At 71.7% G+C, this 47084-nt stretch carries 36 protein-coding genes, 1 tRNA gene and 2 pseudogenes; 12 read left to right on the forward strand and 27 right to left on the reverse strand.

Annotation, left to right across the window (positions count from 1 at the left end; all coding sequences use genetic code 11):
- From AB0C36_RS24185 to AB0C36_RS24200, 4 genes and pseudogenes are all read right to left on the reverse strand, one after another.
- A pseudogene (locus AB0C36_RS24185) lies at nt 1–96 on the reverse strand (ectoine hydroxylase); the annotation flags it as partial.
- A 111-nt stretch (nt 97–207) separates the two neighbouring features.
- On the reverse strand, nt 208–1161 hold the full coding sequence (locus AB0C36_RS24190; RefSeq protein WP_358357286.1) for a YncE family protein: 954 nt from the start codon (nt 1159–1161) through the stop codon (nt 208–210).
- A 161-nt stretch (nt 1162–1322) separates the two neighbouring features.
- Nucleotides 1323–2033, reverse strand: coding sequence for a DedA family protein (locus AB0C36_RS24195; RefSeq protein ID WP_358357288.1), 711 nt, complete (start codon nt 2031–2033; stop codon nt 1323–1325).
- 135 nt (nt 2034–2168) lie between these two features.
- Nucleotides 2169–3080, reverse strand: coding sequence for an alanyl-tRNA editing protein (locus AB0C36_RS24200; protein ID WP_358357290.1), 912 nt, complete (start codon nt 3078–3080; stop codon nt 2169–2171).
- 153 nt (nt 3081–3233) lie between these two features.
- On the opposite strand from AB0C36_RS24200, the gene AB0C36_RS24205 reads away from it, so the two are divergent.
- The gene (locus AB0C36_RS24205; protein ID WP_358357291.1) at nt 3234–3992 is read left to right on the forward strand and encodes a hypothetical protein; all 759 of its coding nucleotides are present in this window, start codon (nt 3234–3236) and stop codon (nt 3990–3992) included.
- A gap of 33 nt (nt 3993–4025) precedes the next feature.
- Here AB0C36_RS24205 and AB0C36_RS24210 read toward each other — a convergent pair whose 3' ends face one another.
- Both AB0C36_RS24210 and AB0C36_RS24215 read right to left on the reverse strand, forming a co-directional pair.
- Nucleotides 4026–5012: an LLM class flavin-dependent oxidoreductase gene (locus AB0C36_RS24210; protein ID WP_358357293.1), complete on the reverse strand. Its 987-nt coding sequence runs from the start codon at nt 5010–5012 to the stop codon at nt 4026–4028.
- A gap of 165 nt (nt 5013–5177) precedes the next feature.
- Nucleotides 5178–5765, reverse strand: a complete 588-nt coding sequence (locus AB0C36_RS24215) for a MarR family winged helix-turn-helix transcriptional regulator (protein ID WP_358357295.1) — start codon at nt 5763–5765, stop codon at nt 5178–5180.
- 115 nt (nt 5766–5880) lie between these two features.
- Here AB0C36_RS24215 and AB0C36_RS24220 point away from each other — a divergent pair, with 115 nt between their 5' ends.
- Together AB0C36_RS24220 and AB0C36_RS24225 are read left to right on the forward strand one after the other, a co-directional pair.
- Nucleotides 5881–6765 carry an SDR family NAD(P)-dependent oxidoreductase gene (locus AB0C36_RS24220; RefSeq protein WP_358357298.1) on the forward strand — a complete coding sequence of 295 codons (885 nt, stop codon included), beginning with the start codon at nt 5881–5883 and terminating at the stop codon, nt 6763–6765.
- A gap of 58 nt (nt 6766–6823) precedes the next feature.
- Nucleotides 6824–7744: a TIGR03619 family F420-dependent LLM class oxidoreductase gene (locus AB0C36_RS24225; protein ID WP_358357301.1), complete on the forward strand. Its 921-nt coding sequence runs from the start codon at nt 6824–6826 to the stop codon at nt 7742–7744.
- Between the two features lie 183 nt (nt 7745–7927).
- Here AB0C36_RS24225 and AB0C36_RS24230 read toward each other — a convergent pair whose 3' ends face one another.
- The 4 genes from AB0C36_RS24230 to AB0C36_RS24245 all read right to left on the reverse strand — a co-directional run bounded on the left by AB0C36_RS24230 (nt 7928) and on the right by AB0C36_RS24245 (nt 11433).
- Nucleotides 7928–8650, reverse strand: coding sequence for a L,D-transpeptidase (locus tag AB0C36_RS24230; RefSeq protein ID WP_358357304.1), 723 nt, complete (start codon nt 8648–8650; stop codon nt 7928–7930).
- 133 nt (nt 8651–8783) lie between these two features.
- On the reverse strand, nt 8784–9458 hold the full coding sequence (locus AB0C36_RS24235; RefSeq protein ID WP_358357307.1) for an HAD-IA family hydrolase: 675 nt from the start codon (nt 9456–9458) through the stop codon (nt 8784–8786).
- 83 nt (nt 9459–9541) lie between these two features.
- Nucleotides 9542–10429, reverse strand: coding sequence for a TIGR03854 family LLM class F420-dependent oxidoreductase (locus AB0C36_RS24240; RefSeq protein WP_358357308.1), 888 nt, complete (start codon nt 10427–10429; stop codon nt 9542–9544).
- Nucleotides 10430–10461: 32 nt separating this feature from the next.
- Nucleotides 10462–11433 carry a hypothetical protein gene (locus AB0C36_RS24245; protein WP_358357310.1) on the reverse strand — a complete coding sequence of 324 codons (972 nt, stop codon included), beginning with the start codon at nt 11431–11433 and terminating at the stop codon, nt 10462–10464.
- 276 nt (nt 11434–11709) lie between these two features.
- Between AB0C36_RS24245 and AB0C36_RS24250 the strand changes: the two genes are divergently transcribed.
- On the forward strand, nt 11710–12171 hold the full coding sequence (locus tag AB0C36_RS24250; protein ID WP_358357313.1) for a hypothetical protein: 462 nt from the start codon (nt 11710–11712) through the stop codon (nt 12169–12171).
- On the opposite strand, the gene AB0C36_RS24255 is transcribed toward AB0C36_RS24250, so the two are convergent.
- Nucleotides 12140–12676: a methyltransferase family protein gene (locus AB0C36_RS24255; protein WP_358357314.1), complete on the reverse strand. Its 537-nt coding sequence runs from the start codon at nt 12674–12676 to the stop codon at nt 12140–12142. The genes AB0C36_RS24250 and AB0C36_RS24255 overlap by 32 nt on opposite strands.
- A gap of 131 nt (nt 12677–12807) precedes the next feature.
- Complete coding sequence (locus AB0C36_RS24260; RefSeq protein ID WP_358357317.1) at nt 12808–13431, reverse strand: TetR/AcrR family transcriptional regulator; 624 nt, start codon at nt 13429–13431, stop codon at nt 12808–12810.
- 284 nt (nt 13432–13715) lie between these two features.
- Between AB0C36_RS24260 and AB0C36_RS24265 the strand changes: the two genes are divergently transcribed.
- The 4 genes from AB0C36_RS24265 (at nt 13716) to AB0C36_RS24280 (ending at nt 17595) form a co-directional block, all read left to right on the forward strand.
- A complete protein-coding gene (locus AB0C36_RS24265; RefSeq protein WP_358357319.1) occupies nt 13716–14498 on the forward strand; it encodes a glucose 1-dehydrogenase in 783 nt (260 codons plus the stop codon).
- Between the two features lie 54 nt (nt 14499–14552).
- Nucleotides 14553–14747 (forward strand): SDR family NAD(P)-dependent oxidoreductase, encoded by a 195-nt coding sequence (locus AB0C36_RS24270; protein ID WP_358357321.1) that lies wholly within the window; start codon nt 14553–14555, stop codon nt 14745–14747.
- A gap of 470 nt (nt 14748–15217) precedes the next feature.
- Nucleotides 15218–16855: an ABC-F family ATP-binding cassette domain-containing protein gene (locus AB0C36_RS24275; protein WP_358357323.1), complete on the forward strand. Its 1638-nt coding sequence runs from the start codon at nt 15218–15220 to the stop codon at nt 16853–16855.
- 299 nt (nt 16856–17154) lie between these two features.
- Nucleotides 17155–17595: an excalibur calcium-binding domain-containing protein gene (locus AB0C36_RS24280; protein WP_358357325.1), complete on the forward strand. Its 441-nt coding sequence runs from the start codon at nt 17155–17157 to the stop codon at nt 17593–17595.
- Between the two features lie 12 nt (nt 17596–17607).
- Here the strand turns inward: AB0C36_RS24280 and AB0C36_RS24285 are convergent, their stop codons facing one another.
- Nucleotides 17608–18198 carry a TetR/AcrR family transcriptional regulator gene (locus tag AB0C36_RS24285; RefSeq protein WP_358357328.1) on the reverse strand — a complete coding sequence of 197 codons (591 nt, stop codon included), beginning with the start codon at nt 18196–18198 and terminating at the stop codon, nt 17608–17610.
- A gap of 196 nt (nt 18199–18394) precedes the next feature.
- On the opposite strand from AB0C36_RS24285, the gene AB0C36_RS24290 reads away from it, so the two are divergent.
- Both AB0C36_RS24290 and AB0C36_RS24295 read left to right on the forward strand, forming a co-directional pair.
- Entirely contained in the window at nt 18395–19351 is a 957-nt protein-coding gene (locus tag AB0C36_RS24290) for an alpha/beta hydrolase family protein (RefSeq protein WP_358357331.1), read from the forward strand.
- Between the two features lie 49 nt (nt 19352–19400).
- On the forward strand, nt 19401–20345 hold the full coding sequence (locus AB0C36_RS24295) for an NAD-dependent epimerase/dehydratase family protein (protein ID WP_358357333.1): 945 nt from the start codon (nt 19401–19403) through the stop codon (nt 20343–20345).
- Nucleotides 20346–20442: 97 nt separating this feature from the next.
- On the opposite strand, the pseudogene AB0C36_RS24300 reads toward AB0C36_RS24295, so the two are convergent.
- The 9 genes and pseudogenes from AB0C36_RS24300 to topA form a co-directional block, all read right to left on the reverse strand.
- Nucleotides 20443–20655 (reverse strand): annotated as a pseudogene (locus AB0C36_RS24300) (hypothetical protein); the annotation flags it as partial.
- Between the two features lie 124 nt (nt 20656–20779).
- Nucleotides 20780–20853 (reverse strand) — tRNA-Thr (locus tag AB0C36_RS24305).
- A 55-nt stretch (nt 20854–20908) separates the two neighbouring features.
- A complete protein-coding gene (locus AB0C36_RS24310) occupies nt 20909–22420 on the reverse strand; it encodes an alpha/beta hydrolase (RefSeq protein ID WP_358357335.1) in 1512 nt (503 codons plus the stop codon).
- 173 nt (nt 22421–22593) lie between these two features.
- A complete protein-coding gene (locus AB0C36_RS24315; protein ID WP_358357338.1) occupies nt 22594–24261 on the reverse strand; it encodes an alpha/beta hydrolase in 1668 nt (555 codons plus the stop codon).
- A gap of 43 nt (nt 24262–24304) precedes the next feature.
- Nucleotides 24305–25924 carry an alpha/beta hydrolase gene (locus AB0C36_RS24320; RefSeq protein ID WP_358357341.1) on the reverse strand — a complete coding sequence of 540 codons (1620 nt, stop codon included), beginning with the start codon at nt 25922–25924 and terminating at the stop codon, nt 24305–24307.
- A 117-nt stretch (nt 25925–26041) separates the two neighbouring features.
- Nucleotides 26042–27640, reverse strand: a complete 1599-nt coding sequence (locus AB0C36_RS24325) for an alpha/beta hydrolase-fold protein (protein WP_358357344.1) — start codon at nt 27638–27640, stop codon at nt 26042–26044.
- A 297-nt stretch (nt 27641–27937) separates the two neighbouring features.
- Nucleotides 27938–29125: a DNA polymerase III subunit delta' gene (locus AB0C36_RS24330; protein WP_358357347.1), complete on the reverse strand. Its 1188-nt coding sequence runs from the start codon at nt 29123–29125 to the stop codon at nt 27938–27940.
- 72 nt (nt 29126–29197) lie between these two features.
- Nucleotides 29198–32566 (reverse strand): dTMP kinase, encoded by a 3369-nt coding sequence (gene tmk, locus AB0C36_RS24335; RefSeq protein WP_358357350.1) that lies wholly within the window; start codon nt 32564–32566, stop codon nt 29198–29200.
- A gap of 168 nt (nt 32567–32734) precedes the next feature.
- Nucleotides 32735–35596, reverse strand: coding sequence for a type I DNA topoisomerase (gene topA, locus AB0C36_RS24340; protein WP_358357352.1), 2862 nt, complete (start codon nt 35594–35596; stop codon nt 32735–32737).
- Nucleotides 35597–36075: 479 nt separating this feature from the next.
- Between topA and AB0C36_RS24345 the strand changes: the two genes are divergently transcribed.
- A complete protein-coding gene (locus AB0C36_RS24345) occupies nt 36076–37680 on the forward strand; it encodes an MDR family MFS transporter (RefSeq protein WP_358357355.1) in 1605 nt (534 codons plus the stop codon).
- A gap of 62 nt (nt 37681–37742) precedes the next feature.
- On the opposite strand, the gene AB0C36_RS24350 is transcribed toward AB0C36_RS24345, so the two are convergent.
- The 5 genes from AB0C36_RS24350 to bldG form a co-directional block, all read right to left on the reverse strand.
- On the reverse strand, nt 37743–39227 hold the full coding sequence (locus AB0C36_RS24350) for a DUF7059 domain-containing protein (RefSeq protein ID WP_358357371.1): 1485 nt from the start codon (nt 39225–39227) through the stop codon (nt 37743–37745).
- A 65-nt stretch (nt 39228–39292) separates the two neighbouring features.
- Nucleotides 39293–40060: a hypothetical protein gene (locus AB0C36_RS24355; protein ID WP_358357358.1), complete on the reverse strand. Its 768-nt coding sequence runs from the start codon at nt 40058–40060 to the stop codon at nt 39293–39295.
- Between the two features lie 189 nt (nt 40061–40249).
- Nucleotides 40250–42643, reverse strand: coding sequence for a sodium-translocating pyrophosphatase (locus AB0C36_RS24360; RefSeq protein ID WP_358357360.1), 2394 nt, complete (start codon nt 42641–42643; stop codon nt 40250–40252).
- A 571-nt stretch (nt 42644–43214) separates the two neighbouring features.
- On the reverse strand, nt 43215–43691 hold the full coding sequence (locus AB0C36_RS24365; protein ID WP_358357363.1) for an ATP-binding protein: 477 nt from the start codon (nt 43689–43691) through the stop codon (nt 43215–43217).
- 115 nt (nt 43692–43806) lie between these two features.
- Nucleotides 43807–44148: an anti-sigma factor antagonist BldG gene (gene bldG, locus AB0C36_RS24370; protein WP_358357365.1), complete on the reverse strand. Its 342-nt coding sequence runs from the start codon at nt 44146–44148 to the stop codon at nt 43807–43809.
- Between the two features lie 108 nt (nt 44149–44256).
- Here bldG and AB0C36_RS24375 point away from each other — a divergent pair, with 108 nt between their 5' ends.
- The gene (locus tag AB0C36_RS24375) at nt 44257–46668 is read left to right on the forward strand and encodes a DEAD/DEAH box helicase (protein ID WP_358357368.1); all 2412 of its coding nucleotides are present in this window, start codon (nt 44257–44259) and stop codon (nt 46666–46668) included.
- The last annotated feature ends 416 nt before the right edge of the window (nt 46669–47084 follow it).

Raw genomic sequence — 47084 nt, forward strand, 5'->3', positions numbered from 1 at the left:
GTGCTCGGGGCGCGGCGCCGGTGCGGCGAACGGCTCGACGAGGGCGTTCTCCACGCTGTTGTAGACGATGAACACGTTGGCGCGCTCGTACGGCGAGGTGTGTGCCCATGGAGAACATGCCGCCGATGGACCCGAGGCGGACGGGTGGTGATCGTGCTCGTCACGCTGGTTACACGACATGACCATCGCAGCACAGGGCACAGCGACTTACCCCTGGTGGCCGAACACGCCGGGAGTCGCCGCGTGCCACAGCCGCACCAGCCCCGAGTCGGGGTCGGCGGTCACCCAGGTGCCGTCGTGGCGCACCACGAGCCACGCCCGCTCGGCGTCGTCCGGGTACTCCACTTCGGCGATCGGCCGCAGGTCGGGCACCGAGAAGACGACGTGCCGCTGCTCGGACGAGGCCGCGAGGACCCGGTCCGGTCCCAGGAACCCGGCGTAGAAGTCGAACAGTTCGTCGTCGCCGGGGAGCAGCGGGTCGGGTTGCCGGGCCGCGACGATCCCGCCGTCCGGCGAGCGCAGCAGGGCGAGCGGACCCGGACCGTACGGCGTCGTCAGCATCAGGCCCGAACCCGGTTGGATGTCGATGAGGATCCGCGAATCGCCGGGAGTGATCTCGACGGCCGGACCGACGCCGTCGGACGCCACGAGGAACACCCGGTACACGTCGTCCCCGTGCCCGGCCGCGATGCCCACGTGGATGCCGTCGGGGTGCGGCAGCAGCTCGGAGCCGACGGTCGGCGAGGGCAGCGGCGCGGTACGCAGCACCTGCCCGTCGGCCGCGTCGAACAGCACGCAGTGGTCGGAGTCGCCGGCGCGCAGCACCGCCCACACTCCCCGCGCGTCGGTGGTGACCACACACGACCCGGATTCCTCGAACTCCCAGTCGGCGTGCGGATGGGACCAGACCTGACGGCCGGTCATGTCCAGGACGCACACCCGGTCGGGACCGGACGCGGCGACGAACGACAGGTCCGGCGCGACCGCGTGGCCGCCCTTCCACTCACTCGGGAGCGGAACGGTGCGCTGCACCTTGAGCGCGTCGTCCAGCACGAGCAGTTCGCCGTCTTCGGTGTGCGCCAGCCATACCGACGCGCCGGGCACCCGGTCGAGACTCCACAAGGGCGGCAGAGAGGTCTGCGCGGCGAGGTGAGGACGCATGGGCAGACGCTACCGCCGCGGGCCCGGTTCGTACGCACGGCGGTCCGGACGGGTGTGCGAACGCCGCGGGCGGTTCGCGCTCGGGCTCGCCCCGGCCTCCGCCCCCCGGCCGTGGGCGACCGGGGGCCCGGGGTCCCGCCGGGCCCGAACTCGGGTCCGGCTCAGGCCGCGTGGCGCCCGCGGCCACCCTGCCCGCCGGCGTCCGCGCGGTCGTGGCCCTCCTCGTCCTCCGCGCGGGCCGCGGCCCGCCGGTTGGCCGCGCGGGCGCGCAGCACCTCGATCACGATCGGCAGGACCGACAGCGCGACGATGAGGATGAGGATGAACTCGATGTTGTCGCGCACGAACGCGATTTGGCCGAGGAAGTAGCCCAGTACCGTGACGCCGCAGGCCCAGAGCACGCCGCCGATGACGTTGTAGACGACGAACGTTCGGTACTTCATGCCGGCGACGCCCGCGATGATCGGCGTGAAGGTGCGCACGATGGGCACGAAGCGGGCCAGGATGATCGAGCGCGGGCCGTACTTCTCGAAGAACTCGTTCGCCTTGACCACGTTCTCCTGTTTGAACAGGCGTGAGTCGGGCCGGTTGAACAGCGAGGGGCCGACCTTGCGTCCGAACAGGTAGCCGACCTGGTCGCCGACGACCGCCGCGACGACCAGCAGGAGGCAGATGAGCCACAGCGGCTGCGTCAGGTACTCGCCGTCGGCCACCAGCAGGCCGGTGGTGAACAGCAGCGAGTCACCCGGCAGGAAGAAGCCGATGAGCAGGCCGGATTCGGCGAAGACGATTGTGAGGATGCCGATCAGGCCGAACGTCGAGATCAGGTACTCGGGATCGAGCCACGAGGGCCCGAGGGCGAGGGTGGTCACGGCGGCGGCCTTCCGATGGGTGACAGGAGCCGGTCCACGTCCGGGCACAAAGGCACCAGGTCATGGGAGTGCAAAGGAACGGTCTCCCAAGAGTAACGCGGATCATGTCGGCCCCGGTTCCCGGAATCCGCGGTCTTATGTCGGGGAAATGCCGGACGCGGACGGCGCGGGGGTGACGGTCGTACGCGCGGTCAACTCCGTGCCGTCCGCCGACAGGTCGAGCGCGACGACGACCGACGCGAGGTCGGCGAGGCTGTGCGCGTGGCTTCCGCCGCACGGGATGTGCGCGTCGCCGTCCGGCAGCGCGCAGTGCCACACGCGGCGGGCGGTCAGGGCGGTGTCGGGGACCTCGATGCGTACCGCCGCGCCCGAGGCGACCCACTCCGCGAGCGTCGCGTTGGCCCGCTCCTGGACGGCGGCCAGGTCGTCGGCGAGGCCCTCGCTCCCGAAGCCTTTCTTGCGCAGCGACTTGCCGATCCGGTAGTCGTCGCGGCTCGTCCATTCGCCGATGCGGGACGTGTCCATCGCGAGGTTGTCGAAGTCGGGCCGTCCGAGGGCGTCCGTGCGGACCTCCTTGCGCCACCGCTCCGCCAGGGCCTCGTTGAGGGCGAAGGCCATCAGGTGGCACGCGGTGTGCGCGGCGCTCAGCGCGGCCCGCCGGGCGGGGTCGACGGCGAGCACGGCCTCCTCACCGACCAGCGACGCGGGGTCGACGCCCTCGGCGGGGTCGACCACGTGCAGCACGAGCCAGGCCCACGACTCGTCGCCGCGCCGCACCGGGATGTCGCCTGCCACCGCGAACGCGCCGTCCGGCCCCACTCCCCCGGTCTGGCAGTCGACGACCGGGTACGCGCGTCCGGCCACGGTCAGCGTGCCGGTGTCGGCGGGCTGGTCGGGCCAGGTGTGGTCGAGCGGGTGGAAGGGCGTGTCCGCCACCACGACGGCCCAACGGCCGTCGGGCAGGACCGGGACGGCCAGTACCGGGGACGTGCCGGCGACGTCGCCCGCGGGGTAGCCGACGGTGGTCGAGGCGGTGGGGAGGGACATGCCCGGCAACTCCTTCGGTCGTCTTTCGCGCGTCCTTCGGTGGTCTTTCGCGCATCGCGACCGTGTTTCGGCGCCGGGTTCCCGGGCCGGACGGTTCGCACGGTCGATCATGTACGAAGCGCACCCGATCGGAAACTCCGGACAAGGCGAGGCATGGCGTACGACGCGTATGACCTGTTCCGGTGGGCGGCGACCGCGCCACCGGACACCGAGGAGCAGCCCGAGCCCATCCGCCGCGCCATCGGCTGGATGCTGATCGCGTTCATCGTCACGTTCCTGCTGACGCGCATGATCACCCGCATGATCCGGGCGGGCAAGGGCCCGTTCCGCAACGTGACGTTCTCCGGCGGCCTGCACGTGCACCACCAGGTGTACGGCATCTTCCTGATGCTGATCGCGGGCGCCGCGGAGTTCGCGTACGAGCCTGGCGGCGTCGCGCGCTCGGTCCTCGCCGCGGTCTTCGGCGCGGGGGCCGCCCTGACGCTCGACGAGTACGCGCTGTGGTTCCACATGGACGACGTCTACTGGTCCGCAGAGGGCCGAAAGTCGGTGGACGCGGTGCTGATCGCGGCCGGGGTCGGGCTGCTGGTGATGCTCGGCGCCAACCCGTTCGACATCGGCCCGGGCGAGAGCGCACCGGTCGGGGCGGTGGTCGCGCTGATGAACCTGGTGTTCGCCCTCGCCGCGATCTTCAAGGGCAAGGTGGCGACGGGGCTCATCGGCGTGCTGGTGCCGGTCGTCGCGATGGTCTCGACGTTCCGGCTCGCCAAGCCCGACTCGCCCTGGGCGCGCTGGCGCTACCCGGCGGGCTCGCACAAGCGTGCCAAGGCGGTGAAGCGGTTCCCGCCGGGCAAACGCACGGCGTGGGACCGGTTCAAGGACATGATCGGCGGCGCCCCCAGCACCGGATGAGCCGTGGCGGCGGGGGCACCGGACCGGTGTCGGTCAGAGGTTGGGGATGACGTCCGTCTCCAGGAGCTTGAGGCTCTCCCAGGCCAGCTGCGGCGGGATGCCGCCCATCATCGGGTGGAAGAGGCCGAACGCGGCATCGCCCATCGCCTTGAGCTCGTCGACGTATTGCTCCGGCGTGATGACGCGGTACTGGCCGGTCTTCTTCAGCTCCTCGGCGCTGCCGACCGGCTCGTAGCCGCCCGCGTCGGTCCCGGCGGTGCCCGCCTCGGCCATCATCGCGCCGTAGGCGTTGACCTCGTGCATCGCGAACGGGGCGATGCGCTCCCAGTCCGCGTCCGGGTCCTTGGACAGGTGCAGGAAGCCGGTGTCGCCGCCGAAGTACGGGCCCGGGTCCTCCTGGCCGAGCTTGAGCTTCTCGTCGCGGTAGAACTCCCACAGGCCCGGGTTGGACGGCATGAAGCCGTCGGCGATGCGGGCCGCGCGGCGGGCGGCGGCTTCGACGCTGCCGCCGAGCACGATCGCGGGGCCGCCGGGCTGGAACGGGGTCGGGGTCACCCGGACCGTGCGGCCGCGGAACTCGAAGGGCTCGCCGGTCCACGCGGCGCGCAGCGTGTGCACCATCTCGGTGGTGAGCTTCGCCCGGTCCTTGAGGGAGCGGTCGAACATGTCGAACTCGTGCGCGGCGTAGCCGTTGGCGAGGACGACGCTCACCCGGCCCTGGCTGATGAGGTCCACGACGGCGAGTTCCTCGGCCATGTGCAGCGGGTCGTGCAGCGGCGCGGGGATCGCGGCGATGTTGACCATCATGTTCTTGGTGCGCGAGGCGACCGCGGCGGCCATCGGCAGCGGGCGCGGCAGGTAGCCGTCCTCGGACGCGTGGTGCTCGGACAGCACGACCATCATGAAGCCGCGCTCTTCCGCCCAGGAGACCATGTCCAGCGCCGCTCCGTACCGCTCGCCCATGGTGGTCCCGGCAAAGGCCGGATTGCGGAAGTCGAAGCGAAGCGCGAAAACTGCCATGCGTAGTCTCCTGGATCCCACGCCCGCAGCCTGCGGACGCCCCGTGCCTGATGGACCGTCAGGTTAGTGTCGGGGGGCGGCGAGAGCCAGATGCAGGACACAATCCACGACTTTGTCTCACGACGGGCGCAGGGCGTGGGACCGCGCTGCCGGGCCGCGGCCGGGCTACGCCGGGTCCGGGTCGGCGAGGGCCCGGGCGAGCAGAGTGCGGAGCGTACGGCGCTCGTCGTCGCCGAGTCCGCCGCGCAGCGGGGGGTCGACGGCGAGGCGGTCGAGCAGGTCGCGGCGCAGGGCGCGGCCGTCCTCGGTCAGCTCCACCTGCTTCGCGCGGCGGTCGCCGGGCAGTGGGCCGCGGCGTACCAGGCCCCGTTCTTCGAGGCGGTCCACGACGAAGGTGACGTTGGGCGGTTCGCAGCACATGCGGCGGCCCAGCTCGCGCATGCCGGCCGGTTCGGCGAGTTCGTAGACGGCGTTGGCCTGCGACGCGGTGAGCCCCACGGCCGCGGCACAGGAGGCGAAGTGCGCGTCGAGGCGGGCCGTCGCCTCGTACAGGAGCGGGGTGAGGCCGGGCAGTCCGGCGATGTCGGCGGCGCCTCGGACGGTGCGGCGCGCGCCCGCTTCCGTCTCCGCGCGGTCCGGCGCGGCTTCTCGCTCGGCTTCCCGCCCGGGTTCCCGCGCTTCGTGCCGCGCGACCGCGGACCCGCCCTCGCCCGCGGAGGCGCCGGTGCGCCGTCCGCCTCCCCGTGTGTCCATGGCTCCGGACCCTATCGTGCGAGCCCGAAAGATTACAGCTCGAATGTTTTCCGGTATAACGGTCTCGCGGACTGACGGCTCGTCAGATCAACCGGCTGAGAACGGAGACCGAAGCATGACCACTCCTGTCCCCCCGGCCGGTCCCCTGGCCAGCCGCATGGCCCTGGTCACGGGCGGCAGCGGCGGAATCGCGTCGGCGAGCGCCGAGCGGCTGCTGCGCGACGGATGCTCGGTCACCCTCACCGCGCGGCGCGAGCCGGAGTTGGCCGCGACCGCCGAGCGGCTGCGCGCGGTGGCGCCGGAAGGCGCCGAGGTCAGGTACATCGCGGGCGACTCGTGCACGACCGAGGGCGTGCGCGCGGCCGTCGACCTGGCCACGCGCGACGGCGGACGCCTCGACATCTGCGTCGCCACCGTCGGCGGCGGCAAGGTCGCACCGCTGCTGGCCATGGACGACGAGCAGTTCGTCGAGGACCTGCGGCGCAACACCGTCAGCGGATTCCTGGCGATCAAGTACGCGACCCCGCCCATCGCCGCGGCGGGCGGCGGTTCGATCGTGCTCATCTCGACCAACGCGGCCAAGCTGTCGTGGCCGTACCTCGCGGGCTACGCGTCGGGCAAGGCCGGGCTCGAAGCCCTGGTACGGGTCGCCGCGGACGAGCTGGCGCCGCTCGGCGTGCGGGTCAACGCGGTACGCCCCGGGCTGGTGAAGTCGCAGGAGGACGCCCGGATCTTCCGCAACGAGGAGCTGATCGCGGCGTACCTCGCCAACAAGCCCCTGGGGCGCATCGGCGCGCCGCGCGACATCGCCGAGGCCGTCCGGTACCTCGCGGGGCCCGAGGCGTCCTGGACGACCGGCCAGAGCATCGCCGTCGACGGCGGCCAGGAGCTGCGGGCGGCACCGTCGTTCGAGAAGCTGGCGCGCGCGACGGTCGGCGACGAGGCCGTGGAGGCCGCCCTCGCCGGACGCATCCCCCAGACCCCGCCCGCCGCGGGCTGACGCCGACCCGAGCGCCGAAGTCCCGGCACCGTCTCCGAACGAACGAATGGAGAAACGAATGACAGACGACGTGCAGCTGTCCATCGGACTGCCGAACTTCGGCCCCTGGCCGGACGGCGACTGGCGCGGCTTCGTGGACGTCGCGCGTGCGGCCGAGGACGCGGGCATCGACCGCGTCGTCCTGGTCGACCACGTCGTCATGGGCCCGAACACCGACAAGTACGTCTGGGGCCGCTTCCCCACGCCGCCGGAAGCCCCGTGGTCCGAGCCGCTGACGCTGCTCGCCGGCATGGCCGCCGTCACGTCGCGCATCCGCCTGGCCACCGGCATCCTGGTCGCGCCGCTGCGCGGGGCGACCCTGCTGGCCAAGACCGCCGCGACGCTCGACCAGATCAGCGGCGGGCGCCTGGAACTCGGCGTCGGGACCGGGTGGCAGCGTGAGGAGTACGACGCGGCCGGCCTCGACTGGGACCTGCGCGGGCGGTTGCTGACCGACACGATCGCGGCCTGCAAGGCGCTGTGGACGCAGACCCCGGCGGCGTTCGCGTCCGAGACGGTCAACTTCAGCGACACGTACCTGATGCCGAAGCCCGTGCAGCCGGGCGGTGTGCCGCTGTGGATCGGCGGCACGCTCAACAAGCGCAACCTGGCGCGCATCGTCGAGTCCGGCGACGGGTGGATCCCGATCATGGGGCTGTCGACCGAGGACATGGCCCGCGATGTCGTGACGATTCGTCAGGCGCTGGCCGACGCGGGCCGCGACCCCGCGGCGCTGCGCGTACAAGGGCCGATCCCGATGGCGAAGGGCGACGACGGCAAGTTCGACCTCGCCCGGACCATGGACAACGCCGCGGAGGTGGTGGCTGCGGGCGCGACCGCACTGCAGCTGCCGATCCAGGCGTTCTGCCCGGGGCCGAAGGAGGCTCCCGCGTTCTTCGCCGAGGCACGCAGGCTCTTCGACGCGGCACTCGGCCGCTGACGCGGCCCGGGCGCCAGGCCCGGCGAACAAGGTGAACGAGGTGAACAACACGTGTGGGCGGCACCTTCTCGGTGCCGCCCACACGTGTGTTCGTGTCTTCGGGTGTGCTGCCGGCCTGGGCCGAACGCTCGTCCGACCGCGGCACGGCCGCAAGGCGACCGCGACGCGACGACGCTGCCGTCGCTACGAGCGGTAGACGATCACCTTGTCGCCGATGCGCGACTCGTTGAAGAGCTTCTGCACGAGCGCCTTGTTGCGGACGTTGACGCAGCCGTGCGACGCGCCGTTGTAGCCGTTGGCGGCGAAGTCGGGCGAGTAGTGCACGGCCTGGCCGCCGCTGAAGAACATCGCGTACGGCATCGGCGTGTGGTACAGCGTCGAGACGTGGTCCCGGGACTTCGACTGGACCGAGAACGTGCCCTCACGCGTCGGCAGTTCCTTCGAGCCGAAGCGGACCTCGAACGAGTACTGCGGCACCCCGTTAATGACCCAGGTCAGCTTGCGCGTGGTCTTGTCGACGCACATCGCGCGCCCGGTCATGCAGCGCGGGTCCAGGTTGCCGGCCGGCTTCGGCGGCTTGCTGGTGGTAGGCGGCTTCGAGGTCGCCGGCTTGCTGGTGCTCGGCTTCGTGCTCGTCGGCGGCTTCTTGGAGGTCGCCGACGTGGAGGGCTTCGCCGAGGTGGGCGGGGTGCTGCTGGGGGCCGTCGTACTGGGTACGGCCGACGGCGAGGTGCTGGGGGCCGCGCTCGTGGTCTCCGGGGCCGGCGGCGTCGCGGACGCCGGGGCCGACGAGGAGGGGGCTGCGGAAGTGCTCGTACCAGGCTTGCCCTTTGCGTCGCTGCTGTCCGACGACGACCCCGACTCACATGCCGAGGCGGCCAACACCACGGCCACCGCGACAGCCACGGTTATGCGCGTCTTCTTCAATTCCTTCCAGCCCTTCTGTGCCCAGCACGACTATTTGCCACCCGAGGTACTTCACTGCCCGATTGACGCCGCCGGGAGTAACCGGGGTTGCACCCCGTTTGTCTCAGGTGTGTCACCGTGCCGTCTTCACCACGAAGCCGGAGCCGCCGGTCTCCGCCGCCTCCACGGCCAACTGCCGAAGATCGTCTATCCGGCCTTCCCCGAGTACGCGCGGGCCAACCACGCCTTTGCCCACCGCAATCGCCCGCATTCCGGCGGCCCGGGCGGCCAGCAGCCCGGCTTCGGCGTCCTCGACCACCAGGCAGTCGGCGGGATCGGCACCGAGCAGCCGCGCACCGCGCAAATAGCATTCCGGATCCGGTTTCCCGTCGGCGACGTCCTCGGCCGCGACGAACGTCTCCGGGACCGGGAGGCCCGCCGCGGCGAGACGTCCCCGGGCCACCGCGCGGGCTCCCGACGTCACCACGGTCCAGGATCCCGGGGGCAGCGCAGCCAACAGCTCCGCGGCACCCGGCAGGGCGCGGATCCCGTCGAAATCGGCGCTCTCGCGGGCAATCAACTGGCGCGCGCCTTCCTCGGCATTCAGATGCGGGGCGACCAAGGCCACCAAATCGACATCGCGACGTCCTTGCGACTCCGCAACCGCCACATCCGGATCCACCGCATTGGCAATTGCCCACTCCCGCAAAATGCGTTCGATCGTCGGATGCGAATCGACCAGCACCCCGTCAAGATCGAAAAGCACTGCCGAACACCGCAGTCGGGCCACGCCGGCCGTCTCGTCCACAAACTCTCTTTCCGGTCGGAAAACCCACTGATCCTCGAACGCCGCGGTGTGCCCCGGGAGATCGTCTCGCGGGCGGGCGGGTGTCAGGATTCCAGGGGCATGAGTTCCTGGGTGAACTCGTCCATGAAGGCCGCCCAGTTGGCGGGCGGCGTGGCCGGGCGTACGACGAACTTGCTGATTCCGCTGTCGATGAAGGCGCGGATCAGCTTCCGGGTGGCCTCCCAGCCGTTCGGGATCAACGCGGCCGGGTCGGTCTCGGGAGCGCGCTCGCGCAGGGCGCGCAGCAGGGCTTCGGGGTAGTCGCCGAAAGCGACCGCGAGGCTGAGCCCGTAGTGGTCGTCGTCGATCGCGCGTCCGGCCTCGCGTGCGGCGGCCTCGATCACGGTACGCCCGCTCGCGGCCTCGGCGGCGGTGACGTTGGCCGCCAGCCAGCCGTCGGCGAGGCGGCCGATGCGGCTGAGAGCGGCCGGGCCGCTGCCGCCCAGCCAGATGTCGAGAGGGCGTTCGGGCTGCGGCCGTACGGTGATCCCCTCGCAGCCGAAGTACTCGCCCTGGAAAGACACTTCAGTCTCCGACAGGAGCCTGCGCACAAGGGTCAGCGCTTCGTCGAACACCGCCCCACGGCGGCCCGGGATGGGGAACAGCGGGCGTTCGAAGGCTCGTGCGTGCTGGACGCCGAAGGCGGGGAGGATGCGGCCCGGGGCCAGTTCGGCGAGCGTCGCCAGCTCCTTGGCGACGGCGACGGGGTTGCGGCCGGGGAGCACGGAGACGCCGGTGCCGAGCTTGAGACGTGCGGTGCGCCCGGCGGCGTAGGCCATGCCGACGTGGGGGTCGGGGAGGTCGGTCGTGATCGTGTCGGGCAGCCAGAGCGAGTCGATGCCGAGCTTTTCGCACGTGTCGACGACGTTCGCGAAAGTCGTGCCGTCGTCGTGGGCGCGGGGCCCGATGCCGATGCCAATGCGAATCTTCACCGACCCACCGTCACCCCGTTACTGACGCCGCGTCAATGGTGGGCGCCGGCTGCCGCGGCGACGGCCTTCGCCACCTGCACGAGCTCCTCCGCGTTGTCCAGCACGGACTGGCGTACCTGGACCGCCGCAAACGCCGCCCGCGTACTCCCGTACGCGAGCGCCTGCCGCGACCGGCTGCCCTCGTCGGCGCCCGGGCACGTGTCCACCCACGACCGGCACACCGTGAAGCCCGCCTGCTCGGCCGACACCGCGATCGCCTCCCCGAACGAACTGGCCGACCCGTCGGGCACGTCCACCTCGACGTCGGCGACCGCGCGGTCCGTGGCCAGACCGACGAGACTCACCGCCGGCAGCGAACGCCCACGCAGGTACTCGCTCCATGTGTGGAAGACCGTCTCGTCGCAGACCCACGGGTCCGACGCCGCCTCGCAGTCCACCGGCAGCGGCTCCTTCCCGGGGTGCGCGCAGCCCGCTCCCGGCCCGCCCGCGAACCGCTTCGCGCCGGCCACCAGCAGCACGGAGTCCTTGGCACCGCGGGCCACTTCGACACCCAGCCGGTCCACGCCCGGCTCACAGACGGGATGCGGCACATGGACCGCGACGGACGTGCCCTCGCCCATGACGTACGCGGCGCCCCGGCCCGCGTTGGGGTGGTCGAGCGGGAACAGCCGCCCGAACAACACTCCGCTCGGGGAATCGGCCTGCGTCGTGCCTGAATAGTGGTGCGGGCGGAGCGCGTCGTCGACCGCTAGCCAGTCCCGCGCCACGACGCGATCGAGGCCGGTACGCAGCGCGGCGCGTACGTCTTCCCCCGGCCGGGTGTAGCCCCTGTCGGGGAGGGTGCCGAGGTCCCGTCGGACCATGTCGTACAGGTCGGCCGGCGCCGGCGGCGGCAGTCCCGGCCGAGCGGTCGCGGACGGCACCACGGTCAGGAGGGCCGTGACGACGAAGGCCGCCAGGAGCACGCGCAGGCGCCGCACACCTTTACCACACAATACGGTCATACTTCACGCTAAGTGATCAAGCTCCCTACGCTCCGTCGACACCCTCGGCGGATTACCCAGGAGGGACCGTCTCGCCAGGAAAGATCAGGCGTGTCCGCTTACGATCGAATTCGATCAACACATGAGCGCTATCCGGGATTCGGCTCGGCCCAGTCGACGCGTTTGGCCTAGTCGATCCCGGTTAGCCGTCAGAAGTAACGGCACGGCTCAAAGGCCGCCGCGAGGACGTCGCAGACCTCCAGCCCGGCCTTCACCCCCCGACCTCAGGCGGCGCACATGTATCTTGTCTTCGCCCTCCTGGCTCCGATCGGAATGTTCGGCCTCATATCGGGTCTCACGTGGTTCGAGGACCGGATGCTGGGCCCTGCCGTTGCCGACAGACAGGTACCGCGCACGCCGCGCGCCAAGCCGGAACTCCCCGAACACCCCGCCGAACTCCCCGCCGCCGTGCGCATCGCCGATCGCGTCGCCGATACGGACACCGCACGGCCCGCCTCCGCGCCGGTTCCCGAGGCGTCCGCCGCCGAGCCCACACCACCGCAGCCGGATCCTGAGCCTGAGCCGGTGCTGAAGCCCGTGACCCTCGAATCCCCTGTAGTCCTGGCACCCGTGGCACTGCTGACCAGCCCGATCCCGCTGCAACCCGTCACGGCTCCTGCCCGCAGGCCGGCCCCGGCTCCGGTACGCCACCGCCTGCGCCACACCCTCAAACGCGGTCGGGGCCTGCGGGCGGCGTGACGCCCCGCCAGGCCCGCCCCCGCGGCCGCCACGCGGGGACCGCGGCGCAGTACCTCTCGTACTCTGCCCCGAACTGCCGCCGCAATGCGGGTTCTTCGTAAGCGCGTACGAACAACGCGAACAGCACGCCCAACCCCGCCGCATATGGCAGCAGCGCAAGCGGACGCCACAGCAGCAGTGCTTGGCCCACCACCGCTCCGGTGACGGCCAGGTACATCGGGTTGCGGACGTACCGGTAGAGGCCGCCCACCACCAGGCGGCCCGTCGGAGCCACCGGCGCGGGCGTGCCGATCCCTTCGACGACGAAGCGCACGAACGCATGTACGAGCACCGCGGCCGAGGCGGACAGCAGGATCCCGCCCGCCACGCGTACCGGGACGCCCCAACTCGCGGACGCGTGGCCGGGCTGCCAGCGGGTGAGGAGCCAGGGAACCACTCCGGCCACCACGCCCGGCGCGGCCGCGAAGAAGAGCGAACTGCCCAGCGCGGCGCTCGATTTCCGCATGGTCACATTCTGCGCCGGGCGGGCTCGCTCAGTGGGGCTGCCAGCGGGGCTGTCGGCGCAAGGAGAAGACCGCGCGGCGGATTCTGCCTGGGGCTCCGACGACCGGCTCTGTCAGCGGGTATCGGCGGCGGTCACGGCTTCGGCCAGGCCGCGATGGCCATCTCGGCGACGGCCCGCAGTTCGTCGGTGGTGCCGCCGTCCCGGGCACGTTGCGACATGCCCTGGAAGACCGCGGCGTAGAAGTTCGCCATCGCGTGCGGATCGGCGTCGGGCGCGGTCTCCCCGGCCTCCACGGCGGCCCGGAACCGGCGCTCGAACTCGGCGATGTTGCCGGCGCGGAGGGCCCGCAGGTCGGCCTCGACGTCGCTGCTCTGCTCGGTCACGTTGGTCGCGGCGCAGATGACCAGGCAACCGCGCGGGTGCGTCGGATCGGTGAAGGACACGGCCGCCTCGCGCAGCAGCCGGGCCATGCCGTCGTACGCACGCGGCTCCTCGTCCAGCGCCTGCCGGGTGAACGCGCCGTACGTCTCGCCGTACGTCGACACGACCTCCAGGAACAGGGCCTTCTTGTCCCCGAATGCCGCGTACAGGCTCGGCGGGTTGATCCCCATGGCGCGGGTCAGCTCGCCGATCGAGGTCGCCTCGTAGCCGCGCTGCCAGAACAGCTGCGTGGCTTTAGCGAGGGCGGCGTCCCGGTCGAAGGCACGCGGGCGCCCCCGCTTGGCGGTGGTCTGGTCGGGGGGCGTGCGCGTCATGTCACCCAGGCTATAGCAGTCACTACAGAAACGGTCTGGCCCTGCCCCGGAGCCGCCGCGGACACGATGCCCGCGGCGGCTTCGGAGAGCGGGCCGGGTCCGGCAGCCGTCCATGCGTTCGAGGACGAAGCGGACCTCGACCGGTGCGGACCTGGTCGGCGGGCGCCCGGGCGGCAACAGAGCGCTTGCCCCCTTTTCATAGCCATGATAGGCATCATGGCTATGAAACAGCGGCGTCGGTGGGCCGCCGTAGCCCGCCCGACCACACCCGAGAGGCTCGCTACATGTACGACCTGACCGGCAGGGTCGCGCTCGTCACCGGCGCGGCGCAGGGCCAAGGAGCCGCGGAGGCCAGGCTGTTCGCGTCGTGCGGCGCCCGCGTGGTGGTGTCCGACGTACAGGAGGAGGCGGGCCGGGCGGTGGCCGCCGAGCTGGGTGACGCCGCGGTGTTCCAGCGCCTCGACGTCTCCGACGAGTCCGATTGGGCCGCCGCCGTCTCCCGTGCGCACGACGCATTCGGCCATCTCGACGTGCTGGTGAACAACGCGGCGGCGATGCGGCTGGTCCCCATCGAGGAGGAATCGGCCGAGGGGTTCCGGCGCATCGTCGACATCAACCTCACCGGCACGTTCCTCGGGATCCGCGCCGTGGTGCCGGCGATGCGTGCGGCCGGGGGCGGGTCGATCGTGAACGTCGCGTCCATCAGCGGCACCCAGGCGCAGGCGTGGGCGTCGGCGTATTCGGCGTCGAAGTGGGGCGTACGCGGGCTGACGCGTACCGCCGCCATCGAACTGGGGCCGCTAGGTATCCGGGTCAACGCCGTCGTGCCGGGCGCGATCCGCAGTGGGATGCTCACCGAGGACCGGTCCGGCGCCGAGCGCGACACGCGCTTCGACGGGCTCCCGCTCGGACGCGCGGGCGAGTCCGAGGAGATCGCGCACATGGTCGCGTTCCTCGCGTCGCCGGGTGCCTCGTACACGACCGGCGCCGACTTCGTCGTGGACGGCGGCTTCACCGCGGGACCGCGCGCGGCGCCGCGCCCGGAGCGGCCGGTGCTCTTCCACTGAGCGGGGCGGCCGGATGGCGAAGTGGCGGTTGAGGGAAGGACTTTGGGTGGCAGCATGGCGGTGCTGACCGGGAAGTGCGCCATCGTCACGGGCGCGAGCCGCGGCATCGGGCGCGCCACCGCGATCGCACTCGCCCGCGCCGGGGCGTCGGTGGTCCTGGCCGCGCGCGACGCATCCGCGCTGGCCGGAGTCGCCGACGAGATTGCGGCCGAGGCCGGCGGGACGCGCGGTTCATGCTGCCTCTCTTGAGCGGAGAAACACTGCATGACCGGGATCCTCGGCGGGCCGCCGAACAGGCCGCGCCGCCGCGCAAGCTGGGACGCCCCAAGACATTTCGTGTACCGCGGGGACACCCCCTGCCCCGCCCCGGCACCCCCGTCACGTGTCGAACAAGGTAGCGAGGCGGTCGGCTCCGCGTACGCCGAATCGGCCAACTTGATCGAGTGCCGCCGACAAGACCTCGCTTGCCAGTCGGCTGCCCATGAGGCTAAGATCATCCGGTCACATTGTCGCCCGTCTGGATGGTCCATTGCGCATCTGAGGTCTGGACACCGCACCGCTTGAGCCCACGAGCTCGCGGCTGCGTTCCGACCTCGGTGTGACCGCCCCGGGCGTTCTCGCATTTCCGGGCCGCTTTTCCGGTCAGACCTCGGTTCCCCGTCATCGCGCTGCGGTGTCCATACGCGTCCATGCCGCCACGCGTCTTCGGGAGCCGCTCCATGTCTTTTCCGACAACCCCCGCAATCGTCTGCTCCGACCTGTCCTTCGCCTGGACGGACGGCACGCCCGTCTTCGAGGGCCTCGACCTCGCCATCGGCACCGGACGTACCGGCCTCGTCGGCGTGAACGGAGCCGGCAAGTCCACGCTGCTCAAACTGATCGCCGGGGTACTGCCGCCCGCCGGCGGGTCCGTCACCGCGGTCGGCGAGGTCGGCTACCTGCCGCAGCACCTGCCGCTGGACGCCGACCGCCGGGTGGAGGACGTCCTCGGCATCGCCGCCACCCGGCAGGCACTACTGGCGATCGAGAGCGGCGACGTCGACGAACGGCACTTCGAGACGGTCGGCGACGACTGGGACGTCGAGGAGCGCGCCCGCGCCGAACTCGACCGGCTCGGGCTGCCGCACGTCGACCTGGACCGCACCGTCGGCACGCTGTCCGGCGGCGAGTCGGTGCTGCTCGGGCTCGCGGCGCTGCTGCTGCGCCGTCCCGAGGTCCTGCTGCTCGACGAGCCGACGAACAATCTCGACCGGTCGGCGCGCGAACGGCTGTACACGGCGGTCGGCGGGTACGCCGGGGTCCTGGTCGTGGTCAGCCACGACCGCGTGCTGCTCGATCTCGTCGACCAGATCGTGGAGTTGCGCACCGGGACGGCCCGGACGTACGGCGGCAACCTGACCGAGTACCTGGAACTCCTGGAGGTGGAGCGGGAAAGCGCCGAGCGAACGGTGCGCGCCGCCGAGACCGACCTGCGCAAGCAGAAGAAAGAACTCGCGGACGCGCAGGTACGGCTCGCCCGCAGGATGCGCACGGGCCGAAAGGCCCAGGTGGAGAAGCGCGTTCCGAAGATCATCGCGAACGGCCGCAAGCAGGCTGCGCAGGTCACGGCCGGCAAGTACAAGGGCATGCACGAGGGCCGCCTGGAGGACGCGCGCACCCGCGTCTCCGAGGCCAAGGACGCGGTGCGGGACGACAAGGAGATCCGCATCGCGCTGCCCGAGACGGAGGTTCCGGCCGGGCGTACCGTGCTCACCGCCGAGGGGCTGAACACCGCGGACGAGTTGTACGGTCCGGACGGCTTGGACCTCGTCGTACGCGGGCCCGAGCGGATCGCCCTCGTCGGCGACAACGGCGCGGGCAAGTCGACGCTGCTGCGCCTGATCACCGGTGCGGCGGAGCCGGCGCGGGGCGAGGTGCGGATCGGCGTGGACGGCGTACGCCATCTTCCGCAGCGGCTGGACATCCTCGACGACGGCGCGAGCGTCCTGGAGAACGTGCGCCGCTTCGCCCCGGACTCCCCCGACTCCGAACTGCGCGGCCGCCTGGCGCGCTTCCTGTTCACCGGCAACCGCCCCGAACAGCCGGTCGGCACGCTGTCCGGCGGCGAACGCTTCCGCGCGGTACTGGCGGCCCTGCTGTCCGCGCAGCCGCCGCCGCACCTCCTGATCCTCGACGAACCCACCAACAACCTCGACCTGGCGTCGGTGCGCCAGCTCGAACAGGCGCTCGCCGCCTACCAGGGCGCACTGCTCGTGGTCAGCCACGACGAGCCCTTCCTCGCCACGATCGGCATCACAAGAAGACTCCGCATCGAGCGAGGCGAAGGCATCGTCGAAGAACCCGAGACCCCGACCTGACACCCCGCCGGCGGCGCTCGCGGCGGGACTCCTCGCAGGTTGCGGGGACAACGGGGAAGGCGCGGGGCGGCCTCGCCGAGCGGTCTCTCCCCGCCGACTTCAACGGCACCCGGACCGCAGACGGTGACCGTGACCGCCCCGCCGCCGACGCCGCCTGCACCGCCCACGACTGCCGTACCGCCGCCGGTTCCGTCGACGCCCGCACCGCCGCCACCGGTTCCGACATCGGTGCCGCCCGCGCCGCTGAGCGTGGTGCACGCGTACTTCGACGCCGTCAACGCGCGCGACTACGCGCGTGCGTGGGCCCTCGGCGGCAGCACGTTCGCGAGTTCGTATGCGCAATTCGTCGACGACCACGTGACGAAAGCGCACTACGACCTGACCGTGCTGTCGGTCGATGGGGGCGTGGTCGGGGCCGCGATGGACGTCACGCAGACCGACGGAAGTCACCGCTACTACACGGGGACGTACATCGTGACGGGCGGGGCGATCACCGGAACGACGATGCGGGAGGTCTCCAACTCGCCCCCGCCCGGTGGGGTACGGGCACGACGACGCCACCGTCGGGCCAGGGCCCGCTGTACTTCGAGCAATGCGCGGAGGCTTGGGAGGCCGGGGAGGCGCCGATCGAGCGCGGTGAACCCGGCTACCGCGACGAGTTGGACCGGGACAAGGACGGCACCGCCTGTGAGCCGAGCCCGGAAATTGCGCCGTCCACGACGAACGGGCCGGTGGAGTGAGGTGACCGGTGGCTACTTCGGTTGGCGCAGGCCTGCCACGAGGAGGGCGACGAGGCGGCGGGCGTCGTAACGGGGGTCGCTGTCGGCGCCGATGCAGAGGTTCCCGATGCCGCGCATGAGCTGGTAGGCCTCGATGTCCGGGCGGATCTCGCCGGAGGCGGCGGCCGCGTCGAGGAGTTCGGCGCAGACAGGTACGAGCCGGTCGAGGAAGTACGCGTGCAGCGTCTCGAACCCCGCGTTGTCGGACTGCATCGCGGCGGCAAGGCCGTGCTTGGTGACCAGGAAGTCGACGAACAGGTCGGTCCAGCGTGCGAGTGCGGTGTGGGCGGTCGGCTCGGCCGCCAGCAGGGCGGGCCCGGCTTCGGCGCAGGTGTCGACCTGGTGGCGGTAGACGGCGACGATCAGGTCGGCACGGGTGGGGAAGTGCCGGTAGATCGTGCCCATGCCGACGCCTGCCTCGGCGGCGATCTCGCGTACCGGGGCGTCCACGCCCGAGGCGACGAAGACCGCGGCGGCCGCGTCCAGCAGGGTCTGCTGATTGCGCCGGGCGTCCTTGCGCTTGGACGCGGCGGAACTCCCCTGCCGAGAGCTGCTGTCGGGCACCGCGGCACTCCTTCCATGACTGGGCTTGCAAAGCGGAGCAGTGTTCCATATTGTAAGTGGAGCAACGCTCCGCTTCATTCATGATGGCAGACCGGGACGCCTGCGGCCAGGCCGCCGCCCGTGTCCCGCCTACTCGCCTCGCGGCCTGGCGCGTGCCGCTCCCCGGAACCGACGAACCTGATCGAAAGGCCCTGCCATGTCCGATTTCAGCCCTGCATCCGACACCGTGAATGCGCGGTCCGTGAGTCGGGCCGCCGTGGTGATATCCGCAAAGCCGGTCATCCTGCCCGCGTCTGCGGGGAGCCGGGGCGAGGACCTCCAGGTCCGCGTGTCCGCCCCCGCGACCGGCGTCGACCTGCCGGTCGTCGTCTTCTCGCACGGCTTCGGCCTGTCAATGGACGGGTACGCCCCGCTCGCGGACCACTGGGCCGCACACGGCTTCGTGGTCGTCCAGCCCACCCACCTGGACTCTCGTACGCTCGGCATTCCCGCCGAGGACCCCCGTACGCCGCACATCTGGCGCATCCGCGTCGACGACATCACGCGCGTACTGGACGAACTCGACGTGCTGGAAGCCGCCGTACCGGGGCTCGGCGGCCGCGTCGACCGCACCCGCATCGCCGTGGCCGGCCACTCGTGGGGAGCCCAGACCGTGAGCACCCTGCTGGGCGCGCGGGTCCTGGACGCCGAGGGCGTACCCGGCGAGGACCTGTCCGACCCGCGCGTCAGGGCCGGCGTACTCCTGGCCCTGACCGGTCTCGGCGACGACCTGACTCCGTTCGCGGCCGAGCATCTCCCGTTCATGCGGCCGCACTTCGACACGATGACCGCCCCTGCCCTGGTCGTCGCCGGGGACAAGGACCAATCGCACCTGTCCACGCGCGGGCCGGATTGGTTCACCGATCCGTACACGTACAGCCCGGGTGCCAAGAGCCTCCTGACGCTCTTCGGAGGCGAGCACTCACTCGGCGGCATCCCCGGCTACGAGGTCGCCGAGACCACGGACGAGAGCCCCGCACGGGTCGCGCTGATCCGGCAGGTCACCACCGCGTACCTGGACAGCGTTCTGCGCAACGACAACACCGACTGGCGGGCCGCCGCCACGGCCCTGGAGCAAGACCCGCACCCGCTCGGCAAGTTGCGGAGCAAGTGACACACCCGCCCACCGCACCGATCCGGAACCACCGTAGAAGGGACGGGAGATGATCCTCGTCACCGGAGGCCTCGGCTTCATCGGGTCCCACACCGTACGCGCACTGCTCGACCTGGGCGAAGACTGCGTGGTGGTCCAGCGCCGGCCCCGCAGCCTGCCGGCCATGCTCACCGGGGGCCGAGTCGCCGTGGAGCAGGCGGACGTCGCCGACCGCGACGCCCTGCTCGCGATCGGCCGCCGCCACGACATCACGGGCATCGTGCACCTGGCCGGGTCCTACCCCTGGCCGCCCGCCCCCGAAGCGCCGGTCGAGGCCGCACGCCAGGCGATCGACGGACTGCTGAACATCGCGCAGGCGGCGCAGGAGTGGGGCGTACGCCGCCTGGGCCTCGCCGGCACGATCGGCGTCTACTTCGGTGCCGAGAACGACGGCCCGCTGCGCGAGGACGCCCCACTGCCGCCGAGCACGTCCGCCGTGATCCCGACCTTCAAGAAGATCGGCGAAATGCTCGGCGGATACCTCGCCGACACCACAGGCGTCGACATCGTCAACTACCGGATCTCCGGCACCTGGGGACCGCTCGGGCACGCCGACCCCTTCTTCGCCGCGCCCGCACTCGTGCACGCCGCGGCCCGCGGCACCGCCCCCGACCTCTCCGACCTCGCGGGCCCGGCCTTCGCCGAGGACGGGCTCGACCTCAACTACGTGAAGGACACCGGGCGGGCCATCGCGCTGCTCCAACTCGCTGACGAGCTGAACCACCGTACGTACAACGTGGGTTCCGGACGAGCCACCACCAACGCCCAACTCGCCGAGGCGATCCGGAAGGTGGTCCCCGACGCCCGGATCGACCTCCCCAGCGGCGGCCACACGCCACACCTCGTCCTCGACATCACCCGCCTGCGGGAAGACACCGGCTACCAACCCGAGTTCGACACCGACCGCGCCGCCGCCGACTACATCGCCTGGCTACGCGCCGGCAACAAGGCCTGAGCCCTCGACGTACGCCCGCCGCCCGCCATCGCCGCGGCGTCCGCCCATGGCCTTGTGATCCACGGCCCATCACCCGGTCGAGGGCCGCCCGCTCTCAGTCCCGGTACTTCTCCGCCGGGATCACGACCTCGACCGTGCCTCCGTAGTCGAGTACAGCGCGGGTGAACCACGCGTCGGGCCCGTCGGCGATGCAGGAGACACCCACGAGTTCGGCGGGGTTGTGCGCCTCGACCGCTTCGACGAGCCGTCGCCGCACCTCGTCCGCAACGGAGCCGGTCAGACCACGGTGCCCGGTGATTCCGATCCGCATCATCGGCTCTCCTCGTCTTTCAGAGGAACCGTCCCTGTGACGACGCACACGCCCCGGGGACGCGCTCGTACAGGAAACAGATGAGGGCCAAGTCAGGGTCTACCTGACTTGGCCCTCATTACTGAGCCGCCTAAGGGAATCGAACCCTTGACCTACGCATTACGAGTGCGTCGCTCTGGCCGACTGAGCTAAGGCGGCGTGTCTTCACCGTGGTGGTGGGGACGGCGACAAGCATACACAGGGGGCGGGGTGATCAATTACAGGTTTTGTTGTCGGGGGGTGGGGAGCCGGTGAGGAGGTAGCTGTCGACGGCGGAGTCGACGCAGGTGCTGCCGCGGAGGTAGGCGGTGTGGCCGTCGCCGTCGTAGGTGAGGAGGTGGCCGGACTCGAGCTGGGATGCGAGGGCTTGGGACCAGGTGTACGGGGTGGCCGGGTCGCGGGTGGTGCCGACGACGAGGATGGGGGCGGCGCCGGCGGCCTTGATCTCGTGGGGGCGGCCGGTGGCGGAGAGGGGCCAGGTGCCGCAGGTGAGGCCGGCCCAGGCGAGGGCGCGGCCGAAGGTCGGGGAGGTCGCCTCGAACTCGGCGACCTGGGCCTTGACCTGGTCGGGGGTGGTGGCGGCCGGGGGGCTGTCGAGGCAGTTGACGGCGGCGTTGGCGTACATGAGGTTGGCGTAGCGGCCGTCGGCGCCGCGCTCGTAGTACATGTCGCTGAGGTCGAGCAGGGGGCCGCCGTCGCCGCGGAAGGCGGACTGGAGGGCGCGGGTGAGTTCGGGCCACTGGTCGCGCGAGTAGAGCGGGGAGAGGATGCCGGTGGTGGCGATCGGTTCGTTGACCTGCCGCTTGGCGTCGCCGGGGATGGGGTTGGCGTCGAGGGTGGCGAGGAGGCCGCGGATGCGGGCGAGGGCGGCCTCGCGGTCGGCGCCGAGGAAGCAGGAGCCGCCGGCCAGGCAGTCGTCGACGTACGCGACGAGCGCGGTCTCGAAGCCGCCGCCCTGCACGCGGTTGGCGGTCGCGGCGTTCTGGCTCGGGTCGATCGCGCCGTCGAGGACGAAGCGGCCCACCTTGTCGGGGAACAGTTCGGCGTAGGTCGCGCCGAGGAAGGTGCCGTACGACGCCCCGAGGTAGTTGAGCCTGTCGTCGCCGAGCGCCTCCCGGATCTGGTCCATGTCGCGGGCCGCCTCGGCGGTGCTGACGTGGCCCAGGAGTTGGTCGGTGTTCTCCTGGCAGGACTTGCCGAACCCGGCGGCGCCGTCGACGGCGGCGTTCTCCTCGTCGGGGGTGTCGGGGGTCTGGTCGATCTGCGTGTACGCGTCCATCTCGGTGTCCGACAGGCACTTCACCGGCGCGCTGCGTCCGACGCCGCGCGGGTCGAAGCCGACGATGTCGTAGCGCTCGCGGACGTCCTTGGGGAACGCGGAGGCGGCGTAGCGCGCGAAGGAGATGCCGGAGCCGCCGGGGCCGCCCGGGTTGACCACGAGGGCTCCGATGCGGTCGTCGCCGGTCGCCTTCTTGCGCAGGAGCGCGATGTCGACCTTGGGGCCGTCGGCGTCGGCGTAGTCGACGGGCACCGAGAGGGTGCCGCATTCGAAGTTGCCGCCCTCGGGGCAGCGGCCCCAGTCGATCTTGTCGGCGTCCGGCATGGGGACGGAGGTCGCCCCGCCGTTCGCGGTGGGCGGTGGTGCGGCCTTCTTGCCGTCGCCGCCGTCCGAGCACCCCGCCAGCAGGAGTGCGGCCGCCAATGCCGCGCCGACGCGTCGCCTCACACGTACCAGCCCCTTGCCTCGCCCCTCGGCCGCGCGGGGCCGACCGTCGCCTTGAGCGTAACCGGCCGGGGGCTGAGGACCGTGCGTTGACGGCGACTTGAGGGGTGCCGCGGTGAGGCGTGCGAGGGGACCCGGGGGTGTGGCCCGGGGGCTTGGCCCGCGCGCGGGAGAGGTCAGGAGCAGCGTGTGTCGGGGGCGGGCATCGTGCCGTCGAGGAGGTAGGCGTTGACGGCGTCGTCGATGCACGCGTTGCCGCGGCCGTACGCCGTATGGCCCTCGCCCTCCAGCGTCAGCAGCGTGGCGTTCTCGAAGCCCTCGGCAAGGCGTTCGGAGGCGGCGTACGGGGTCGCCGGGTCGCCGGTCGTGCCGATCACCAGGATCGGCTTGCTGCCGGCCGCCTTGACCGCGTGGGGCTTCTCGGTCGTGCGGAACGGCCAGAACTCGCAGCCGGGGCCGTCCAGATCCTCGGCGACGGTGTCGCGGGAGAAGAGCGGGGCCTCGCGGTGCAGCCGGTCCAGGACCTCCTGGACCCGCTGCGGGGAAGGCGCTTCGGACATGCCGTCGGCGCAGCTGATGACGGACAGGGCGTCCATCGATCCGTCGTACTTCCCGTTCTCGTCGCGGCCGTTGTAGTCGTCGGCGTAGAGGACCAGAGGGGTGCCGTCGCCGCGCTCCATGGCGGCGGTGAGCGCTTCGCGCAACGCGTGCCAGCCCTGGGCCTCGTCGGCGTACAGGAGCCGGATCGTGCCGGTCCAGCCGAGGCTGGAGGTGAGCCGGCGGCCGTCGGTCAGTCGGGTGGACAGCGGGGAAGTGCGCAGGCCGTCCAGGAAGTCGACGCCGACCAGGGCGGCCTTCGCGGGGTCGCTGCCGAGCGGGCAGTCGGGGCGGGTCGCGCAGTCCTCGGCGAAGCGTGTGAACGACTTTTCGAACCCGACCTGCTGGGCGATCGAGTCGTCGAGCGGGTCGGCCGCCGGGTCGACGGCTCCGTCGAGGACGAGGCGGCCGGTGCGGTTCGGGAACTCCTCGGCGTACAGGGCCCCGAGGTAGGTGCCGTACGAGTAGCCGAGGTAGTTCAGCTGCTCGTCGCCGACGACCACGCGCAGGATGTCCATGTCGCGCGCGGCATTGCGGGTGCCGACGAACGGCAGCAGGTCGCCGGAGTTGCGTTCGCAGCCCTCGACGAACTCTTTGCTGCGCTGGTCGTCGAACGCGGTGCTGGCCGCGATGTCCTTCGGGTCGGGCCCGTCCTCCGCGTCGCGCCGGTCGCGCTCGGCGTCGTCGAGGCACTTGACCTGTGAGCTCTCCCCCACGCCGCGCGGGTCGAAGGCGACGATGTCGAAGGCTTTGTGGATCGCCGGGTCGGTGCTCTCGAACGAGCCCTTGAGGTAGTCGAGACCCGAGCCGCCCGGCCCGCCGGGATTGGTGAGCAGGGAACCTATTCGCGCACTCCCGCTCGCGCTCGCCGGATAACGCATGGCCGCGATGGTGATGGCCTTGGTCCCCGGGTTCGCGTAGTCGAGCGGTACGCGCAGCGACGCACACTCGAGTTCGCCCTCGTCCGCGGCCGTCTCCGGGTCGTCCGCGCAGGCCTTCCAGTCCGGCTGCTGCGTGTAGAACGCCGTCAGCGACGGGTCGTTCTGCCCCTTGGCACCGGGAATCGGCGTCGTGTCGAGGCCGGGCCCGCGGGCCGCCCCGGGAACGCCTGCCCCCGGGTTGCCCGCCGAGTCCTTGACCTTGGACGCCACGCCGCCCGACGAGCACCCCGCGACAAAAACGGCGGTGACGAGGGCGGCGGGTATGGCCCCGCGCAGACGGGCGCCGTGGCGGCTGGAGATCCTCACCCTGTCATGCCTACCACGCGCCCGGGTTTGGTGTTCGGTCGGACTATTGCACGCAGCGGGTCCCGGCCGGGGGCATCGTGCCGTCGAGGAAGAACTTGTCGACGGCGTCGTCGATGCACGCGTTGCCCTTGCCGTACGCCGCATGGCCTTCACCCTCAAGGGTGAGGAGGGTGGCGTTGCCGAGCCCCTCTGCGAGGCGCTCGGAGGCCGCGTACGGCGTCGCGGGGTCGCCGGTGGTACCGATCACCAGCACCGGGCTGTCCGCGGGCGCCTTGATCGTGTGGGCCTTCTCCGGGGTCTTGTACGGCCAGAACTCGCACCCGGGACCGTCGAAGTCCTCCGCGACCGTGTCCCGTGAGAACAGCGGGGCCTCCTTGCGCAGTTTGGCGAGGACCTCTTGGACCCGTTCGGGTGACGGCGCCGCGGCCGCGCCGTCGGCGCAGCGGACGGCCGGGAGGGCGTCCATCGAGCCGTCGTACTTGCCCTCTTCATTGCGGCCGTTGTAGTTGTCGGCGTAATAGAGCAGGGCGGATCCGTCCCCGTCGCGCATCGCGTAGGTGAAGGCATCCCGCAGCCACTTCCAGCGCTCCGCGTCGCCGTAGAGAAGGCTGATCATGCCGGTCCAGCCGAGGCTGGACGTCAGCTTGCGGCCCTGTTCGCGGGTCGTCAGCGGTTTGGTGCGCAACCCGTCGAGGAAGTCGACGCCCACCAGGGCCGCCTTGTCGGCGTTGCGGCCGAGAGGGCAGCCGGCGCGCGCGGCGCAGTCCTTGGCGAAGCGCGTGAACGCCTGCTCGAACCCGATCTGCTGGTTCACCGACTTCTCCAGCGGGTCCTCGGCGGGGTCGACGGCGGCGTCGAGGACGAGGCGGCCCGCCTTGTCGGGGAACTCCTCAAGGTAGAGGGACCCGAGGTAGGTGCCGTAGGAGTAGCCCAGGTAGTGCAGTTCGGAGTCGCCGACGACGCCGCGCAGGACGTCCATGTCGCGCGCCACATTGCGGGTGCCGACGAACGGCAGCAGGTCGCCGGACTTGGCCTGGCAGGCGTCGGCGAACTCCTTGCTCTTCTGTTCGGAGTACGCGTTGCTCGCCGCGTGGTCCTTCGGGTCCGGCCCGTCGTCCGCGTTGTCCCGGTCCCTGGCCTTGTCGTCGAGGCACTGGATCGGGTTGCTCTCTCCGACGCCGCGGGGGTCGAAGCCGATGATGTCGAAGCGGTCGTGCATGGCGCCGTCGAAGCGCCCGTACGCGTACTTCAGCCAATCCTTGCCCGAGCCGCCCGGCCCGCCCGGGTTCACCAGCAGCGTGCCGACCCGGGCCTCGGAGTTCGCCGCCTGGTGGCGCATGAGCGCGACCTCGATCGAGCGGACGGCGGGGTTCGCATAGTCCAGCGGCACACGGAGCGTCGCGCACTGGAACTCGGCTTCGTCCTTTTCCTCGGTCTCCGGGTCGTCCTTGCACGCCTTCCACGCCAACTTCTGGGCGTAGAAGTCCTTGAGCGCCGGATCGTCCTGTCCCTTGGGCGGGGGCGGAGGCGGCGGAGGAGGCGTGCCGGGGTCGGCCGTAGGCGTACCGGCCGGGGCCGGGGAGCTGGAGGGCTTCGCGTCGGCGACGTTGCCGGCGGTGCCACCGCCTCCCGGGCTGCAACCCGCAAGTAGGGCCGCGGTCACGGCAAATGCGGGTATTCCGCGGCGAACGAGGGCGCGTCTATGCGCGTCAGGGGCGGTCACGGTGGAACAACTATCACGTCGCTCCGTCACCCCCGCGGTCAGGGTGCTGATGGCCCGTCAGGGCCGACGTGTCGACGTCCCGCCGGTGCCCGTGCCTGTGGTGGCGGTCGATGTGGAGGACGGGGACTTCTCCGTGCTGTCCGTGACGTTGCGGTCCAGGAACTCGAGGGCGGCGGGGAGTTGCTTGGCGACGACGCCGGCCGCGACGGCGTTCTCGACGACGGTCGGGGCCTTGGCGGCGGCCTTGAAGGAGATCGCCTGCTGGCGGGCGGCGTTGGCGGAGGTCGCGTTGGAGATGAACACGCGTACGTCGGGGTTCTTGGCCAGCAGTGCCTTGGGCTGCTGCGCCTCGCGTACGCCCGGCGCCGACGGCCACAGCGGCGAAGTCAGTTCCAGGGGACCCGACATGCTGGCCGAAGCGGCGTAGTACTGCGGGTACTGCAGTGCGTACTTCGTCGCACACAGGCCGCCGGCGCCCTCGCCGAGCAGTCCCCATGAAGCGCGGTCGGTCGACACACGGAAGGTGGCGGCCACCGCCTCGCGCACGTCCTCGTTGTGGAACGTCGCCATGCTCGGCTTGCCCGGTATGTCGCTGCACTCGGTGTCGATCTCGGCCGGGTCGGCGAGCGCGTTGATCTCGCTCTGCTGATACGGCGTCAACTCCGGTGCCACGATCACGAACGGCGGCAGCGTGCCGCTCGTGATGCCGTCGGTCAGGTCCGCGAGCAGCCCCATCCCGGGCTCCAGCATCGAGTTGGCGCCCACACCCGGGTACGCCGAGTGCACGACGAGAACCGGGAAGCTCTTGCTCCGCATGTTCTCCTGCGAGTACTGCGGCGGGAGCCACACCCACACGTCGGATGTCACGCCGGAGCGGCGGCCCGCGAGTTCGAGGTGGTTCAGCACCCCGCCGGAGCGGGTGCCGAGCGACTGGAACTGCTGGGGGCCGAGCGGTGCCAGGGCGCCGGTGGTGGCACTGGTGGACGGGCGCGGCGTGGCCGCCGAACTGGTGGCGGCGGCGGGGGACGTCTTCTCGTCGTCGTCCCCGCCCTTCAGGCTGTCGTACGCCAGGGTCCCCACGGCGCCCGCGGCCACCACGAACGCCAAGGCGATGCCGCCGACCACGAGTTGGGGGCGCCGGGTACGCGCGGGACGCTCCGGCTCGGGGCCGATCACCGCGAGCGGTGTGAGCTCGTCGGGGTCGATCTCGACGATCTGGGGGGCCTGTTCGCGGGCACCAGGTGGTACGTCTGCCGCAACCGGCCCGGCCGCGGCGGCCCCGGCGCCCGCATCAGCCGAAGTACCCAGAGTGTCCCCAGTGCCCGGGACGACCCGGGTGACCGGCGTGACCGCGGGCGGCGGCATGGGCGCCGTGCGCGGGCGGTGCGGTGCGGGGACGACGGGAGTCGACACAGGTGTGTCGTCTGTGTCATCCGTGCCGCGGCCCCCGTGCCCGCCGTTCGGGCCGCCGCCGCGCCCGGTGAGGGCAGGGGGGCGTACCGGCTCCCCGGCGAAGTCGCGTTCCGGAACACGTGGTTCCGGCCCGGCCCCGCCGGCCGCGCGTCGCTGGAGCTTCGCGCCCTGCGTGCGCAGGAGGTACGTGACGGCGAAGCCCGTCGTCGCCGCGATCAGCAGGGCCTTGAGTGCCTTCCGCACCGGTCGCACCGACTTGCACCGTCCTTGGCAGTAGTTCTGGCTCTGTTTCCGGCTCTGTCTCTAGCTCTGTCTCCGGCCGTGATTCCGGTTGTGCTTCCGGTTGCACGTCCGGCGGCAGTTGCCGCGATGGTTCTCCGGGCCGGACGTCCCGGGGTACATCCCTGGAGCAATGGCAAAGGGTCGCCCGTGAGTACCGCCGGAGGACCGGTGGTGGGATCACAGTGACCCGGGAGGCGGCTGGTCCGCCGTGGGGAACTCTCCCATGTCGACGCCTCGGACGCCGCTCCGGGTTCCCGCTCAGCCGGCCCGAAGGGTCAGCGCCATGGCCTCGACGGCCAACAACGGCGCGACATTTGTGTCGATCGCGCGCCGGCAGGCGAGGATCGCCTCGATGCGGCGCAGCGTCGTCTCGGGGGTCGCCGAGCGGGCGACGCTGTCCAGCGCGGGACGCATCTGCTCGTTGTCCAGCGGGACTTGGGCCCCGAACTGGACGGCCAGGACGTCGCGGTAGAAGGCCGCGAGGTCGATCAACGCCAGGTCGAGGCAGTCGCGCTGGGTGCGCGTCGCGCGTTTCTTCTGGCGGTTCTCCAATTCCTTGACGACCCCTGCCGTACCGGACGGCAGGCGGCCGCCCGGGGTCGACGCGCCGAGCGCGTTGCGCAACTCCTCGGTCTCGCGCGCGTCCTGCTCCTCGGTGATCTCCTTCGCGTCCGCGGCGGCCGCGTCGACCAGGCGCTGCGCGGCGGCCATGCAGCTGCCGATGTCGCCGAGTTGGGTGGGCAGCTTGAGCACCTCGGCGCGGCGCGTCCGGGTCTGCTCGTCGGTGGCGAGGCGGCGGGCGCGCCCGATGTGTCCGCCGGTCGCACGGGCGGCGTACGCGGCCATCGCCGGGTCGATCCCGTCGCGCCGGGCGAGCATGTCGGCGACCGCGTCGACCGGCGGCGTACGCAGCGCGATGTGCCGGCAGCGCGACCGGATCGTCGGCAACGCGTCCTCGACGGACGGCGCGCAGAGCATCCACACCGTACGCGGCGCCGGTTCCTCGATGGCCTTCAGCAGGACGTTGCCGGCGCCTTCGGTGAGCCGGTCGGCGTCCTCCAGGACGATGACCTGCCAGCGTCCGCTCGCCGGGGACATCGCGGCGCGGCGGACCAGGTCGCGTGTCTCCTTCACACCGATGGACAGCAGCTCGGTGCCGATCACGTCGACGTCCGCGTGCGTGCCGGTCAGCGCGGTGTGGCAGCCGTCGCAGTGGCCGCAGCCGGGCTCGGCGCCCAGGGCCAGGTCGGGGCTCACGCACTGGAGCGCCGCGGCGAAGGCACGGGCCGCGGTGGCCCGGCCGGAGCCGGGCGGGCCGGTGAACAGCCACGCGTGGGTCATGCCGCCGCCCGCCTCACCGGCGAGCACGGCCCGGCCCGCCGACGCCGCGGCACGCAGCTGGCCGACGACGCGGTCCTGGCCGACCAGGTCGTCCCACACGGTCACGGCGGCGTGCTCCTCGGAGTTGCGGATGGTTCGGGCCCGACGAGTACGACCGTACCGGGCGGAACGGACAACCTACGGCTTGCGGCGCCAGCGGCTCTTGCGCGCCTCCGGGGCGGGCTCCGCGGGGGTGTCCGGCTCCGGCGGCTGCCCGGCCCACGGACCGAGCAGGTCGTCGGCGAGCGTGTGCGGGTCGTCGTGGCCGTCGCCGGTCGCGACGACGGGCAGTCGCGTGGTCTCGTCGATGCGGATCTTGGGGATTTTCTGCGTGTCGTCCTCGGAGCCCGGCGGGGGCTCCTCGACCGGACGGGGGCGGACGATCTCCAGCTCGGCGGTGTCCGGTTCGACGTCGGCCGGCGCGGGGGCCGACGACGAAGCCGACGACGCGGCCGACGACGAGGCAGACGACGCGGACGAACCGGAAGGCGAAGATGCGCGCGACGGAGACTCGGACGACGCGGGCGCCGAGGACGAGGCCCCGGCAGCCGTCGTCGGGGCAGCCGCCTGCGGGTCGACCGCGGGAACGACCCGGGTGGCCGCGGTGGGCGCGTCGGCGGCGATCGTTCCCGACGGCACCTCGCCCGACGCACGGGTCGAGCCGTTGGCCACGGGCGCGTCCGCGCCACCGGCCTCGGCGGCGAGCGCCGCGGCCTCCTTCGCGGCACGGGCCTGAGCGGCAGCGGCGGCGACGACCGCACGAGCGGCGTCCTCCTCGGCCGCGCGGCGCTCCGCCTCGGCGAGGCGCAACGCCTCCTCGGCCTTCTCCCGCTCCTCGGCACGGCGCTTGGCCTCGGCGGCCCGGACCGCGGCCTCCTCGCGGCGGCGCTTGGTGTCGGCGGCGGCCTCCTCCTCGCGGCGGCGGCGCTCCTCCTCGGCACGGCGGCGGCGCTCGGACTCGGCGGCCCGCTCCTCCTCCGCCGCGACGCGGTCGCGCTCGGCCCGCAGCGCGGACTCCTCCTCGATACGCCGCGCCTGCTCGCGGCGGATGCGCTCCTCTTCCTCGGCCTGGATCCGGTGCTCCTCGGCGCGGCGCGCGGCCTCCTCTTCGAGGCGCCTCTGCTCCGCGGCCCGACGCGCGGCCTCTTCCTCGAGGCGTACGCGCTCCTCCTCCGCACGGCGCTTGGCCTCCTCGGCGAGGCGCACGGCCTCGGCGGCGAGCCGCTCCTGCTCCTCGGCCCGGCGGCGCACCTCCTCCTCGGCCCGGATGCGCTCCTCCTCGGCGCGGCGCGCGGCCTCCTCGGCGAGGCGCTGCTGCTCGGCGTACCGCTGGCGCTCCTCGCTCTCCGCACGCAGGCGGGCGATCAGCGCCTGCTTCTCGGCCTCGGCCTGGGCACGCTCGGCCTTGCGGCGCTCCTCCTCCTCGCGCTCGCGGCGGGCCAGTTCCTCGGCCTGGCGCTTCTCCTGCTCGGAGACGGGCAGTTCGCGGTCGAGCCGGTGGCGGATCGCGGTGGTGACCGCGTCGGGCTCCTGGGCGGCGTCGACGACGAGGTAGCGGTCGGGGTCGGCGGCGGCGAGGTCGAGGAACGCGCCGCGCACGAGGTGGTGGAAGCTCTGCGGCTCGGACTCCAGCCGGTCCGGGGCCTCGGTGAAGCGGCCGTGGCCGACCTCGGGGTCGAGGTCGAGCAGGATCGTCAGGTCGGGCTGCAGGCCGTCGCTGGCCCAGCGCGAGACGCGGGCGATCTCGCGCGTGCCCAGTTCGCGCCCGGCGCCCTGGTAGGCCACCGACGAGTCGATGTACCGGTCGGTGATGACGATCGCGCCGCGTTCGAGTGCGGGGCGGATGACGGTGGCGACGTGTTCGGCGCGGTCGGCGGCGTACAGCAGTGCCTCGGCGCGCGGGTCGATGCCGGTGTTGTTGACGTCGAGCAGCATCGCGCGCAGGCGCTTGCCGATCTCGGTCGCGCCGGGCTCGCGGGTCACCACGACGTCATGGCCCTTGCTGCGGATCCAGGAGGCCAGCGCCTCGACCTGGGTCGACTTGCCGACGCCCTCGCCGCCTTCGAGCGAGATGAAGTAGCCGGGCGCGCCCGCCGGGCGGCCGGAGACGTGGTCGACGTTGCGGGCCGATTCGACGAGGTCGCGGACCAGCGGGACGCCGCGCCGGTCGTCGACCGCACGCAGCACGAACAGGCCCGTCGCGATCACCAGCACGCCGGTGCCCATGAGGGTCAGCGCCGAGCCGTTGTACGTGAAGACGTAGTGGTCGCCGGGCGTCCAGGTGTGCAGGCCGATCGCCCCCGCGACGAGCGAACCCGCCGCGAGTCCGACGAGCATCACGACGCGGACCGCGGCCTGGACGAACGCGAAGGCGCGCGTACGCAGGTCCTCGCCGACCTCCAGACCGAACAGCGTGTAGCCGGTGACCCAGGCGATCCCGGACAGCACACCGAGGACGCCGGTGAGTACCACGACGACGGCGACGTTCGCGAACAGTCCGGTCATCAGCAGCACGAGGCCGGCGGCCGCGACCGCGATACCGAACAGGCGCCGGCGGCTGAACGTCGCGACGACGCGCGGACCGCACAGGAGGCCGAGCGCGGCGCCGGCGAGCAGCGTCAGGAAGACCGTGCCGTACGCGGCGTTCCCCGCACCCAGTTCCGCCGTGTAGAGCGGCGTGAGGCCGACCAGCACGCCGCCCGCGAGGAACAGCGCGAGCATGCCGATGACGAGGCCGCGCGTGGTGCGCGAGTGCTTGAAGACGCGGGGCGTGTCGGCGACCACGAGCATGGGGTTCGGCCGCCGGGTGCTGACCGAGCGCCCGCGTGTGGGCATGCGCAGCATGTACACGTACAGCGCCGAGATGAGGTGCACGGCGGCCGTCGCGAACAGCGCGATGTCGGACGGGTGCTTGGCGAGCGTGTCGAACGACGGCGCGAGCAACTGGTTGACCAGCGCCAGCACGATGAAGACCGCGGCCGCGACGGGCGCGGCGGCGTAGCCGGTCACCAAGTTGAACTGGGCCGCGGTCGCGAGGCGTTGGCGCGGCACCAAATTGGGCACGGTCGCGTCGCGAGCCGGCCCCCAGAAGGCTCCGGCGATGCCGCCCAGCGCGGTCGCGGCGAGGATCCACCACAACTCGTCGACGAACGGCACCGAGGCGATCAGGCCGAACCGCACGATGTCGCAGACGGCCATCGTCCAGCGCCGGTCGAGGTGGTCGACGATCTGCGCGGCCAGCGGCGCGACGAGCGCGGCGGGCAGCAGGCGCAGCACGAAGACCGCGGCGACCGCCGCCGCGAAGTCGAGGTAGTCGCCCTCGACGGTCCACAGCGCGGCCGACGTGAGGGCGAGCAGGCCGAGCCAGTCCGCCAGGGCGGACGCGGCGATAGCGGTCCAGAAGCGCCGGAACGGGGCGATCTTGAGGACGCCCCCGATGCCGGTGACGGGATCCGGGGTCCGGGGCGGTATCGCCGCCCCGGACGTGTGCTGCTCGGCTTGCGTCATGCCGTCAACCCTAACCGTGTGGGCGCCGAGGGAAACGACGTTCAAACCGGCGTTTCCCGGTCGTCGCCGGACTTCGCGCGGTTGCCCGGGCACACCAATCGGCGCCGTTCCGGGCAAACGCGGACGGGCCGCCGGAGGAAGTTCCGGCGGCCCTCGTACCAGCGAACCTCAGGTCGCCTTCTTCGCCGGGGCCTTCTTGGTCGCCGCGGTCTTCTTCGCGGGGGCCTTCTTGGCCGGGGCCTTCTTCGCGGCGGCGCGCTTCTTGGGCGCGGGGCCCTTGGCGCGCTTCTCCGCCAGGAGTTCGTAGCCGCGCTCGGGAGTGATCTCCTCGACGCTGTCGGCGGCCCGGAGGGTGGCGTTGGTCTCGCCGTCGGTGACGTACGGGCCGAAGCGGCCGTCCTTCACCACGACCGGCTTTCCGCTCACCGGGTCCTCGCCGAGTTCCTTCAGCGGCGGCTTGGCGGCCGCGCGGCCGCGCCGCTTCTCCTCCGCGTAGATGGCGAGCGCCTCGTCGAGGGTCACCGTGAACAGCTGGTCCTCGGTGGTGAGCGACCGCGAGTCCGTCCCCTTCTTCAGGTACGGGCCGTAGCGGCCGTTCTGCGCGGTGATCTCCTCGCCGCTCGCCGGGTCGACGCCGACGACGCGCGGCAGCGAGAACAGCCTGAGCGCGTCCTCCAGCGTGACCGTGTCGAGCGCCATCGACTTGAACAGCGACGCCGTGCGCGGCTTCGGTCCCTTGGCGGCGGCCTTCTTCGCGGTCTTCTTGGCCGGGGTCTTCTTCGCAGTCGTCTTCTTCGCCGCGCCCGTTCCGGTCCCGCCCTCCGGGGCCGCCGGCTCGGGCGTGCCGGACTCGGCCGTGGATGCGGCCGTCTCCGGCTCGGGCAGCACCTCGGTGACGTACGGGCCGTACCGGCCGTCCTTCGCCACGATCAGGTGCCCGGTGGCCGGGTCGGTGCCGAGCACGAAGTCGCCGCTCGGCTTGTTGAGCAGTTCCTCGGCCTTCTCGACGGTGAGTTCGTCCGGCGGCAGGTCGACGGGCACGTCGGCGCGCTTGTCGTCGCGCTCGACGTACGGTCCGAAGCGGCCGACGCGCAGCACGATGCCGTCGCCGACCGGGAACGAGTTGACCTCACGGGCGTCGATCGCGCCCAGGTCGGTCACCAGGTCCTTGAGACCTTCGAGGTGGTCGCCCGCCTGCGCGCCGCCCGCGGGTGCGTCCTCGCCGAAGTAGAAGCGGCGCAGCCACGGCACCGACTCGGTCTCGCCGCGGGCGATCTGGTCGAGGTCGTCCTCCATCTTCGCGGTGAAGTCGTAGTCGACCAGGCGCCCGAAGTGGTTCTCCAGGAGGCCGACGACGGCGAACGCGATGAAGGAGGGAACCAGCGCGGTGCCCTTCTTGAAGACGTAGCCGCGATCGAGGATCGTGCCGATGATCGACGCGTACGTCGACGGGCGGCCGATCTCGCGCTCCTCCAGCTCCTTGATGAGCGACGCCTCGGTGTAGCGGGCGGGCGGCTTGGTGGCGTGGCCCTCGGGGGTCAGCTCGGTGGCGGTGAGCGCGTCGCCCTCCTCGACCATCGGCAGGCGGCGCTCGCGGTCGTCGAGCTCGGCCTCGGGGTCGTCGGAGCCCTCGACGTAGGCCTTCAGGAAGCCGTGGAACGTGATGATCTTGCCGGACGCGGTGAACTCGGCGTCGCGGCCGGGCAGGCCGGGGGCCTCCGCCGCGGTGCCGCCGATACGGACCGTGACGGACTGGCCGATCGCGTCCTTCATCTGGGAGGCGACGGTGCGCATCCAGATCAGCTCGTAGAGGCGGAACTGGTCGCCGGTCAGGCCGGTCTCGGCGGGGGTGCGGAAGCGGTCGCCGGAGGGGCGGATGGCCTCGTGCGCCTCCTGCGCGTTCTTGACCTTGCCGGCGTACGAGCGCGGCGCGTCGGGCAGGTACTCGGCGCCGTACAGCTCGCGGACCTGCGCCCGGGCCGCGGCGACCGCGGTGTCGGACAGCGTCGTGGAGTCGGTACGCATGTACGTGATGAAGCCGTTCTCGTACAGCTTCTGGGCCACCTGCATGGTCGCCTTGGCACCGAAGCCGAGCTTGCGCGAGGCCTCCTGCTGGAGCGTGGTGGTGCGGAACGGCGCGTAGGGCGAGCGGCGGTACGGCTTGCGCTCGACCGCGCGCACCGCGAACTGCGCCGACTCCAGTGCCGCGGCGAGCGCGCGGGCGCCGGCCTCGTCGACGTGCAGGACGTCGCGGCCCTTCAGCTGCCCGTCGGAGCCGAAGTCTCGGCCGGTGGCGACACGCTTGCCGTCCAGGTTGACCAGGCGCGCGTTGACCGTGCGCGGGTCGGTGGCGTCGCCGGCGCGGCCGGTGTCGAACGTGCCGAGCACGTCCCAGTACGAGGCCGAGCGGAAGGCGCGGCGCTCGCGCTCGCGCTCCACGACCAGGCGCGTCGCGACCGACTGCACGCGGCCGGCGGACAGCTTGGGGCCGACCTTCTTCCACAGGACCGGCGACACCTCGTAGCCGTAGAGGCGGTCGAGGATGCGGCGGGTCTCCTGGGCGTCGACCAGGCGCTGGTTGAGCTCGCGCGGGTTGGCGACGGCCGACTGGATGGCGTCCTTGGTGATCTCGTGGAACACCATGCGCCGCACCGGCACCTTGGGCTGAAGGACCTCTTGGAGGTGCCACGCGATGGCTTCGCCCTCGCGGTCCTCGTCGGTGGCGAGGAAGAGTTCGTCGGCGTCCTTCAGGAGCTTCTTGAGCTTCGCGACCTGCTGCTTCTTGTCGGCGTTGACGACGTAGATCGGCTCGAAGTCGGCCTCGACGTTGACCCCGAGGCGCGCCCAGGACTGGCCCTCGTACGCGGCCGGGACCTCGGCAGCGCCGTTCGGGAGGTCGCGGATGTGACCCACACTGGCCTCGACCACGTAACCGGGCCCAAGGTAGCCCTTGATCGTCTTCGCCTTGGCAGGCGACTCGACGATGACGAGTCGACTGCCTTCGCGCGCGGTCTCGCTGCTCGGGGACACCTTCGCTCTTCTCTCCAGATTGCTGCTGTGGGGCACTGCGGGGGCACTGCTATGGCGTTGCTGCGGCACTGCTGCGCCGTTGCTCCGTCCGGTACCGGTCCGGCCTTGCGCCGGCGTTTCTCCGGCGTTTCTCCGGCCTTGCTGGGGCCTAGCTCCGGCGTTGCCCGGGCGGCCGACGCCCGTCAGGGAATGTAGCTGCCGTGTGGCGGAGTGTGACGGTATCCCAGCCCCCGATGTCAAACCGGCCCTGCCCGGTATACGACACGGATCGGCCCGATGCCACTCGAACGGTAACGCGCACCCAACGGTTCCCGCTTCCCGGGCCGCTAACCCTCCCCCGTCCGAGCCGCTCCCGAACGGCCGCGGGGGCCGGTCAAGGGCGACGGACAAAACGATGAGTGCCCGGTACATCTTGCTTCCTCGGCCACAGGTCGTTATCTCTGATGGACCGTCAGATCGGCACGGAAGCGGGGCCAGGCATGGAGCACGAGGCAGCCGGAGAGCCCCTGGACGATGCGGCGGCAGCGCCCCCGTACGCCGACATCAGCGCAGCTCAGCGGCGTACCGTCTTCACCGGCCTGCTCATCTCGATGTTCATCGCGGCGCTTGCCAGCACCATCATCACCACCGGTCTGCCGACCATAGCGGGCGAACTCGGCGGGGTCGACAAGGTGGCGTGGGTCGTCGCCGGGCATCTTCTCACCAACTGCGCCGCGACCCCGCTGTGGGGGAAGCTGTCCGACCTCTACGGACGCAAGCCGCTGCTGCTCACCGCCATCGGCGTGTTCACGGCCGGCACCGCGCTTTCCGCGGTGGCGACGGACATCTGGCAGCTGATCGCCTTCCGCGCGGTGCAGGGCGCCGGGGTCGGCGGGATCATCACGCTCTGCCAGGCGGTGATCGGCGACATCATCTCGCCGGCCGAGCGCGGCCGGTACCAGGGCTGGATCGGCGCCTCCTTCGCGTCGTCGACGGCCCTCGGTCCGCTGCTCGGCGGGGTCTTCGTGGACACCATCGGCTGGCGCTGGTGCTTCTTCTCCATGCTGCCGTTCGCCGCGGTCGCGTTCGTGGTGATCCAGCGCAGCCTGACGCTGCCGCGGCGCCGCTCGCAGGTGTCGGTCGACTACCTCGGGTCGCTGCTGCTGGTCGCCGGCGTCAGCGCGCTCCTGCTGCTGGTGTCGTTCGGCGGGCAGCGCTTCGCGTGGACGTCGGCGACGGCGTACGGGCTCGGCGCCGCGGCCGTCGCGCTGCTGGTGGCGACCGGGTGGTGGGAGCGGCGGGCCCGCGAACCGCTGTGGCCGCCGCGGCTGTTCCACAGCCGGTCGTTCACGGCGCAGTGCGCGGCGGCCTTCCTGATGGGCTCGACGATGTACGCGTCCATGGTGTTCCTGCCGCAGTTCTTCCAGCTCGGGCGCGGTTTCACGGCGACCGAGGCCGGGCTGCTGATGCTGCCGTTCATCGCCGCGAACCTGGTGGGCTCCACGACGTCGGGGCGGCTCATCGCGCGCACCGGGCGGGTCAAGGTCTTCCCGATGATCGGCATGGCGCTCTCGGCGGTGTCCGCGGCGCTGCTCGCGTGGCAGGTCCTCGGGGCACCCGCGCCCGCGCTGTGGCCGGCGATGGTCGTGTCGGGCATCGGCATCGGGTTCACCTCGCAGGTGCTGATCCTGGCCGCGCAGGCCACCGTGGAACGCCGCGACCTGGGCATCGCGACGTCGTCCATCGCCTTCTTCCGCACCCTCGGCGGCACCATCAGCACGGCGGTCTTCGGGGCGGTGATCGCCCGGCGGTTCACCGACACCCTGCCCGGCGAGCTGGCCGAGCACCGGGTCGCCGAGGCGCAGCTGCCGCCCGGCGGGGCGGACGCGGCGCTGGCTCACCCGGAGCGGGTGGGGGAGTATGCGTCGGGCCTCCAGGGGGCCGTGCACGACGCGTACTCGGCCGGCATGAGCACGGTCTACATCGTGGTGCTCCCCTGCGTCCTGCTCGGCCTCGCGGCGGCGGCGTCGATGCGCGACACGCGCCTGCCGGTCGAGGCGCGGGCGGAACGCGGGAAGCGGCGCCGGATGGTGCGGGTCAAGTAGCGGTCCGGGTCAGAAGCACCCGGGTGACGGCGCGGGCCAGGGGCGCTCGGGTGCGGCTCGGGTCAGGGAGCGGGGGTCTCCGGAAACAGCAGGAATCCGTCGGCGATCAGCGACCGCAGCGGACCGGGTACGGCGTCCCGCAGGGCCACCTGGTCCTCGCCGAGCAGTTCGGCGATCGCGTCGACGATCGCCCCCGCGGTCAGGCGCCCGTCGCTCGCGCCCGCCAGCGCGGCGCCGACCGTGTCGACGCGGTCCGCGCGGCACATGCCGCGCTGCTGGCGGAGCACGACGTACTCCGGGTCCTCTGCGCCGGGTTGCCCGGTCTGCTCCTGGAGCACCGCGGAAGCGAGGCGGAACGCGGTGCCGAGGAGTGCCGCGTCGTCGTGCGAGCGCAGGGCGTCCTGGCGGCGGAACCACGCGGCGATCTCGGCGCCGAGCGGCTGCTCGACCGCGTGCGGCCACTCCTCGATGTGCGCCACCGGCCGTTCGCTGCCCGACTTGTGCAGCGAGATCCAGCCGAAGCCGACACCTTCCACGCCGTCGCGCTCGAACGCGTCCAGCCACGCGTCGTACCGGGCGGCGTACTCCGCGCTTTGGTGGTCGCCGGCGTCGCGCAGCCACAACTCGGCGTACTGCGCGGGGTCCTGGACCTCGCGCTGCACGACCCACGCGTCGCAGCCGGTGGGAGCCAGCCACTCGCGGAGGCGGTCCTGCCAGTCCTCCCCCTTGACGTGCTGCCAATTGGCCAGCAGTTGGCAGTAGCCGCCGTCCGCGAGGTGCGCCGGTGCCTCGGCGACCAGGCGGCGGCAGATCTCGTCACCGGGCAGGCCGCCGTCGCGATAGGTGAAGCGTCCCTTCGGCGAGATCACGAAGGGCGGGTTCGAGACGATGAGGTCGAACGTCTCGCGCTCGACCGGCTCGAACAGACTTCCTTCGGCGAGACCGACGTTGGCGATGCCGGACAGCGCCATCGTCAGGCGCGTCAGGTCCAGCGCGCGGCGGTTGACGTCGGTCGCGGTGACGGCTCGGGCGTGCCGCGACGCGTGCAGGGCCTGGACGCCGCAGCCGGTTCCGAGGTCGAGGACGCGGTCGGCCTGCTCGCGGATCGTGATCCCGGCCAGCGTGGTCGAGGCGCCGCCGATGCCCAGCACGTGGTCGGGGCGTACCGGGCCGGACACCCCGCCGATGCCGCTGCCGAGGTCGGAGACGACCCACCAGTCGGTGTCGGCCTCGCCGTACGGCCGGATGTCGACGAGCGCGTGCACCTCGTCGCCGTCGCGTGCCAACAGGCCGCCCGCGACCGCCTCGTCGAAGGGCAGCGCGGTGCGCGCCTGCGCGAGGGGCACCCGCGTCTGGAGCAGGAAGAGCCGGATCAAGGTCGCGAGCGGGCCGCCGTCGCCGCGCAGCGAGCGCAGGGCGGGGACGGTCTCGCTGCGCGACAGAGCACCGTACGCCTGCGGCCCGAGCGCGTCGAGGCACCCGTCGACGGTGTAGTCCGCGTCGGCCAGCGCTTCGCGGAGCCGGGTCACCTGGGAGGAGTCGTGCATGGTCACAGGACCATCCTGCCTTGCGCCGACAGGTCTTCCGGACCGCCACGGGGTGTCCGGCGGGGCTAAGGCCTCGCGGACGCCGAGGTGGACGACGACGCGGAGGACGACGCCGACGGCGAAGTGGAGCCGGACACCGAGGCGGAGGCCGACGGCGAGCCCTCGGGCGGTTCGGGAGCCGAGGCGGGCGGCGCCGTCGCCGGGTCCGCGGGCGGGGCGGGCGACGTCTCCGGCGTGGCGTCGGACGGCACCCCGGACGACGCGGCGGGGCCGCTCACGCAGCCCGGAACTCCGGCCAGGGCCTTGCCCAGTGCGCCCTGGTGGAGTTTGTCGAGCGCGGCGCGCGAGACCGTGAGGGAGCTGGAGATGGTGGGCTCCAGCGCGCGCAGGGCGTCCGCGAACGCCTTCTGGTCGCCGGTCGGCAGTTCCTCCAGCTTGGTGGTGACGGCCGTCCACCCGGCGGCGGTGGCGCGCAGGTCGCCGGTCAGCACCTGCATCTGGGCCCGGCCGTCCTTGATCTCCGGCGGGCCGGCCCGGTCGAGGGCGGCGGCGAACGCGGTGTTCGCCTCGGCGAGTTTGGCGACATCGGCGGCGAGCCGGGCCTTGAGCGCCTCGGGGGTCTCGTTGGAAACCACGGTGCCTATGTCGTCGAGCGCCTTCTTGGAGGCGTCGATGCGGCCGGTGACGTCTGTGGTGCAGACCTTGCCCGCCCAGTCGGCGAGTTTCTTGGTGTTGTCGTCGCCGTCGTCGCCGCCGCATCCGGCGGTCACGACCACCACGGCAGCGGCCAGGGCCGCGAGTGCGGGGGATATCGCCGGGGTCTTACGTGCCACGCTCGTCTCCGTGTTCGCATCGCCGTACCGCGTCTGCAAGGCCCCTGCGGCGGGGCCCGCGGCAGTCCGAGGGTGGCATACGACACGGACGGAGGGCGACGCGGTCCACCGCATCGCCCTCCGTCCCGAATGCCGGCGGGCCGTCTCCTCGGCCCGTCCGGTCAGTGGGGTGGTACGCCCCGCCGCAGGTCAGCCCCCTACCGGAGTGGCGTCCTTGGGTTCGTTGTTCGGCGTGCCCACGGCGATGGACTTGCGCTTGCTCCACCAGACCGCGCCGATGATCACCACGATCGCGAAGACCGCGATGCCCGCGCGCAGGCCGTCGCTGGCGTCCGCGCCGATGGTGAGCTTGACCACCGCGGGGGCGATCAGCAGTGCGACCAGGTTCATGACCTTCAGGAGCGGGTTGATCGCGGGGCCCGCGGTGTCCTTGAACGGGTCGCCCACGGTGTCGCCGATGACGGTCGCGGAGTGCGCGTCGGAGCCCTTGCCGCCGTACGTGCCGTCCTCGATCGTCTTCTTCGCGTTGTCCCACGCGCCACCGGAGTTGGCGAGGAACACCGCCATGAGGGTGCCCGCGCCGATCGCGCCGGCCAGGTACGCGCCCAGCGGTGCGATGCCGAGGGCGAAGCCGACCGCAATCGGTGCCATCACCGCCAACAGGCCCGGGGTGGCGAGTTCGCGGAGCGAGTCGCGCGTGCAGATGTCGACGACGCGGCCGTAGTCCGGCTTCTCCGTGCCGGACATGATCCCGGGCTTCGTGCGGAACTGCTCGCGTACCTCGAACACCACCGCGCCCGCGGCGCGCGCCACCGCGTTGATGGCCAGGCCGCTGAACAGGAACACGACCGCGGCGCCGAGGATCAGCCCGAACAGGTTGTTCGGCTGGGAGATGTCGAGGTTGAACGACAGCGCCTCGAGGCGCGACATACTCTCGTTCGCGCCCTCCCCGACTTCCACCCTGGCGGTCTCGACGGCGTCGCGGTACGAGCCGTACAGGGCCGTCGCGGCAAGCACCGCGGTCGCGATGGCGATGCCCTTCGTGATGGCCTTGGTGGTGTTGCCGACCGCGTCCAGGTCGGTGAGGACCTGCGCGCCCTCGCCCTCGACGTCGCCGGACATCTCGGCGATGCCCTGCGCGTTGTCGGAGACCGGACCGAACGTGTCCATCGCGACGATCACGCCGACCGTGGTGAGCAGGCCGGTGCCGGCGAGGGCCACCGCGAACAGCGCCAGCATGATGATGCCGCCGCCGAGCAGGTACGCGCCGTAGACCGCGATGCCGATGAGCACGGCCGCGTACACCGCGGACTCCAGGCCGAGCGAGATGCCCGACAGGATGACGGTCGCCGGACCGGTGAGCGACGTCTTGACGACGTCCCGGACCGGGCGGCGCGACGTCTCGGTGAAGTAGCCGGTCAGCTGCTGGATCACGGCCGCCAGCACGATGCCGATGAGGACCGCGACGAGGGCGAACACGCGGGGGTCACCGGAGTGTTCGAGGATCTCCTTGCCGGTGGCGGTCGTGTTGGACAGGCCTTCGAGCTCGGAGAACTTGTCGGGCAGGTACGCGAACGCGGCGACGCCGACGAGCGCGAGCGAGATCACCGCGGACAGGAAGAAGCCGCGGTTGATCGCGGTCATGCCGCTGCGGTCCCCGGCGCGCGGCGACACCGCGTAGATGCCGATGACCGCGGTGATGACGCCGATCGCGGGGACGATCAGGGGGAAGACGAGGCCGGCGTCGCCGAACGCGGCCTTGCCGAGGATGAGTGCCGCGACGAGCGTCACGGCGTACGACTCGAACAGGTCGGCCGCCATGCCCGCGCAGTCGCCGACGTTGTCGCCGACGTTGTCCGCGATGGTGGCGGCGTTGCGCGGGTCGTCCTCGGGGATGCCCTGCTCGACCTTGCCGACCAGGTCGGCTCCGACGTCGGCGGCCTTGGTGAAGATGCCGCCGCCGACACGCATGAACATGGCCAGCAGGGCCGCGCCGAAGCCGAACCCTTCGAGGACCTTGGGCGCGTCCTCGCGGTAGATGATCACCACGAGTGCGGCGCCGAACAGGCCGAGGCCGACGGTGAACATGCCGGCGACGCCGCCGGTGCGGAACGCGATCCGCATGGCGGTGTGCGAGGCCTCGGGACCGGTGCCGCCGGCACGTGCCGCGGCGGCCACGCGCACATTGCTGCGGACCGCGAGCCACATGCCGGTGTAGCCGGTGATCGCGGAGAACACCGCGCCGACGAGGAAGAACACCGAGCGGCCGATGCGTTCGTCCCAGCCCTCGGCCGGAAGCAGCATCAGCAGGAAGAAGACCCCGACGGCGAAGAGCCCCAGGGTGCGGAACTGACGGGTGAGATAGGCCGCGGCGCCCTCCTGGACGGCACCGGCGATTTCCTTCATCTTCGCGGTGCCCTCGTCGGCGGCGAGCACCTGGCGTACCAGGGCCGCGGCGACGGCGAGGGCGCCGAGCGCAATGACCGCGACCACCACGACGTACGTCAGATCGGTCCCGGCGACCTCGGCGGTCCCCGGTGCTGCGGTGACAGTGGCGAGTTCGGTGAGTTGGAGCCCGGACATGCGTCCTCCATCGCGAGGGATGTTTCGGACTGGCTTCTCAGACGGGCGCTAGACGATCTTTTACAACGTGAATGGGAGTGTATGCAAATGATCAAGAACACACCACGGTAATCTTCATGATCATATCGAATTATGCATAAAATACGCGCACTACGCCGCGATTCGGGGCAATCCCCGGGTAAACAGGTTTTGCGCCGCCGGAATCGGGATAGAAGCCGACGTTGCGGCCTCCTGTCGAGGCCACAACTGGCCGACGAACTGGCCGACGAACTGGCCGACGAACTGGCGGGCGAACTGGCGGGCGAACTGGCCTACGGAGGCCTACGAACTTGCCTACGGAGTGGCAGGCGAAGTGCAGGCGAAGTGGTCGCGACTACTGGCCGCGGCCAGGCAACAGCGGAGAAAGCGAAAGCGAACGGCGGGCCTTCCGTATGGAAGGCCCGCCGTTCGCGGATAATTCAGTCGCTTGGAGCAGTAGTCGGGGTGGCGGTCGGAGCAGCGCGCGACACAGCGGTCGACGCGTCTCCCGGCACGGCAGCGGGACGCTCGCCCCAGCGCGCACCCACCTGCGTCACAACCCCAGCGGGTCGTCTCCGATCTTGCCCTTCTCGGACGGCCACGACATACGGATACTGCCGCCGTCGGCACCCGCGCGGACGTCCAACTCGTCGACCAGGCCCAGGATCACGGCGAGGCCCAACTCGCTCTCCGCGACGTCCAGGCTCATGCCGTTCGCCCCCGAGGGGCCGGGCAGGCCGACGGAACCGCCGGACTCGCCGGCGCCCACCACCGCGGGCTGTGGAACGGCGTCGCGCACCTCGATCGAGAACCGCCCGTCGCCGTCGTCGAGCGTCACCGTCACCGGCTCGTCCGCACCCACCTGGCGGGTGAGACCGACCGCGCGCGAGCACGCCTCGCCGACGGCAAGGCGTACCTCGTCCAGCACGGACTCGGCGACACCGGCCCGGCGGGCCACGGCGGCGGCGACAAGCCGCGCCGTACGGACGTGTTCGGGCAGCGCGGTGAAGCGCAGCTCGACGATGGCCATAGATCCCCCAGCCGTACTTGCCGACGTTCCGACCGGCGGGCTGTCCGGTGCGAAGCGCTACCTGGTTGAAGCGGTGGCGGGCGGAGCGCCCCTCCGCGAGACGGACGGGCGCGGCTCAGTCCGTCGCGTTGACGGCTTCCTCCACCGAGGTGTGGATGGGGAACACCTTGGTCAGACCGGTGATACGGAAGATCTTCAGGATGCGCTCCTGAGTGCACACCAGGCGCAGCGAGCCCTCGTGCGCGCGAACGCGCTTGAGACCGCCGACCAGGACGCCCAGACCGGTCGAGTCCAGGAAGTCCACACCCTCCATGTCCACGATCAGGTGGTAGCTCCCGTCGTTGACGAGTTCCACCAATTGCTCGCGCAGTTTGGGGGCGGTGTACACATCGATCTCGCCGCCCACCTCGACGACCGTACGGCCGCCCTCGGTTCGGGTCGACAGGGACAGGTCCACGGATCCTCCAGCACCTTGCTATCGAGCGGTCGCCCCCCAAGGATCGGCAGCCGCCAAGGCATTCAACCACTTATGGGCGCTACAGGACGATGAATCCCACGACTTTCGATGCGAGACTGGTGCCCGATGTCGCCCAATCCACACTCCCAGGAAGACCTGTTGGACCGCTTGATCGCGGCCCACGGGCGACCCGATCGAGTGACACACGTTCGGCGCATACCCCCGCGAAGGGGCAGGCCGACCATCTGGCCCGATTGGGCGCGCCCGGAAGTCGTGGACGCTTTTCGGGCGGTCGGTGTCGACCACCCTTGGGAACACCAGGCGCTTGCCGCATCGGCAGCCGCGTCGGGCCGATCAGTCGTCTTGGCGACCGGCACCGCCTCGGGCAAGTCCATGGCCTACCTTCTGCCGGTACTCACCGCCCTCTTGGAGGGTACCCGGGCTCCGAACGGCCGTGGTGCCACCGCGCTGTATCTGTCCCCCACGAAAGCGCTCGCAGCCGACCAGATCCGGGCTGTGGACGAGTTGCGCGCCGCGCAAACGGGACTTGATCCCGTGCGCGCGGCGGCCTACGACGGCGACACGCCCGTCGATCTGCGGCGCTGGGTGCGGGGACATGCGGCGTACGTGCTGACCAACCCGGACATGTTGCACCGGTCGTTGCTCCCGGCGCACCGCACGTGGTCGGCGTACCTGAAGGCACTCAAGTACGTCGTGATCGACGAGTGCCACACTTACCGCGGCGTGTTCGGCTCGCATGTCGCCCAAGTGATCCGGCGTCTGCGCCGGGTGTGTCGCCGCTACGGCTCCGACCCCGTGTTCATCCTGGCGTCCGCGACGGTGTCCGATCCGGGCGGTGCCGCGGCCCGGCTCATCGGCGCGGAGCCGGACGACATCGTGGCGGTGACCGACGACGCGTCCCCGCGCGGGGCACTCACCTTCGCGCTGTGGGAGCCGCCGCTGACCGACCTGAAGGGCGAACGCGGCGCCCCGGTGCGGCGCACCGCGACCGCGGAGGCGGCGGACCTGCTGACCGACCTCGTGGTCGACGGCGTGCGCACGGTGGCCTTCGTACGCTCCCGGCGCGGCGCGGAGGTGGTCCGCGTGATGGCCCGCGACCAACTCGAACGCATCGACCCCGGGCTGGCCGAGCGTGTCGCGACGTACCGCTCCGGCTATCTCGCCGACGAACGGCGCGGGCTCGAGCGCGCGCTGCACGACGGCCGCCTGCTCGGTGTCGCCGCCACCACGGCACTCGAACTCGGCGTCGACGTCTCCGGCCTGGACGCCGTCCTGCTGGCCGGCTACCCCGGCACGCGGGCGTCGCTGTGGCAGCAGGCCGGACGCGCGGGCCGCGCCGGGCAGGCCGCACTCGCCGTCCTGATCGCCCGGGACGACCCGCTCGACACGTTCCTCGTGCACCACCCGGAGGCGCTCTTCGACCGCCCGGTCGAGGCGACCGTCCTCGACCCGGACAACCCGTACGTGCTGGCTCCGCACCTGTGTGCGGCCGCCGCCGAACTCCCGCTGGAGGAAAGCGACCTGCCGCTCTTCGGGCCGGTCGCCGCCGAACTGCTCCCCGGCCTGGTCCGGCGCGGCCTGCTGCGCAAACGCCCCTCGGGCTGGTTCTGGACCAGTCCCGAGCGCGCGACCGATCTCACCGACATCCGCGGCGCCGGCGGCCAGGCCGTGCGCGTCGTCGAGGAGGACACCGGGCGGGTGCTGGGCACGGTCGACGCCGCCGCCGCGCACAGCGCGGTCCACCAGGGCGCCGTCCACCTCCATCAGGGCGACACGTACCTGGTGCGTCTGCTCGACTTGGCGGACGACGTCGCCCTCGTCCGCCGCGCCGCGCCCGACTGGACGACCTCCGCGCGCGAGACGACCGACATCCGGATCCTCGAAGAGGTGCGCGCGGAGCCGTGGGGTGAAGGCCGCCTGCATTTCGGCTCGGTCGAGGTCACCAGCCGCGTGGTGTCCTACCAGCGCCGCCGCATCATGACCGGCGAAGTGCTCGGCGAGCACAAGCTCGACCTCCCGGAACGCTCGCTGCGTACCCGCGCGGTCTGGTGGACGGTCACCCCCGACCAGGTCGCCGACGCGGCCCTCGACGACACGGACCTGCCGGGCGCCGCGCACGCCGCCGAACACGCCTCGATCGGCCTCCTTCCCCTCTTCGCGACCTGCGATCGCTGGGACATCGGCGGAGTCTCGACCGCCCTGCACCCGGACACCGGCCTGCCGACGGTGTTCGTCTACGACGGCCACGCGGGTGGCGCGGGTTTCGCCGAACGCGCCTACGCCACAGCCCCCTCCTGGCTCGCTGCCACCCGCGACGCCATCGCCGCATGCGAATGCGAGGCCGGCTGCCCGAGTTGCGTGCAGTCCCCCAAGTGCGGGAACGGCAACTTCCCGCTCGACAAGCCCGGTGCGATCAGACTGCTCACCGTGCTGCTGCAGGGCCGCGAGGGCGAGTTGGAGGGGCAGGCACAGGCGGAGTCGGACACGTGCGAGCAGTAGGCGGACGGGCGCGACCGATGGAACCGACGGGACCAACTGATCCCCTGGCGTGCCCACCGACCGACCGAGTGCGGAATCAGGGCTGTGCATCGTGTATTCGGGATTGAGTGCGGTGGATTGTGTTGATCGAGTGTCCGGCCATGTGAGCGAGATCGTGATCGGCAGTGGACTCGGACCGGAATCGGGACTGAGGTTGGGTCGGGGTTGGAATTGGGATCGCATTCGGGGCCGGGGGCTGGAAACCGGAAACCGGGCTTGGAATCGGGATAGGGATCGGATCGGATCGGTTCGGGATCGGGATCGGGGCCGACGCGAGCGGTCGACGACAGGTGATCCGCACGGCCTGGGGACCGGCGGCAGGGCTGCGTTGTCCGAGCCATGCACCAGTCCCGGGGTTGTGCGGCCCCGGTTCGCCG

Origin of the sequence: Streptodolium elevatio (genome assembly GCF_040649515.1) — a bacterium.
Lineage (GTDB): Bacteria > Actinomycetota > Actinomycetes > Streptomycetales > Streptomycetaceae > Yinghuangia > Yinghuangia elevatio.

Coding starts and splice junctions, on each gene's coding strand:
- AB0C36_RS24190 (WP_358357286.1), bottom strand. CDS start 1,161: ATGCGTCCTCACCTCGCCGCGCAGACCTCTCTGCCGCCCTTGTGGAGT.
- AB0C36_RS24200 (WP_358357290.1), bottom strand. CDS start 3,080: ATGTCCCTCCCCACCGCCTCGACCACCGTCGGCTACCCCGCGGGCGAC.
- AB0C36_RS24205 (WP_358357291.1), top strand. CDS start 3,234: ATGGCGTACGACGCGTATGACCTGTTCCGGTGGGCGGCGACCGCGCCA.
- AB0C36_RS24210 (WP_358357293.1), bottom strand. CDS start 5,012: ATGGCAGTTTTCGCGCTTCGCTTCGACTTCCGCAATCCGGCCTTTGCC.
- AB0C36_RS24215 (WP_358357295.1), bottom strand. CDS start 5,765: ATGGACACACGGGGAGGCGGACGGCGCACCGGCGCCTCCGCGGGCGAG.
- AB0C36_RS24220 (WP_358357298.1), top strand. CDS start 5,881: ATGACCACTCCTGTCCCCCCGGCCGGTCCCCTGGCCAGCCGCATGGCC.
- AB0C36_RS24225 (WP_358357301.1), top strand. CDS start 6,824: ATGACAGACGACGTGCAGCTGTCCATCGGACTGCCGAACTTCGGCCCC.
- AB0C36_RS24245 (WP_358357310.1), bottom strand. CDS start 11,433: ATGACCGTATTGTGTGGTAAAGGTGTGCGGCGCCTGCGCGTGCTCCTG.
- AB0C36_RS24250 (WP_358357313.1), top strand. CDS start 11,710: ATGTATCTTGTCTTCGCCCTCCTGGCTCCGATCGGAATGTTCGGCCTC.
- AB0C36_RS24255 (WP_358357314.1), bottom strand. CDS start 12,676: ATGCGGAAATCGAGCGCCGCGCTGGGCAGTTCGCTCTTCTTCGCGGCC.
- AB0C36_RS24260 (WP_358357317.1), bottom strand. CDS start 13,431: ATGACGCGCACGCCCCCCGACCAGACCACCGCCAAGCGGGGGCGCCCG.
- AB0C36_RS24265 (WP_358357319.1), top strand. CDS start 13,716: ATGTACGACCTGACCGGCAGGGTCGCGCTCGTCACCGGCGCGGCGCAG.
- AB0C36_RS24270 (WP_358357321.1), top strand. CDS start 14,553: ATGGCGGTGCTGACCGGGAAGTGCGCCATCGTCACGGGCGCGAGCCGC.
- AB0C36_RS24275 (WP_358357323.1), top strand. CDS start 15,218: ATGTCTTTTCCGACAACCCCCGCAATCGTCTGCTCCGACCTGTCCTTC.
- AB0C36_RS24290 (WP_358357331.1), top strand. CDS start 18,395: ATGTCCGATTTCAGCCCTGCATCCGACACCGTGAATGCGCGGTCCGTG.
- AB0C36_RS24295 (WP_358357333.1), top strand. CDS start 19,401: ATGATCCTCGTCACCGGAGGCCTCGGCTTCATCGGGTCCCACACCGTA.
- tmk (WP_358357350.1), bottom strand. CDS start 32,566: ATGACGCAAGCCGAGCAGCACACGTCCGGGGCGGCGATACCGCCCCGG.
- AB0C36_RS24345 (WP_358357355.1), top strand. CDS start 36,076: ATGGAGCACGAGGCAGCCGGAGAGCCCCTGGACGATGCGGCGGCAGCG.
- AB0C36_RS24350 (WP_358357371.1), bottom strand. CDS start 39,227: ATGCACGACTCCTCCCAGGTGACCCGGCTCCGCGAAGCGCTGGCCGAC.
- AB0C36_RS24360 (WP_358357360.1), bottom strand. CDS start 42,643: ATGTCCGGGCTCCAACTCACCGAACTCGCCACTGTCACCGCAGCACCG.
- AB0C36_RS24365 (WP_358357363.1), bottom strand. CDS start 43,691: ATGGCCATCGTCGAGCTGCGCTTCACCGCGCTGCCCGAACACGTCCGT.
- AB0C36_RS24375 (WP_358357368.1), top strand. CDS start 44,257: ATGCGAGACTGGTGCCCGATGTCGCCCAATCCACACTCCCAGGAAGAC.